Here is a 41,273-nt window from a genome sequence, read left to right as displayed (position 1 = left end):
CCGTTTCGTCAACACCTTTCGGTGTTTCTGATTCGCCCCGTTCGTTGTTGCGGTGCTTGAAGAGCGCCGCCGTCCTGAGCGAGGTCGCGCAGTTTATCGAGCCTGTGCAGAAGTGCAAGCACTTTTTGACACAGGCATGACAATGCGCCGAATTTCTTACGCAGGCTCCAACACGGCAAAGACACCAGCGCGCTCTATGGCCACATCTATATATGGTCACCTCGATATAGAGAGGTGCGCTCCACGCTTCGGTACCGCTGACTGGTTGGCTCGGTAAGAATGCAGGGCCCGGAGGAGCCATACGATGCCGCCAGCCCGCAACCTGTTCCGCGATCTATCCCTGTCAGCGATTGCCGCAGGCTTTGTCACCGTACTGGTGGGATTTGCCAGTTCTGCGGTGATCGTCTTCGAGGCGGCGCGACATCTAGGCGCTGACCAGGCGCAGATTGCATCGTGGATGTGGGCGCTGGGCATCGGCATGGGCGTGACGTGCATCGGGGCGTCGCTGCACTACCGCGTGCCGGTGGTGACGGCCTGGTCGACGCCGGGTGCGGCGATGCTGATCGGCAGCGCCGCAGGGGTTCCCTTGCGTGAGGCGGTCGGTGCATTTGTGGTTGCGGCGGTGCTTGGACTGGTAGCCGGGTTCTCCGGGTTGTTCGAGCGGGCGATCAAGCGCATGCCGGTGTCCCTGGCGTCCGGCATGTTGGCGGGGGTGCTGCTGCGCTTTGGACTGGATCTGTTCGTGGCGATGCAGAGCCAGCGGGTCCTGGCAATCGCGATGCTGGCGACCTATCTGGTTGGCCGGCGCTGGTTTGCGCGCTATGCGGTGATTGCGACCTTACTGGTAGGCATTGCGATTGCGGCGGGCGGTGGGCTGATGCACTGGAATAGCGTGCAGCTGGAGCTGGCCTATCCGGTGCTGGTGGTGCCGTCGCTGTCGTGGGCGGCGGTGGTCGGGCTGGCGATTCCATTGTTCGTAGTGACGATGGCCTCGCAGAACGTGCCCGGCGTTGCGGTGATCCGGGCGTCCGGCTACCAGGTGCCGATCTCGCCGACGATCGGATGGATCGGTGTGGTCAATACGTTGCTGGCGCCGTTCGGCGGCTACGCCTTGAACCTGGCCGCGATCACTGCGGCGATCTGCATGGGCCGCGAGGCGCATGAAGACCCTGCCCGGCGCTATACCGCCGCGGTGAGCGCGGGCGTGTTGTATGTGGTGATCGGCTTGTTCGGGGCGACCGTGGCGGCGGTCTTTGCCGCGTTCCCGCGCGAGCTGGTGATGGCGATTGCCGGAATCGCGCTGCTGGGCACCATCGGCAACAGCCTGGCGGCAGCCTTGCGCGAAGATAGCGAACGCGAGGCGGCATTGGTCACCTTCCTGGTGACGGCCTCCGGGCTGACCTTGGGAGGGATCGGTGCGTCGTTCTGGGGGCTGGTGGCCGGGACCGTCACCCTGTTGCTGTTGCGGCCGCGCGCTTGACGCGGCGATTGCAGCTCAGCGCTGGCAGCGCTGCCGGCGCTCGATGTCCTTTGGTGTGTTCCCTCAGGCTTTGAGCGGCACCACCACTGATCGATACGCAGTGACTCAAGACGCTGAAGGGGCGCATCGTTGCCCGGGCCGCTAGTGATGTTGCCCGACGCGATGGATGCGGCAGCAGCGGCCGCCTGCAACCGCCACTCGACGTCGATGCGGCGGGCGGCACTTATTCCGGATCGCGCAGCTGCAACAGCCAGTGGGCGATGACGCCGCTGGGGCTGGGCAGCGGTTCGAGATGGAATTGGCGATAGATGGGCGAGCCATCGTGGGCGCGCAGCGGCAGGGTGACGTAGGCGGCACGGCCCAGGCGCAGGGCGTCCTCGAGCAGTTCGACCTTGGACCTGGCGGCATCGTCGGCCACCAGGGTTAGAATGTCGCAACCGATCAGCTCGGCAACCTCGGCCTGGCTGAGGTCGGCAAATGCAGGGTTGGCGAAGATCAGCCGGTGTGGGGCGCTGCTGGCGCCCCGCTCGATAATGGCAACGCCGTCGCGCAGACGCGACAGCGAGGCTTCCAGCAAAGTGAAATCCTGCTGGAAGCGCTTGCGCTCCATCAGTTCGATCAACACGCGCAGGCTGCGTGCCGACTCCAGGTGCAGCGGCGACCAGCGACGCGCGCGGCCGCTCACGGTTTCCTGCCAGAGATCGAAGCTCTTGCGGGGCGACAGCCGTGAGTTGGGGATATCCGGCAACTTGGCCAACTGCGGGTTGCCGGCCCATTTGACCTGCTGCACCTGTTCGCGGCGCGTCCATAGCAGCGCGCTGCGCGATTGCGGCATCAGCGGCACAAAGATGAAACCGGCCGCCAGTGGCGCGAGATCGGCCAGCTCCGGGAACACCTCGCCGATGGCATCCACATGCAAGGCGCCGACGGCGTCCTCGCGCAGCGCCTCGTGGTGCTCGGATTCGATGTGGTTGCGGATACGCCGGAGCGCGGCGGCATCGGGCGTGCTGCCGTGGCGGCTGATCTCGTTGCCGTGGAAGATCGCCACTCCGTCGGCATCCACCACGTCCATCAGATCCGGCGCCATGCCGGCGAGCAGCTCCACGGTCATGTGGTCGGCGGCGTTGAAGTCGGTGATCAACTTTTCGCGCACGGTGAGCAGTACCGATTCCAGATGCGCGCGCGACACCGCCTGCAAGGCGCCGATGCGTCCGGCTAGCGCGCGGGTGACCGCATCGGTGGCATCGCGCATGGCGTGACTGGTGAAGTGCGGGCTGTAGTGATGGCAAGCGATCAGCCCCCACAGCACGTCGTTGACCACGATCGAGGAGACCAGGGTGGCGGTCACGCCCATGTTGGCCAGATATTCCAGATGCACCGGCGAGACGCTACGCAGGCTGACGTCGCTCAGATCCACCGGGGTGCCCAGGCGCGGATGCAGGGTGGGCTCGATCGGCGATGGCCGGTAGCCGACATCGGCGATCTGGCGGACGCGGTTGCGCAGGTACAGCGCGCGCGCTTGGGCCGGGATATCGGTGGCCGGGTAATGCAGGCCGAGGTAGGCCTCCAGGTCGGGTTGGCGTGCCTCGGCGATCACGTCGCCGTTCCACTCTTCGTCGAAGCGGTAAATCATCACCCGGTCGAAGCCGATCATGCTGCGCAGGCCTTTGGCCGCCCGCACCGCGGCTTCGGCGATGCCGGGATCGCGCTCGATGCTGCGCAACAGCGGCAGCGCTTCGCGCAGGGTAACGTCGATCAGGCGCGCGTCGCGCGGCTCGATTTCGATCAGCCACTGCTCGGGATACAGATGCCAGGCGGCCACCCAGGGGTGGTCGGTGGGCGCAGCGCGCCTGGGGAAGCGCACCTCCGCATGCAACAGGTGTTGCGGTTGATCGTCCACTGCGAAGGGCTGCGCGTCGGGCAGCTCCAGCACCTGGGCGTAAGGCATGCCGAGCAAGGCGTCCATCGGCACGCCGAGCAGGTCGGCTGCGGTGGTGCTGGCCTGCACGATGCGGCCGTCGGCCGGTTCGATCACCAGCAACACGCCATAAGGCTGGATCAAGCCGGGGATGTGGATCGGCTCGCGCGCGCAAACATCCATATCCAGGGGTTCGGTGGGCTGATTCACGGGCACGGCTCCGCAGCGAGGCAAGTGTGGAAGTGGGCAAACATGGCTTGCGCACCAGCGATGGCGGCAGCCTGCGTGTGGGGGGAATCCAGGCGCTGATCGAGGACCGCCTGGAAGCGGCGCCAACCGGCGGGGTCTTCGTCGGCCAGTTCGAAATACTGCAGCGCATCGGCCAGGCCGGGCTGGTGCTTGCGTAGACCGCGCGCAATGACCCGGCCGCCAAGCTTCGAGCCTTCTACCACATACAACATGCCCCAGCGCGTGGCATCGGTGCGCGCAGCGGGCAGTGCGATCGGCAGATCCAGTGGTTGATCGAGCGCCCGCAGGTCGGCACGCAGGGCCGGCACGCGGCGGCGATAATGCCAGCCGTTGCCGACCAGCGTGCTGAGCCAATCGCCCAGATGCGTTTCGAAGCCGGCCAGCAAGGCGTGGTGGCGACGCAGGATCTGCGCATAGCTGGCGCGATCGACCTGTCCCTGCCCCAGGGCCTGCATCAGCGGCACCGCTTCGACCAGGCGATGGGTGTCCTGGGTGGCGTGCCGCAGCACGTGCGCGGCCGATGGCGGAACAGCCAGGGTGTCAGGACACATAAGCAATCGAGGCGGTGCCGCGGCACGGAGTGCACCAGCCTAGCAGCGCCTGTGCAAATCAGATAAAGCGGACGCAAGTGCTGGATGAATACGTTGGCATCAGCCCTGGGCTGCCGGAGCGATGCCACCGCCCCGCCCGGCGCGCTTCCATGCCATCACCCACCCGGCGGCGAGTAGCACACCGGCCAGCAACCACGGCGCGCCGGGCAGATGCAGTGGCGCGCCACTGCCGATGAACCAGGCAAACACGTTGGCGAACAACAACGGCCCAGCGATACCGGCCAGGCTGATCAATCCGGTCAGGGCGCCCTGCACGCGACCCTGCGCATCGGCGCCGACTTCGCGGGTGATCAAGGCTTGCGCGGCTGGTGCGGCGATCGCCCAGAAGGCGCTGATCGGCACGCCGATCAGGAAGGCCGCACCACTGTCGGCCAGCCCGTAGATGACGAAGCCCACCACCCCGCAGCCCAGGCCCAGCAACAAGGCGCGACGTTCGCCCAGCCAGCGCACGATCCGGCCGACCAGCAGCGCGTTGACGATGATGCTGCACACCCCGACCCCGGCCAGCACCCAGCTCACTTCGCGCGGGCCCCAGTGGTACTGGTAACCAGCGAACAGCACGAAGATGCTGGGATAGACGTAATGCGCCAGGTTGGCCAGAAACACCACCGAGGCCAGGCCGAACACCTGCGGGTAGCGGCGTAGCAACTTGAGTGCACCCAGCGGGTTGGCATGCGACCACTCCAGGCGTGCGGTGCGGCGCTCGGGCGGCAGCGATTCGGGCAGCACGAACCAGCCGTACAGCACGTTCAACAGCGCCAGGCCTGCGGCAAACCAGAACGGCCAGCGCAAGCCGATGCCACCCAGCCAACCGCCAATCAACGGGCCGGCGACAAAGCCAATGCCGAACGCGGCGCCGAGCATGCCGAACGCGCCGGCGCGTTTGTCGGCGGGTGTGACGTCGGCGATGTAGGCGTTGGCCGTGGAAAAACTGGCCGAGCAGATGCCCGAGATCACCCGTGCCAACAGCAGCATCGGCAAGCTGTGGGCGATGGCCATCAGGATGAAATCCAACCCCAGGCCCAGGCACGACAGCAGGATGACCGGGCGACGGCCGAAGCGGTCGGACAAGGCGCCTTGCAGCGGCGAGCAGACGAACTGGATGGAGGCGAACAGGAAGCCGAACCAGCCGATCCAGCCGGCGGCCACCACGTAATCGCCACCGGTGAAATGCCGCACCAGATCCGGCAGCACCGGGATGATCACGCCGAAGGACAGCACGTCGATCAGCACGGTGATGAAGATGAAGATCAACGCGGCGCGGCGGCGCCCCGGGGCTGGAGCGGAATCGGCGGAGAGAGACATCGCGCGGCCCAGGATGGCGAGGCGGGAAGTGTAGCTGCGGATTGGCTCGGATCGGCTCTGGGTGGGTGACCAGGCGTGGGGGACGAGGCTTAGGAGCGGTGCGAGCGGCTGGATTGGGCCCGGCCGCAGGAGATTGGTGCAATCGCTCTGTGGAGATCGCTTGGGTTTGGTGGGGCTTGTGCGAATCGGGCTGAGCGACTTGGTGCCTGAAGGGCGATGTCAGCTGATTTTTTAGCTAGGAGCAGCACTGGACGTGCGGGTGCGTTGGGCTGGGAGTTCTTGCTGACACCGCACCCTCATCCGCCCTGCGGGCACCTTCTCCCGGTGGGAGAAGGGATGGGTCGTGCGATGCGGCTTGGAGGTCTCCCGTCTGCCTGCGCTTGGAGAAATAGAGGTGCGGGGTGGGTCCCGGCTGGAGTTCTTGCTGACACCGTACCCTCATCCGCCCTGCGGGCACCTTCTCCCGGTGGGAGAAGGGAGCGGGTCGTGCGATGCGGCTTGGATGTCTCCCGTCTGCCTGCGCATGGAGAAGTTGAGGTGCGGGTGGGTCCCGGCTGGAGTTCTTGCTGAAACCGTACCCTCATCCGCCCTGCGGGCACCTTCTCCCGGTGGGAGAAGGGATGGGTCGCGCGATGCGGCTTGGATGTCTCTCGGACGCATGGCGCCATGCTCAAGCCCCTCTTCCGCCGGGAGAGGGGTTGGGGTGAGGGTGCGGCGGCTGCGTGTGGTGCGGCTGCAGTGCGTCTCCAACCCGTTCCACCTTGCTCTCTGGCTCTGCTGCCCTTCGGCCGCTGCGTCCTTCATGCAGGTTCCAATCAAAGGAACTGCGCGGCGATCAGACAGCGCGCGCGCCGTCGCAACGCTCAGCCGGATCGAATGGAGGCCACATCAACGCTCAACATCCGTTGACGAGCAGTCGCGCCAGCCCTCGCCCACCGCCCCCTATAGACAATCTGTGCAGCCGGCTGGGTGGACCCGCGCCACACCGGCTGCGGCGCAGGCCAACAGGTTATTCGACGCTGATGGTCTGGGTCAGGGTGTGGCTGGCGCCGGGGGCCAGTTCGATCACGTCCGGGCCGGCGTTGGCCGCTTCCAGGCAGACGTAGTCGCGCCAACCTTCGCCCACGTCGGCCATTTTCTTGCCGGCCTCCTCGCCCGGGTTCCAGGCCACCAGCGAGCGGCTGCCCTGTGTGGCGATGACGATGCGGCGGCCGAGCACCGGGTCGGTGAGGGTGTAGCGGCCGCCGGCGTTGGTGTAGATGCGGTCGCTGCGGCCGGGATCGCGCGGGTCGCGCAGGCTCCAGTCGCCTTGCTGGCGATGCGCAGTGGCGTAGTTCTCGTATTTATCGAGATAGTCCAGGCCATCCAGGCCCTGCACGCTGACCTTGAGCGCGTCGCCGACGCGGAAGTAGTTGTGCAGCGCCTGGGTGAAGCGCACCGGGGCGCCGCTGGTGTTTTCGGTGATCAGGCGTTGTTCGAGGGTGCGACCGATGCGCAGGGTCATGCGCAGGCGCAGCGCCAGGTCGTCGAAGGCCGGCGGAGTGAGCGTGAGCACCACGGTGCCGTCGTCTTCGCGATGGCTCTCGGTGAGTTGCCACGGCACGGTGCGCACAAACCCGTGCGCGGGCACCTCGCCGGTCTGGTCCTGGCGGCCGAAGTACGGCCAGCACACCGGCGCGCCGCCGCGGATCGGGGTGGGCGGCTGCTTGGCGAGCGGCGACAGCCACATCACGTCCTGGCCGCCCTTGGGCACGAACGACAGCAACTGGCCGCCGAACAGGCTGATGGCGGCAGTGGAGAACGGGGTGTCGATCAGCAGCGAGGGGAAGCCGTGGAAGTCGCCTGTGGTGAGGCCGGTGGTGTCGGACATGGGGGATGCCTTGTGGACGATGGGAGATTGGGCGAATGCGGGGTACGCGGCCGGCAGTTTGAAAGCGGTGCCGCGCACGGCGGCCATGCCGGTGAGCGGCGGCGCGGCACGCAAAGCGGTGAGGATGCGCTGGCCGGGGCGGCCGTCGGCGGGCTGCAGGCCCAGCCGGGTCTGCTCGACCTGGATGGCGCGGCGGGTGGCGCTGCCGACCATGCCGTCGGCTTCGCCGATCTGGTAGCCGCGGGCGAGCAGCAACTGTTGCAGGTCGCGGCGTTCCGGACGGCCCAGACCGGGGTCGTCGGTGGGCCAGGCGGCAACCAGGCCGGGGCCGCCGCGCAGGCGGTCGGCCAGCAGCGCGATCGACAGCGCGTAGCTTTCGGCAGCGTTGTAGGCGTAGATCGCGTCGTAGTTGCGGAACACCAAAAAGGCCGGGCCGGTGGCACCAGCCGGTAGCAGCAAGGCGGCCGGCGTCTCGCCTGGTAGGCCGGTCGGGGCCAGCGGCTTGCCGTCGGTGCCGAGCAGGCCGGCAGCCTGCCAGGTCTGCAAGGGTTGGCGGCGGGTGCGGCCGACCTTGCTGACATCGAAGCCGCGCGGCAGGGTGACTTCCATCCCCCAGGGGCGGGCGCGTTCCCAGCCGGCCTTGACCAGATAGTTGGCGGTGGAGGCCAGCGCATCGGGAATGCTGGCGACAAGATTGCGGCGGCCGTCACCGTCGCCGTCCACCGCAATCCGCGCATAGGTCGAGGGCATGAACTGGGTCTGCCCGAACGCGCCGGCCCACGAGCCGGTCAAGCCATCCGGCGACAGATCGCCCTGCTGCAACAGGCTGAGCAACGCGAGGAATTCGCCGCGAAAGAACGGCTGGCGGCGGCCTGCGCACGACAGCGTGGCCAGCGAAACCAGCAGCGGGCGCTTGCCGGTGACGCGGCCGTAGTCGCTCTCCACGCCCCAGACCGCCACGATGGTGGCCGGGTCGACGCCGGTCTGCTCGGACAGGCGGGTGAGCAAGTCGTGGTGGGTGACCAGCATGGCCTGGCCGTCGGTGACGCGCTGGCTGTCGACCAGGCTGGCGAGGTAGTCCCAGATGGGCGTGGTGAACTCCGGTTGCGCGTCCAACAGCGGCAACACGCTGGGATCGGGCGCCAACCCGGCGGTAAAACGCTGGAAAGTGGCGGCGTCCACGCCCTTGGCGGCGGCCTGGGTCTGCAACCCGGCCAGGCAACGGTCGAAGGCCGGGTCGGCGCAGGCGACCAGCGGCAGCAAGGCCATCAACAGCGGCAAGGCGCGCCGGGTAGGCGTCATGGCGCGGTGGCCGGCGGGTGGACGAACGTCATGCGGTAGAGCGCTCCAGTCGCGAATCGATCCGGAAGGATAGCCAACCTGGCTGGGTTGAGGCGTGCAAGCGGCGGCTCCGGCGTGACGCAATGGTTACCGCGCGCCGCGGTGCGGGCGCGATGGATGAGTGGGCGGTGCGTTGGCTCAGCGGCTGCGGGCTGGCGCCCGGTGTCTGCTGCCGTCCTTGAACGGCACACACTCGGTATCGCGTTGTTCGCCAGTCAACCGCTTGAATCCGGAGTGTGCTGGCGCTGGCCGGCTTGCGATTGCAGCTGGGGTAACGCGGGCATCAGCGTTGACGCGTCAGCTGCCGTCGCCGGTGATGCCGCTCAGCAGCGACAGCGCTGGCGTGGAGGCGCCGGTCTCGACAACGCGGCGCAGGCGTGCGCGTCGCGGCGCATCGTGGCGAGGCCCAAAACGGACCATGCACGTGGCCAGCAACGCCGGCAACACGATTGCAAAGACCACCAAGGCCGTCAGCGCCCATTGCCAGAAGTTGAAGGTTGCCATGATCGCTGTCCGCCCCCCGCGGCGAGCTTCGCCGCGCGGCAAGCTTCCCGGATCGGCTGCGAACGCTGTGTCGACAAAGTGGCGCGATGGGCGCCGTTGGTCGGGTGAGGCGGCGATGGTGGAGGTGCTGCATGGCATGGCGCATACCAATCACGGCTGCGCAGCTACCAGGCGGGCGCGGATGGTGCTCGGTACTCGCCTGGATCAGGCGTCCGCTTCGGTTCTGAGCGCGGTCCCCTTACGGAACGATGGCTCGCTGAAGGTTATCTACCGCGCTGCATTCCCGATGGTGCTGGTTGGGGGCGGCGGCTGGCTGGTTGGAAGACATCAAACACGAAGGGCGGCAGGCAGGGATGGTCCTCACCTATGAGGATTTGGGGGATTGGCCTGGGTCGAGGAGCGATTGCGCCAGAGGACGCACCCTCATCCGCCCGTTGGGCACCTTCTCCCGATGGGAGAAGGGTTTTAATTGTCTCTGTCTGAGACATGGTTGCGCGCGGCTGCGCTTGCGGTGGTCGATTGAAGCGGCTGCACGTCTTTTACGTCGCCCTTTGCTCCGTCATTGCGACAAGTGTCGAAGCACGGATGCGTGCGTGGTCGTTCGCACGGTGGGTTGATCAACCACAGTTGCCGACAGACCAGCCAGCACGTTGTGCGGACTGCAGCACCGCTGGCGGCGCTTAGCGAGGGCAGATGTCGGAACACGGATGTACGCGCGGTGTTCCGCACAGTTGGACGATCAGCCACTGCTGGCAACGGAAACGGCCAGCACGTTGTGCGGACTGCAGCACCGCTGGCGGCACTCAGCGGGCGTCGAGGTAATACCAGCGGCCGTCTTCGCGGACGAAGCGGCTGTGTTCGGTCATGCGCACCGCGCTGCCGCCGCCGATGCGGTAGCGGGCCAAGAACACCACCTCGGCGGTGTCCTCGCCGGTGACGCTGGTGCGCTGGATGGTCAGGCCGAGCCAGGTGGTGCGACCGCCTTCGTCCAGCGACAGTTCGGCCGGGCGCGTGGACGGGTGCCAGCTGGCCAACAGGTAGTCGACATCGCGGCGCACATAAGCGCTGTAGCGCGAGCGCATCAAGGTTTCGGCATCCGGCGCAGCGGCACCGGCGTGGTAGAGCCCGCAGCAGCGCGCGTAGTCGGCGGGGCGGCCGCAGGGACAGGGATCGGTAGATGCAGAGTTCGCCATGGAGGGATTGTGCTTGATTGGGGATTCGGGATTCGGGATTTTGGCGATCGGTGATCGGTGATCGGTGATCGGTAGGCGGTAGGCGGTAGGCGGTAGGCGGTAGGCGGCAGAGTCCATATGTAATGAGCGGTCTGCGGAGTTAAATACTGCTACTGCTATCGCTACTACGCCTGATCCTGCTACGACCGCCGCCGTTCCGTTAGCTGTCACTGCGGCGCATGCCGTCAGTGCACTCGCTATGCTGTCGCCCCCGTCGTGCGGAGCGCCGTTGTGCTGGAACTGATTCCCACCGAGTTGCCGTGGCTGCTGTGCATTGCATTTGTTGCCGGGTTGGTGGATGCCGCGGTGGGTGGCGGCGGGTTGATCCAGTTGCCGGGATTGTTTGCGACCTTGCCGCAGCAGGCGCCGTCGCTGATCCTGGGCACCAACAAGTTCAGCGCGATGTTCGGCACCGGGGCGTCGGCGTGGCGGTATGCGCGCACTGTGCGCTTTCCGTGGCGGCCGGTGCTGTATGCCACTGCGGCGGCGTTTACGTTTTCGTTTCTGGGCGCGACGGCGGTCAGCCTGTTGCCCAAGCAGGCGGTGCGGCCGCTGATTTTGCTGTTGCTGATCGCGATGTTGATCTACACGCTGATCAAGAAGGATTTCGGCGCGCTGCATCGGCCGCGCGAGATCGGTCGACGCGAGTTGATCACCGCCTTGGCGATGGGCGCGGCGATTGGGTTTTACGATGGGTTCTTCGGTCCGGGCACGGGGAGCTTTTTGATCTTCTTGTTCATTCGCTTCTTCGGGCTGGATTTTCTGCGCGCTTCGGCGGCGGCCAAGGTAGTGAACCTGGCCACCAACCTGGCAGCGCTGTCGTTCTTTTTGCCCAGCGGCCAAGTGATGCTGGCGCTGGGCATTCCGATGGCGGTGGCGAACGTGGCCGGCGCGGTGGCCGGCACGCGGATGGCATTGCGCGGTGGCACGCCGTTGATCCGCAAGTTATTCCTGGTGCTGGTGGTGGTGCTGATCGGCAAGATGGGCTGGGACCTGCTGCACTGATTACGCTGCAGATGTCCTCGCCTTTCTAAAACTCCATGCTCAACGTCGCCGACAGCGTGCGCGGTGCACCCGGATAGTTGGTTGTCTGCGTCACTGGTTGCTCGATGTAAAAACGATTGGCGACATTGCGCAGCATCAACGCCAGTTGATAACGGACGCCGAAACGGTACGCCGCCGAGGCATCGAAGCGCGTGTAGCCGGCAATGCGGTAGCTGTTGTTCAAGTCGCCCTCGCGCTCGCCGACATGCACCGCACCGGCGCCCAGGGTCAGGCCGTACAACGGACCGGTGGCCACATGGTAAGTACTCCACAAGCTGGCGCTGACGCGCGGCACACCGCGCAGGCGATTACCGACCGGAATCACGTTGTCGCGGGTGACCTGCGCATCCAGATAGCCGGCGCCGAGAATCATCCGCCAGTGTTGGGTGAGCTCGCCGGTGATGTCCAGCTCGACGCCGCGCACGCGCTGCTGGCCGGTGACCAGCACAAAGCCGCTGTTGTCCGGGTCGCTGGTGGCGACGTTGTCCTTGGTGATCTGGAATGCCGCAGCAGTGGCGAGCACGCGGTTGTCCAGCAGCGCGCTTTTCAGGCCGATCTCGTACTGGCGGCCGGTCTCCGGCGGTGCGCTGCCGCCGGCAAACAGCGTGGCGCTACGCGGGCGAAACGACGTCGATGTATTCGCATACAGCGACAGCTGCGGCGCGGCCTTCCACACCACACCCACACGCGGCGAGGCGCGGCGGCCGTCTTCGCGGGTACGCGCGCCGTTGTCGACGGTGGCCTGCTGCACGTCGTCCCAACGCACGCCGGCCAGCACGTCCCAGCGCTGCCCGATGCTGATCTGATCCTGCACGTACAAAGCGGCGTAGCGCGCATCGACCTCGATCTGCCGCGCCGGCACATAGCGGCCCGGCAGTGCGCCCTGCACCGGATTGCTCACACTGATGCGCGCCAACGGCGCGCGGGCCTCGTCGGTGTGGCGATGCGCATCGACGTATTCGGCGCCGGCCAGCACCTGATGGCGCAGCGGGCCGGTATCGAAACGGGCCAACGCTTCGGTCTGCGAGGTGGTGGCGCGCACCTGCTGCTCCTGACGCACGGCGCGACGTTGCACAAACGCACGGTCGGCGCTGAAACCGGTGAAGTCGGCCACGTCGCGGCCGCTGTCACCGTCCTGGTGATTGAGGATCTGACGCAGCGTCAGCCACTCATTCGCGTCATATTCGATACGGCCGCGCGCAGTGCGCGAGGTGCCGCGATTGCGCGACCACGGCTCACCGAAACTGCGCTCTGCCGGGCCACGCACCACCCCATCGATGACGACCAGACCGCGATCGCCCGGGCTGGTCTGGCGGGTGTAGTCCAGATCCAGATCGGCACGCAGCTGCGCAGTGGGCCGCCATGCCAGCGAGGGCGAGACGAAGACGCGGTCGCCATCGGCCTGCGCAGCGCGGAAGCTGCCGGTCTGCTGCGCGGCGGCGCTGACGCGGGCAGACAGCGTGGGACTCAGCGGGCCGGTGATGCTGGACTGCACGCGGCGCAAGCCATGTTCGGCCACCTGCAGCGACGCGTTGCCGCCGAACGTGTCGTCCGGCCGCAGCGTGACCAGATTGATCACCCCGCCGGGCTCGCCGCGCCCGTACAACACCGCCGCAGGCCCTTTGAGCACTTCCACCTGGGCGACATTGGCCAGGTCGCGCACGGTCTCGGTGAAGTTCTGCGCCGGGTTGAGCAGGATGCCGTCGACCGCATACGACGACGCTTCGAAGCCGCGAATGACGAAGGTTTCCGAGCGATTGCCCTGGGTACCGCCGGGCTGCACATTGGACACATTGGCCACCACATCGACCAACCGGGTGAGTTGCTGCTCGTCGATCACCGAACGCGGCACCACCTGGATCGCCTGCGGGATGCGCTCCACCGGCGTCTGCGTGCGGGTGGCGCCGGCGGCTTTTTCCGGGCGGTACAAGGCGCGTCGCTCGCTCACCACGATGGCATCGAGCAGGCTGGCCTCCTGCGCGGCGGCCGGCAATGCGGCAAACAGGGACACCAACAACAACGGGCGCGGCAGGGGGCGTGGGGTCATCGACATCTTCAGCGGGAGCGATGTGCGCGGTGGCGAACACATCAGGGTCCGCAATGATAACGATTCTTATCTGCGAGTGTGGAGTGTGCCTGCGCTAGGTGGTCGGTTGTCCGCCGCACGTTTGACCATGCAAACAGCTGCATGCTGGCGCGCAGGTAGCCCGCGCACTCCGGCGTTGCGACGCGGCGGGCGGCGCGTTGGCCTGGGCAGACACGGATTTTTCGGTCCAGCTGGCGGCAGGCACAGCGCGCTGTGCGGTTTGCCTTGCCGGTTACCGTCATTTGAGCGAGGTGCACCTTCGGTGTTTGCACGTCGGACAAAAGCGCCGACATCTACGTTCGCAACGGTGCCTCTTTTTCAATGACGTGTGTGCAGGCGGAGCCTTCCGCATGTGTCGCAGCGCTCGGGCGACGTCATCGCTTGAGAGAACGACGCAGTCGACACGTGGGCTGCCGTCTACCGACGAAGGCAACACCTGAGCAGCCCTACGCCGCGCAGCGTGTCGCTCGTCGCCGCCAGCGCCGTGTCTGCATGCCTGCATCGGCGGTAGCGAGCCGTGACGCCGCGTCGGACGGCGGCTCCCACGGCACAGCCGCGTTGGGCACTCAGCGTTTGCTGCGTGCCTTCGATGCCGCACCACGCGCCGGTGCGGGCCGCGGCTTGGTGGATGCCGCTGACGCAGGCGTTGCGGCCTGCTTGCCTGACATGCGTCCCGATGAGGCGACCTTGGCTGCGCCTGCTGGCGCCTTGGCGGCACGCGCGGGGCTGGACGTCGGTTTGACGGTGCGAGCTGTAGCTGCAGCAGCAGATGTCGACTTGGCGGCAGGCTTGGCAGCGGCAGCTGGGCGCTTGAGCGCCGGCTTGGCAGCGGGTTTTGCAGCGGCCTTGGGCAACTTGCCCGGCGTTGCAGCCTGGGTGCGGCGTGCGCCCGACACCGCCGATGTGCGCTTGGCTGATGCAGCGCCGTCTGCCGTGGCTGCCGTGCGCGTTGGGCCTGCCGCACGCGTGCTGCGGGGTGCAGACACCGGCGCGGAAGAAGTCGCTGCAGTGGCCGGCTTGCCCTTGCCACGACGCGTCGCTGCCGCGACTACGGCTTCAGTTGGTGCAGCGATCGCCGCGCCCGCTGTCGCCTGCTCGTCTGCCTCATGGTCTGACGGTGCATCGCTCACCGCCGCTACGTGGCGTTGCTGCGCCGCTGTGGTTGGCGGCTCGGCCTGCGAGGCCGCGGGTTCCTCGCCACGCGAGCGCTCGGGCAATTTCAGCCGCTGCGCCTGTTCGTCGTACTCGATCAGCAACACGCCGGAGTTGTGGCGGCCACTGATTTCCACAAAGCATGCGCCACCGATGAACGGCTCCAGCGTCATCACCGATTTCAGCGGCGTGGCCACCACCATCTGGAAGCCGAAGTTTTCGAAGATGTTCATCGCCAGCGCGGTGAATTCGTTGTCGGCCTTGTCGAAGGCTTCGTCCAGCACCACCGCGCAATAGCGCGGCAGTTCGCCATCTTCGCCGCCGAGTTGATAGCGCAGCGCTGCCGCCAGGCAGGTAGTCGCCAGTTTCTGCCGCTGGCCGCCGGACTTGCCGGCGCCGCTGCGGTAGATCTCCACCTGCGCACGGCTCTGCGCGTCCAGCTCCACGCCGATGAATTCCACATGCAGGCGCACATCCAGCACCTGTTCGCGCCAACGTCGCGCCTCCGGTTCCTGCGCGCCCAGACGCGCCACCAAGGTGCGCAAGGTGGCGAACTGCGCCTCGGCCAGCGCACGGTCTTCGGTCTGCTGATGCGACAGCACGGCGCGCAGCTGCTGCTGAAATTCCTGCACCTCGGCCAGGCGACGGTCGCTGACCTCGATGGTCAGAATGGTGTCGCGGTTGAACGGCACCTGCTCCAGGCTGGCGTTGACTTCGTCCATGCGCTGCTTGATGCCCTTGTGGGCTTCGGCGGTGTGGCGTTGCAGGGCGAGCAGGTTGTTCTTGCTCTGGGTTTGCAGCAAATCGAAGAAGCGGTGCTCGTGACGCGGCAGGCCGTCGCTTTCCAGCCGGTCCAGGCGCGCGAGGAAATCGTCGGCGCTGGACAGGCTCACGGTGAAGTCGCCGCTGTCTTCGGGCCACTGCTGGCAGTAGCGGCGGAAGCATTCGAGCAACTGCGCGCTGAGCCGGCTGTCGCGGCCCTGGCTTTCGGCCAGCTGCTCGGCCAGGCCGCGTTCAACCACGCGGAAGTGCGCTTCCAGGTTGTCCAGCGACAGCGGTGCCAGCGCGGCCAGGCGTTCGTGCAGGCCCTGCAACTGGGTGGGAGTGAGCGCGGCGGTGCCGGCACGGCCTGCGCCGCCGGCCTGCTGCTGCTCCAGGCGGACGCGCTCGCGCGCCAGCTGTGCGCGTTCCAGGCGCACGTCCTCGAAGGTGCGCTTGGCCTGATCGCGCAGGGTACGCGCAGTCTCGATGGCCTGGCCCAAGGCACGCAGGCCGCTGTCGCCTTCGCGCAGTTGCTGCAGTTGTTCGTCGATATCGGTCAGGCGTTGCAGCTTGGGGCCGACGTCGATCTCGTCCCAGTCGCGCTCCACCAGCGTGTGCGCGGCCAGCTGTTTTTCCTGGTCCTGCTCGCGTTGCTTGCGCAGTGCGGCCACGTCGGCTTCGCAGCTCGCGATGCGCTGCGCGAGCGCCTGCGCTTCGCGTTCGAACACCTTGAGCTTGTCGCGGTTGTCGTGCCCCAGCAGCCAGCGTTTGCGGTCGTTGACGGCGTGGCGGTCGTCCTTTTCATAGCGATCGCCGGGATGCTTGACCTGCCCTTCGCGGGTGATGGCGCGGTCGGCATTGCGCAGCGCGGCGGCGTTGTCCACGCAGGCGTAATCGAAGCGGCGAGTCAGCTCGTTGCGCAGCCAGTCGGTGAAGGCGTGCTCGCGCAGTTGCAGCTTGCCGGGCAGCGCATCGGGATCGACCCGCCGCGAATGCAGTTCGTCGTTGCGACGCACGCGGAAGTACACCAGGCGCGTGCCGATGTGGGTGCGGTTGACCCATTCGCTGACCTGCGCGTAATGCCGCTCGTCCACCAGCAACGACTGCGCAAAGCCGTGCAGCACGCGTTCGATCGCGCCGCGCCAGGCCACCTGGTCCGCGCGCACCTGCAACAGCTCGCCGACGAAGGGCAGCGCGGATTCGGCGATGCCGGTGTCTTCGCACAAGCGCGCGCGCAGTGCCTGCATCGGTGCGGGCAGGCTGGACGGCGCCTTCTTCAGCGCATCGAGTTCGTTACGGATGTCCGCAAAGCGGCGCTCGTCGTCGCGACGCTCTCCCATGCGCTCGGCAATGGCCTCGTCCAGCGCGCTGGCGTGCTGTTTGCCGCCATCGAGCACGCTCTGGGCGTGCGCCACCTGCGCGGCAAAGCCGCTGGCACCGGCTGCCAGCGCAGTGCCGAGCTGGCGGCAGGCCTGTTCGATCTGCGCGCGGCGGCGCAGGCGCTCGTCGCGCTCGCGCTCCACCCGCACACGCTCGCGTTCGAGTTCTTCGATCTGCTCGCCACCGGCGGCGCGTTGCTCGCGCTCCAGCCCGGCCAGTTTCTGCTCGTGGTTGTCCAGCGATTCGCGGCGCTGGCCTTCTTCGCCGGCCAGGCCGCGGTCCTGGCTGTCTAGCTCCAGCAGGCGCGCCTGCAGCAAGGCGACGCGTTGCTGCTCGCGGTAACTGTCCACGCCCAGCTGCAGCTCACGCAGCTCACCGACGCTGCGGCGCAGGTCCATCAGCGCGGCATGGTGCGCGCGTGCCGGGCTGAGCGTTTCCACCTGGCGCCGCGCGGTGACCACGGCGTGGTGCGCGCCATCGAGCTCGGCAAAATCCTCCACCAGCCGGTCGGCGGCCTCGAAGGTGCGCGGCTCATCCAGCATGAACCCGCGCAGGAAGGCATTGAGATCGCCCAGATTCTTGGCCGACTGGGTCTTGTGCAGCAGACGCAGCGCCATCTCGTTGCTGATGCCCAGCGCATGCCGGAAGCGTTCGGCATAGCCGGCAAAGCCGTCGAAATGCGCCACGTCCTCGCCCAGACGCGCCTTGAGCTTGCGCAGGTCCAGGTCGAAGCCATCCAGTTCGCTGGCCACATCGAAGCTGCGCGGGGCCACCATGTAGTGGCGGCGCACATCGGCCGCGGCATTGCCGCTACCGGCGATCCAGAACAGCCGAATCAGGCTCACCGCCTCGCCCTGCGCGTTGCGGTATTCCAGCAGCAGCGCCGTCCAGGTCGCGCCCTTGCGCAGGTACTGGGTGGCGATCTCGCCGGAGGCGCTGTCCTGCTGATCGGCCCACGCACCGCGCACGTACGACACCAGGCTGCGGTCGCGCCCACTGCGCTCGGCCTCGCGCGCGGCCGCGTTGAAATCCACGATGCTCGGTGGCGTCAGCAATGCCGACATCGCATCCAGCAAGGTGGACTTGCCCGAACCCGAGCGCCCGACGAACAGAAAGCCCTTCTCGGCGATCGGCACCTCGGTCAACCCGTTGAACGTGCCCCAGTTATGCACCTGCAAGCGCCGCATGCGGAACTGCTGCGCACGCTGCTCGGCCAGCGTCTCGGCAAACAAGGAAGCACCCGGCGACGCCGGCGACAGGTTGGACTGGGAATTCATTGCTCACTCACCAAAACAGAACGACAGGGACACCAAGGACAGACCATTACGAACGGTGACGCATTTTTGTGGGGCGGTGGTACGGAATGCGGGTGGGTAGGAGTTAGGCAGGAATACGGATGGGGCAAGGGGACGGCTTCGCGACCAAGGTCGCTCCTACAACAGCGTGGTGCTTGAACCAATTGCGGTGAAAGTCGGACGAGCGCGACAACCGCTGCGGATTGTCGAACACCTGCGCCACTCACCACTCACCTTTCAACATCGGCCGATCGCGCGCCCATTGCTCCTTCTTCGTTTCTTCATGACTGCTTTGCTGCTTTGCTGCTTTGCTGCTTCCAGTATTGTGTTGCAGATACAGGCCCCGCTTGTTGCTGCTGTTGTTGCTGTTGTTGTTGCTGTTGTTGTTGCTGTTGTTGTTGCTGTTGTTGCTGTTGTTGCTGTTGTTGTTGTTGTTGCTGTTGTTGCTGTTGTTGCTGTTGCCGTTGCCGTTGCCGTTGCCGTTGCTTGCGCAGTTTGCAGTCGGGGCCCCATACCGCAGCGGCAAGGCCGGCAGATACAACCCGCAGGGCGGCGCGCATGGATGCGCGACGTTTTTGTAAGGGACACGGATGTCCCTTACAAAAATTTCTGCCGGCCTTGCGCACCCGCAGCGCCTTGGCGCGGAGGGCGCGAGGACGGGGTGTGCTTTCTTTTGGTTACTTTTCTTTGCACAAGCAAAGAAAAGTGACTCGCGCCCGCAAGGGCGTGAAAGCTCTTGCCCTACCCGCTCATAGCCAAACATCAATCAACCCGCACAACACCACACACCACCTGACACCGCACCCTCATCCGCCCTTCGGGCACCTTCTCCCGATGGGAGAAGGGAGATGCCATCCCAGGTGCAGAAACAACCCGCACAACACCACACACCACCTGACACCGCACCCTCATCCGCCCTTCGGGCACCTTCTCCCGATGGGAGAAGGAAGATGCCATCCCAGGTGCAGAAACAATCCGCACAGCACCACACACCACCTGACACCGCACCCTCATCCGCCCTTCGGGCACCTTCTCCCGGAGGGAGAAGGAAGGTGGCGTCCCAGGCGCAAACGGCATCACTCCAACGCAACCTCCCCCTCTCGCAACTCCCGATACGCCACCACCAACGCCTGCACATCCTCCGCCGAGAACAACAGCTTCAACACCGGTGACACCTCATAACGCTCCTCGCTGCCGCGCAACCGCGACAGCAACTGGTTGTCGCGCATCTTGCCGATCGCCGTCATCACCCGCCGCGTGAACCCGGCCTTGTCGGTGGACACGTTCTTTTCATACACCGACAACGCCTCCACCAGCTGCGTCTCGTCCACCACCGCGCGTTCGCCGCGCGTATCGGCCTCGGCCAGTTGCTGGCGCAGGAACAGCAGCAGCACCGACTCGATGAAGGTCAGCGGCGCGCTGCGCAGCAAGCTGGGCGATTCCAGTTCGGCGGTGTCGGCCTGACGGGTGAACGCCACCCCGCCTTCGCGGTCCAGCACCAGCTGCAGAAAGAGCTCGCACAACACCTGGCGCACTGCCGCTTCGTTGCGCAGCAGCGCCGGCCACAAGCTGCCGTGCCGTTGCGCGTCGATGCTGGGACCAGCCAACAGCTGACACAGCGCACGGCGTGCATCGAACGGCAGCGTGCCGGTGTCGCCCAGAAACAGTGCGCCACCGGGCGCGGCGTTGACGGCATCGCTCGCCGGCAGCGTCAATGCGGCATCGCGGGCGTCGTCGTTGTCGTCGTCCGCATCCAGCGGGGCCTGCTCAGACCAGTTCATTGCGTTTCTCCCGGGTAAACCACACCAAGGGAATGCGCGCGCGCCGCAAGATGCCGTCGCCGCCTTCCCATTGCACCATTTCCATGTGGCCGTCGATCACCACGCCATGGCGCGTGCCCAGCGACAGATAGCCGATCACGCTGCCAAGCCCCTGCGCGGCCGGGCGTTGCTGCAAGGCATCGCCGATGGTGAGCCGCGGCTGTTGCCCAAGCAGCACGTACAGATCGTTGCGCAGGGTGCGCAGATCGATTTCCGATTGCGCGACCAGGTCGCCCACGCTGTCCAGCGAGATCTCTGCCGCGTCGGCGGCATACACGCGGCCATCGACCTGGGTGAGCCGTGGATCGTGCAGCCGCCACTGCGACAGCGAGCGCAGGCGGCTGGCGCTCAGCGCCTGCGTGTAGCCGGTGGCGGCGGTGGCGTGCAGGCTGTCGCGCAGCTGCAGGGCTTCGCCCTGCGCCTGCTTGAGCAATTGATTGAGGCGGCGCTGTTCCAGATAGCCGCGGCTCTGCACGAACCCGCGCAGGCTGCGCGCGAAGTGCTGCATCACCGTGTGCACCTCGCCGCCGCGCTCCAGCAGCGTGCCGGTGAGCCCACGCAGGAAGGTGCGTTCGCGGCGGTCCAGCTTGCGTGCGAAGCCGCGTGCGAGCAGCGCGTCCAGCGCGTTGTCCAGCTGGCTGCTCTGCTGGGTGTCGTTGAGCAGGCTCCAGAACGCCTCGAAGGTGCGCCCGGCCTCGCTGTCGGCAATCACGTCCACGCCGCTGAACAACTGCTCCAGCACATCGCCGCGCGCGCCTTCGTCATCGATGATGCGCTCGCGGAACTGGCGGTTGAGCTGCTCGAAGTCATCGCGCACGCGGTGGAAGTCTTCGGCCAGTTCGTCGGCCAGATGGATCAGGTCGCGGGTGCGCTCCAGCGCGCGCTTACCGTCCAGTGCCGCAACGCGGCCGGCCGCTACGCGCTCGATCTCGGCATCGATACGGTCGCGTTCTTCGCGCAGCGCAGCCAGGCGCGTGGCCGGGTCGGCCTCGGTCTGGCCGGCCAGTTGCACCAGTTGCTCGATCACCAGCGACAACCGGCTTTCGGTGGCGCTGCTGCCGCTCTCGCGCAGGCCGGCGATGAAGCGGATGGCCTGGGTGGCCGCACGCGAGAGTTCGTAGTCCTCTTCGGCCGCGCCTTCGGGCAGGCGCCGTTCCAGCCAACCTTGCGAGAGCCAATGCGCCAGATACGCCTGCGCGGTGCGCGGCAACTCGCGCGAGAGTTCATCGCCGCGCAATGCATCGAGCTGACGCTGCAGGCGCGCATGCAGCACCGCCGACGGCAGCCGGCGCTCGCCGTCCAGTAACAGGGTCTGCAGCAGGCCGATCAGCTCCGGGGCGTGATCGGCGGCGAGCAATTTCCACGCCGGCTGGTCGCGCAACTGGCGGTAGCCGGCAATCCGTGCCTGGTGCTTCATGGCGACTGCAGGGGCTGCCTCAACGCTTGCCGCCTACTTCGAGGAACTGCAGGAATTCGGCGCGGGTGCGCGCGTCTTCGCGGAAGCTGCCCAGCATCTTGGACGTCACCATGCTGACGCCGCGCTTGTGGATGCCGCGGGTGGTCATGCACTCGTGCGAGCCTTCGACCACCACGCCGACGCCGCGCGGTTGCAGCACGTCCTGGATGCACTGAGCGATCTGCGCGGTCATCTTTTCCTGCACCTGGAAGCGGCGCGCGTAGCTTTCCACCACGCGGGCCAGCTTGCTGATGCCAACCACCTTGCCGCTGGGCAGGTAGCCGACGTGCACCTTGCCGATGATCGGCGCCATGTGGTGCTCGCAATGGCTTTCGTAGGAAATATCGCGCAGCACGATCAGTTCGTCGTAGCCGGCGACTTCCTCGAAGGTGCGTTCCAGGTATTCGCGCGGTTCTTCGCGGTAGCCGCTGAACCAGTCGCCATAGGCTTCGGCGACACGGCGCGGGGTATCCAACAGGCCTTCGCGGGCCGGATCTTCGCCGGCCCAGCGCAGCAGGGTGCGCACGGCATCTTCGGCTTGGGCCTGGGTAACGGAGGAATCGGGCTGGTCGGACTGGCTCATGCGCAGGTGCACCCAAAGGGGGCGAGCATGGTACCCGAGGACGGGCCGGCGGCCCCAGTGGCGGTTGTGGCCGCTGGGCCGGGTTCAGTGATTATTGATTCATTGTTGAATTGATAGCATCCTAACTATTATGACGCTTAGCACTCTCTCTCCCCGCGCCCAGCTCAGCTCCGGCCTGTTGGTCGCCGCCCGCCAGTGGCAGCGGCTGGCCGACCAGGCCTTTGCCGAATTCGGCCTGTCCAGCGCCTGCACCGGCCCGCTGCTGATGATCGGACGCTCCGGCGGCGGTATCCGGCAGGTGGCGCTGGCACAGCAGCTGGGCATGGAAGGCCCCTCGCTGGTGCGCCTGCTCGACAAGCTCTGCGCGCAGGCGCTGGTGCGCCGCGAGGCAGACAGCAGCGACCGCCGCGCCAACCAGCTGTGGCTCACCGACGCAGGCCAGGCGCTGGTCGGGCGCATCGAGATCCGCCTGGATGCGCTGCGCGCCGAGGTCTTCGGCGCGCTCAGCGAAGCGCAGGTGCAGACGGTGCTGACGCTGTGGGAGCAGATCGCGCAGGCGCATGCGCGGCTGAGTCAGCCCGACTGAGTCAGCTGTCAGGCGTCGTCCTGCGACGCCGGTTGTGACGTTCCGCAGGCCCTGGCGCGCGTGCTGCGCTGCGCCGGGCGTGGTTGTTTCCCTTTCCCAGGATGTGCCCGATGTACGGCGAATTCAGTCTCTACGGTGTGTTCGTTCCCACCTTGCTGGCGTTGATGACGCTGGCCTACCTGCTCAACAGCGCCATCGGCGCGCTGCTGACCCGCGCCGGTGCGTATCGCCATGTCTGGCATCCGGCGCTGTTCAACCTGGCGCTGTACATCGCGCTGTTGGGCGGCCTGTTTTTCCTTACCCGTTGGATGCAATCGTGAAAAAGTTGATCAAGATCGCGGGGCCGGCGCTGCTGACCCTGGCAATGGTGGTGGTGGCCGCGCTGGTGCTGCAGCAGTTGTGGCGGTACTACATGGACGCGCCATGGACGCGCGATGCGCATGTGGGCGCCGATGTGGTGCAGGTGGCGCCGGACGTGTCCGGGCTGGTGGAATCGGTGGCGGTGGACGACAACCAGGCGGTCACGCGCGGCCAGCTGCTGTTTGTGGTGGACCGCGCTCGCTATGCGATTGCGCTGGAACAGGCGCAAGCCGCGCTGGCCGAGCGCCAGGCCACGCTGACCCAGTTGCGCCGCGAGATTGCGCGCGACCGCAGCCTGCAAGACCTGGTGGCGGCTGAAGATGCCGAGGTGCGCCGCTCGAATGTGCAAAAGGCGCAGGCCGCCGTGGCCACCGCGCAGTCGGCGGTGGATCTGGCCCAGCTCAATCTGGACCGCACGCAGGTGCGCAGCCCGGCCGATGGCCATGTCAGCGACCGCACCGTGCGCGTGGGCGATTACGTCAGCGCCGGGCGCCCGGTGGTGGCGGTGCTGGATACCGGCTCGTTCCGCGTCGATGGCTATTTCGAAGAAACCCGCCTGCATGGCGTGCATGCGGGCCAGCGCGTGGACGTGCGCCTGATGGGCGAGCCGGTGACCCTGCACGGGCATGTGCAGAGCATCGCTGCCGGCATCGAAGACCGCTATCGCAGCGGTAGCGCCGGCGCGCTGCCCAATGTCACCCCGGCGTTCGATTGGGTGCGGCTGGCGCAGCGCATCCCGGTGCGCATTGCGCTGGATCAGGTGCCTACGCACGTGCAGCTGATTGCCGGGCGCACTGCCACGGTGACGATCCTGCCCGATGCCGCACCAGCGCCGTCTGCTGGCTCGCCTGCGCATGTGCAGGCAAAGGCCGCGCCATGAAGCGCCTGCGTCTGCTCGCTCTGAGCGCCGCCGTCACCGTGCTGGCCGCGTGCAGCACGGTCGGCCCCAATTACGCGCTGCCCGACCAGTCCGCCTACCAGCGGCCGGCCGCCAACGCGGCGTTTCTGGACACCGACAACGACCAGGTGCAGCCCGGCGCGCCGCTGCCGGCACGCTGGTGGGCGCTATATCAGGACCCGATGCTCGATGGCCTGGTCGAACAGGCGCTGCGCGACAACGTCGCGTTGAAGGTCGCCAGCGCCAACCTGCGCCGTGCCGCAGCGGTGTACGAACAGGCCATGGACGCCGGCGGCTTCGATTACGAGGTGGAAGCCGGCGTCAGCCGCGCGCAGGTGTCGGCCGAAGCCTTCCTGCAGGAAGAAAAGCTGCCGGTGTTCAACCTGGCCGATGGCAAGTTTGGCGTGTCGTACCAGTTCGACCTGTTCGGCAAGCTGCAACGCGGCGCCGAGGCTGCGCACGCCGATACGCAGGTGGCGCAGGCCGCGATCGATCTGGCCCGTGTCAATGTAGCCGCGCAGGTCGCCGGCAGTTATGTGGAGATCTGCCATGCCAACCACGAGCTGCATGTGGCCGAGCATTCGCTGCAATTGCAGCAGCGCAGCCGCGAGATCACCCAACGTTTGATCGCCGCCGGACGTGGCACGCCACCGGATCTGGCCCGCGCCACGGCGCAGGTGGCGATGCTGCAAGCCGCCCTGCCGCCGCTGCGCGCGCGCCGCCAGGCAGCCGGTTATCAACTGGCCGCTTTACTCGGCAAAACGCCCGGCGAAGTGCCTGCCGGTGTCGACCGCTGCGCGCATGCGCCGGCCTTGCAGCAACCCATTCCGATTGGCGATGGCCGCAGCTTGCTGGCCCGTCGCCCGGACGTGCGCCAGGCCGAGCGGCGGTTGGCCGCGGCCACCGCGCGTATCGGCGTGGCCACCGCCGAGCTGTATCCGGATATCCGCCTGGGCGGTTCGATCGGCGCCACCGGCCTGCTGGCGGATTTCGGTGAGCCGGCCACGCATGCCTGGTCGTTCGGCCCGCTGATTTCGTGGACGCTACCGTCCAGCGGTGCGCGTGCCCGCGTGCGCGCCACCGAAGCCGGCGCCGATGCCGCGCTGGCGCAGTTCGACAACACAGTGCTGCAGGCGCTGCGCGAGGTGCAGACCACACTCTCGCACTACGCGCAGGATCTGGACCGCCTGCATCTGTTGGAACAGGCGCAGCAACAGGCCGAATTGGCGTCGGCGCAGAACCGCCGGCTATATCAAGGCGGGCGCACCCCGTATCTGTCCAGCCTGGATGCCGAGCGCACCCTGGCCACCGCCGACATGACCCTGGCCACTGCGCAGGCGCAGGTGTCGCAGGATCAACTCCAGCTGTTTCTGGCGCTGGGCGGCGGTTGGAATACCGACGCCCGTAGCGACGCCACCGCTGCCACTGCCGCGCCATGAACGCACTGCTGCGCGATCGCCAGGCCTGGCTGTTTTCGGTCAAGACCTTTGCCGCCTCGATCGCCGCGTTGTACGTAGCGCTAGCCGGCAATCTGTCGCGGCCGTATTGGGCGATGGCCACGGTCTATATCGTCTCGCAACCGCTGCTCGGCCCCACCCGCGCCAAGGGCGTGTACCGCGTGCTCGGCACCGTGCTGGCCGGCGCGGCCACCTTGGTGATGCTGCCGAATCTGGTCGAAACGCCGCTACTGCTGAGCGCGGCGATGGCCTTGTGGTTGTCGGCCTGCCTGTTTCTGGCGCTGCTCAATCGCGGCCCGCGCGGCTATGCGTTTTTGCTGGCCGGCTACACCACTGCGTTTATCGGCTTTCCTGCGGTGACTGCGCCGGAAGGCATCTTCGACACCGTGGTGGCGCGCAGCGAAGAGATCGTATTGGGCACGGTGATGGCGGTGCTGTTTGCCTCGCTGGTGTTCCCCGCTTCGGTGCGGCCGATGGTCACCGCACGCATCGGCGGCTGGATGCAGGACGCTGCGCAATGGTGCCGGCAAGTGCTGCAGCGTGGCGACTCGCACACGCCGCGTAACCGGCTGGCGGCAGACCTGGTGCAGTTCGAGGCCTTGATCGCCTTCGTCCGTCACGACGACCCGCGGCATGCCAGTGCGGCGCCGGCGATGGAGCAGCTGCGCGCGCGCATGCTGATGCTGCTGCCGGTGCTGTCGTCGATCGCCGATCGGCTGGATGCATTGCAGCGCGACGGGTCTGCACAGCCGCCCGCACTCAAGGCGCTGCTGGACGACGTCGCCGGTTGGGTGGATCAGCGCGAGGACGCAGGCAGCGATGCCGATGTCGACGCGTTGCGCGCACGCATCGCCGCGCTGCGCCCGGTGGTCGATCAGGACATCGAGCATCTGCTACTGGCGAGCTTGCTGCTGCGCCTGGAAGAATTGCTCGACCTCTGGCAAGACTGCCGCGCACTGGAACAGGCGCTGGTGCGGGGCACCGCGCTGCCGGCGGCAAGACAGCCTGCAACAGCCGAATCGATGGGCGCTGCGCAAGGCGATGCCGGTGCGCGTTCGCGCCTGCGACCCTCGCTGCTGCAGCGTCTGGGCATCTCGCGACCCCAGACCGCCGATGCAGGCATCCCTGCCAGCAGCGCGCGCCACATCGACTTCGGCATGGCGGCGTTTTCCGCGCTCAGCGCTGGCTTTGCGCTGCTGGCGTACTGCGTGTTGTGGATCGGCATCGGTTGGGAGGGCGGTGGCAACGGCGCGATGATGGCTGCGGTCACAGCCGCGTTCTTTGCCGCGCAGGACGACCCCGCACCCAGCATGGTGTCGTTCCTGACCTGGGCGGTGGTTGCCAGCGTGGTCGCAGGTATTTACCTGTTCGGTATCTTCCCTGCGATCCACGACTTCCCGATGTTGGTGCTGCTGTTGGCGGCGGTGTTTCTGCCGATCGGCGCCTTGCTGCATCGGCCCAGGAGCATGTTGATCGCGCTGCCGCTGGTGGTGAATCTCACCGCCCTGCTCAGCCTGCAGAACACCTACAACGCCAACATCCAGAGCTTCGTCAATGCCGCCGTGGCGATGGTGCTGGGGATTGGATTCGCGGTGGTGCTCACAAAGGTGTTCCGCTCGGTCGGCACCGAATGGAGCGCGCGTCGCCTGGTCCGCCAGGGTTGGCGCACGCTGGCCGATGCCGCCGATGGCCATGGCGCGCAGGACCGCCACCAGTTCGCCGCACGCATGCTGGATCTGCTCGGCTTGCTCGCGCCCAGGTTGGCCTTGGCGCCGGAAGGCAGCGACCTGGCATCGATGGATATGCTCAGCGAAGTACGCGTGGGTTTGAACATCCTGCAGCTGCGCAGCGCACGGCACGGCTTGCCGCCATCGAGCGTGGACGCGCTGGACACCATCCTGGCCGACGTCGCTGCGCACTACCGGCAACAGATCGCGCACAAGCGCCCATTGCCTGCACCGGATGCCTTGCGTGCGCGGCTGGATGCCTCGCTGGCGCGCGTGGGCAAGGTGCCGGCGGGGACGCATCGCGATGACGCGCTGCTGGGCTTGATCGGCCTGCGTTACAGCGTGTTTGCCGAGATGGCACCGCAAACCCATGGGCACGTCGGTACTCGTCCGCCCTTAGCCCCTCTCCCTGCGGGGCGATAAGGCACTGCCTGCGCGCCACTGGCGCGCATGCCTTGGAGCGCCCGCGCTGCTGGCGCGGGCCGGGGCGCGGGGGTTGGGGTGTCCCAATGCACGACCGCAATATCGATGCTTCACCTTGGCGACGCGTGGCGACGCGTTCACCATGGCTGGCATGCTAGTCGCCTGAGGCGCCCCTCATCCGCCCTTCGGGCACCTTCTCCCGAAGGGAGAAGGGAGCTAGCTATCAAGCTTGCGGTTGCATCAACACATCACCGCTTGCGCTGACGCATCGCCGCTTCGTCATCCAGCCAGTTGCTGCCCTTGTTGGTCAGGAAGAACATATAGACCACCAACGACACCGCAATCACCGCGGTTGCGTAGATCACAAACTCGCTCACGTGACCGGTCTTCAACGAGGCCTGATACAGCAACGGCGCGGTGCCACCAAACGCGGAGTTCGCCAGCGCATAGCCCAGGCCAACGCCCAGCGCGCGCACATGGGTGGGGAACAATTCCGCCTTCACCACCGCATTGATCGAGGTGTAGCCGGTCAGGATCACAAAGCCCACGGTGAGGATCGCGAATGCGGTCAACCAGTCGGTCTGCTTGGGTAGCTCGGTCACCAGGAACCAGGTGTACAGCACGCCGCCGATGCCGAAGAACACCAGCAAGGTCTTGCGCCCCACGATATCCGACAGCCAACCGCCCACCGGCTGCATCAGCATCAGCACCGTCAGCGCAACCAGGTTGATGATGGTGCCGGCCATCACGTCGCCACCGGCGAACGCGGTCTGGATCATCTTCGGGCCGGTCACCGAATAGGTGTAGAACGCGATGGTGCCACCGGCAGTGATCAAGAAGCACAGCAACAGCGGGCGCCATTGATTGACGAACAGCTCGCGCATCGAGCCGGACGCCTTGGCCTTGCCGGTGCGCGAATCGGCGATGGATTCAGAGCTCAGCGATTCGTCCATGGTCTGACGCAACCAGAACACCACCAGCGCACCGATACCGCCCAGGCCGAACGCCACACGCCAGCCCCATTCGGACACCTGCGAGGCATCGAAGAAGTGCAGCATCACCAGCAAGGTGGTCTGCGCCAGCACGTGCCCGCCCACCAGGGTGACGTAATGGAACGACGACAAGAACCCGCGTCGGCCCGGAATCGCCGCCTCGGACATGTAGGTCGCGCTGGTGCCGTATTCGCCACCGGTCGCAAAGCCCTGTACCAGGCGCGCCAACAACAGGATGATCGGCGCGGCAATACCAATGGTGGCCACCGTCGGCGTTACCGCGATCACGAACGAGCACAGCGCCATCATCGACACCGAGATCGTCAACGCCAACCGCCGGCCGTAGCGGTCGGCAAAGCGACCGAAGTACCAAGCACCGATCGGCCGCATCAAAAACGTCATCGCAAAGATCGCCCACACAAACATCGTGGCGTTCTTGTCTTCCTTGGAAAAAAACTGCGATTCGAAATAGGTGGCAAATACCGAGTAGACGTAGACGTCGTACCACTCGACCAGGTTGCCGGCCGATCCCTTGAGCGTATTGGACACCGAGCGGCGAAGGCTACCGGGTGCTGCGCCAGAACCGGCGGCGATCGGAGACGAGGGGGGTGCGCTCATGCGGTCAGAACCTCTTCGGTGGGGCAGCCTGGGAGTATAGGTGCGCACTTGTGTGACGCATGTAAGCATTTCGGCGCATATACACCCGCAGACCCGGCTGCCGCGCGCCCGCTTCAGCCCGCTTTGGGCGTTGGCGCCGCAAGCGATTTGCCGTACATCCCCGACCGGTCGAAACAGCACGCACGCCGCTTGCCGGAGGCGAGCATGTCGCAGGCAGTGGCAATGCGCTTGATCCGCGTGTCGGCCTTCTTGCCCGAGGTGACCCAGAAGATCCAGTCGCGCCGCGCCACTGCCGTGATGGCGTCCCAGGTGGCCCGCGCGTTTGGCTGCGCGGCCAACGCGGCATGCAGATCGTCCGGCAGCACCGGCTCGGGTTCTTCGGCAACCGGCGCGATGTCCAGCGCCACCGTCTCGCCAGCGGCAACCCCGGCAGCACGCTGCAGCGCGCGATCCACCTTGAGCCAATGCCCACCCTGCCCGTCCGGCTGCAACGTCGCCTGCACTGGATGCCCGGCAAACGTGCCCGCAGTGGTCACCATGCTGCGCGACGGCAGCTTGTTGCTTGCCGTCGCGGGCAGCTGCAGAAACAGCCATGTGGCATCGGCCGGCGCTGCCGGTTGCAGCAGCGCCGCCTTGAAGCGGATGGTGTCGGCTGGCTTGACCATGGCGCGGACGATAGCACTGCATGGGATCGCGTTCGCTGCCGCGCAGTGCGCGCGTTGCGGGCGCCTGTAGAGGCCGATCGCCCACACTGCGACGCAGATAGATGGCGGTGCAAGCTGTAGCTCGCGATCGATGCGTCTGCAGCTTCGTCGCAAAGCGGCGAGCTCCTCATGACATGCAGCGACTGGCCAGAAGACGCGCGGACGCCGCACGAGAAACGGACGCACTGCATAACCGCCGCACCAGACGCACCTGCCCGGCGCTCAGGCAGCCACCTCCATCCCCACCTGTAAACTCCAGCGTCCGGGGCACACGGATCGTCCAGCGCAATCACCATGAGCAAGCATCACACCGAGACCAGTAAATTCCTCAGCTACGTCTTGCGGCATGCACCGGAATCCATCGGGCTGACGCTGGATCGCGACGGCTGGGCAGACATCGACGCGTTGATTGCGGCAGCCAATGTCCACGGCAAGGCGCTGGATGCGGAGCTGATCGGCGCGGTGGTCTCCAGCAGCGACAAGCAGCGCTTTGCGCTGTCTACCGACGGCCTGCGCATCCGTGCAGTGCAGGGTCATTCGACGGCGAGCGTGGCGCTTGCGCACGTGGCAAAGACACCGCCGACGCTGCTGTACCACGGCACCGCAACGCGGTTTCTCGACGCGATCCTGCGCGAAGGCCTGCGCCCGGGCCAGCGCCACCATGTGCATCTGTCCGCCGATCCGCAGACCGCCATGCACGTGGGCGCCCGCTATGGCACGCCGGTCTTGCTGATCGTCCAGGCCGGACAGATGCATGACCAGGGCCTGCGGTTTTTTGAAGCCGACAATGGCGTGTGGCTCATCGACGCGGTACCGGTGGCGTTTCTGACCCAGGCGAGCTGACGCGCGCAGGCCGGCAACTGCCGCTGAGCGCAGCGGCATGTGGCACGGCACCGCCGCAGTGCCTCGCAGCGCAGCGCACGCGCCTGCCTTCACAACCCCCATGCCGCGCGCCTTGGCAGAATGCCGGCCGCTTGTGGCCGCAGTGGCAGGGGAATCGGAGTTGGATGCATGACATGGATCATCGTGGCCACCGTCGTCATCACCTTGCTGGTGGGGCTGCTGCTGCTCAACTTCGCCACACCTGAGAAGAAGCTCGAGCATATTCCGGGCCATTGCTACGACGTTTCGGACCCGCAGTTCAAGCGCGAGATGTCGGTGTTGCTGGGGCCGGCGATCCTGCCCGGCAACAAGATCGAGGTGCTGCAGAACGGCCACGAGATCTTTCCGGCGATGCTGGCCGCCATCCGCGGTGCGCAGCGCACCATCACCTTCGAAACCTACATCTACTGGTCGGGCGAGATCGGCCGCGAGTTCAGCGAGGCGCTGTCCGATCGCGCGCGGGCCGGCGTCAAGGTGCGCGTCACCATCGATTGGGGCGGCAGTTTGAAGATGGACCCGTCGCTGGTCGAAGAGATGACCGACGCCGGCGTGGAAGTGCACCGCTACCGTCCGCTGACCTGGTACAACCTGCACCGCGTCAACAACCGCACCCATCGCAAGTTGCTGGTGATCGATGGCCGCATCGGCTTTACCGGCGGTGTGGGCGTGGCCGATCAATGGATGGGCGATGCGCAGGACCCGGAGCATTGGCGCGACTCGCATTACCGCATCGAAGGCCCGGTGGTGGCGCAGGTGCAGGCCGCCTTCAACGACAACTGGATCAAGACCACAGGCCGCGTGCTCAACGGCGCCGAGTACTACCCGCAGCTGGCGACAGCCGGCGACAGCGATGCGCAGCTGTTCGTGGCCTCGCCGGCCGGCGGCAGCGAGAGCATGCACCTGATGTATCTGATCGCCATTGCCGCGGCACGCACGTCCATCGATCTGGCCGCGGCGTACTTCGTGCCGGATGCGCTGATCACCCGCTCGCTGCTGGAGGCGCGCAGCCGTGGCGTCAAGATCCGCGTGCTGCTGCCGGGCAAACATATCGATGCGGTGTCGGTGCGGCTGGCGTCCAAGGCCAGCTGGGAGCCGCTGCTGCAGGCCGGCATCGAGATCCACGAATACCGGCCCACCATGCTGCACACCAAACTGCTGATCATCGACACCTTGCTGGTGTCGGTGGGCTCGACCAACTTCGACATCCGCTCGTTCCGCCTCAACGACGAGGCCAGCCTGAATGTCTACGACGCCACGCTGGCCGCGCGCATGACCGAGGTATTCGATCGCGACCTGCAACGCGCCGAGCAGTACACGCTGGAACGCTGGCGGGCGCGGCCGCTGCGGCAGAAGCTGGGCGAAAAACTGGTGTTCCCGTTCCGTTCGCAGGTGTGATGCAGCGCCACCGATGCCGCGCACCGCACCGGCTCACACCACTGCGGAAGCCGCGGCCTGCAACCGCAGCTGGCGTAGGCGCCACCACACCCCGCCCGCGTGCACCAGCGAATACAGCACCAGTGCGGCGGCAATGCCCAAGGTCAGCGGGCTGGCCTGCGACCCGGCAGCGGCCGCACCCTCGCTGAAAGCACCGGAACCCCAGCGCCAGGCCAACCGGCCCAGCAGCACCAGCATCAACGCACCGCCGATCCATGGATTGGGCGTATACCAGCCGCGGCCGTCCACCCATTCGGCGTGCGTGTAACGCAGCGACAACGCGCCCAGCCCGATCCCGGCCGCCGTTCCCAGCGCAACGCCCAGCCGCACCTGCGGTAATCCGTAGACCGCAAACGCCAGTGCGGCGGCGGCGGCGACCAGCACGGCCGCACGCACCGCAGTGCCCACCGGCTTCCACTGCTGGCGACCGAAGCTGCGGCGGATGCGCCGGTAGTAAATGAAGGCGATGGCCGCCATCGACAGGTACGGGGTAAACGGTGCGATGGCAGCAGCGGGCATGACCAATCCTGTGTGGGTGCAGTGACGGCTGCAGGATGAAACCCGCCGGCACCGCGAACAAGGTGCCAAGTGTCACTTTCTGCGGCCGGCGGCGTATTTCACGGCGGCCGGCTCCTGGGTGCGTCGCTCTCCCGATCGCCGGTGCCACCGCCTCCGGTGAACGCCGCGCGCGCGCACGCCAGCCATTGCCACACGCGGATCAAGGCCGCGGCGGTAGACTTGCCAGCAGTACTCCCCCACCGCAGTGCCATGTCCGCCATCAAGCACCACGCCCAGACGCTGATCGATACGCTGCCCGACACGGCAGACTGGCAGGACGTGGTGCGCGTCGTGGGGGCGGCCAGCTTCCAGGCCGCGGTGCTGGACGGGATTGCCGCAGCCGACCAGGGCGCCATCACCGCACCGGCCCAGGTCACCGCACTGTTCGCCAGATGGGGCGTTGATGTTGCGGCGTGACTGGACCGTCCCGGCCGCCAAGCAGCTCGCCCACGCCCAGGATCACTACCACGCGCTCAACCCGACCATTGCCGCGGCGATGGCGCGGCATGTGCTGGACGCCACCCGCACCCTGGCCGAGCAGCCCGGGCGTGGCCACGCCGGCCGCGTGCCCGGTACGCGCGAGTGGGTGGTCAAGCACACGCCCTACGTGCTGGTTTACCGCGTGCGCGACGACGCGCTGCAACTGCTGCACGTCCATCTGGACCCCAGCGACTGGCTGCCTCGCAGCGAACCGCTGATCGAACGTATCGAGCCGTGGATCGCCGCGCTGATCAGCGCGCTGCTGCATGTGCTGATGCTGCTGATCCTGCTGTCCGCCTCCACCCCCAGCATGACCCCGCCGCAAGGCTCGGCCAGCGGTGGCCGCACCAAGGTGGATTTTGTCGGCGACACCGATCAGCCGCAGCAACCCACGCCCTCCCCGACGCCCACACCGCCCTCGCAGACCCCTGCGCCGGTGCAGCCGCCGCCGGCCGCCTCGCCGCTGCAATCCACGCTGGTCCAGAACGCCAAGAACCCGGTGCCGCCGCAAGGCAATACCCGCCGCGGCAGCCTGGCCGAGCAGCGCCGTGCACAACCGGTGCAGCGCCCCACCCCGCCGCAACCGCCGGCCGAACCGTCATCGCCGCCGCAGCGCCGCCCCGAAACCTGGACCGGCCGCCCACCGGGCATGCTCGACGAACCGGCCGATGCCGCCGAAGACGGCAGCGCCAACACGCCTACCATCAGCGAAGGCCGCCGCCGCGACCGCAGCAACGCCCAGCCCAGCATGGATATCGGCGGCTTCCAGGTCTATTACGACGTGCGCAGCGAAACCCAGCTGCGCGCGTGGAAGGAACAGGGCATGCAGGAGATCGCCATCATCCTGCCCGGCACCCAGCAACGCATGGTCTGCCCGCTGGATGTCGCGCTCAAACGCGGCTCCAGCAAATGCCGCCTGCTGCCGCCGGATTCGCTGGAATTGAAGAACATCGGCGACGCCCGCGAGGTCATCAACATGATGGAGGTCTACCGCCAGGGCGAACCAGTCTGGCGCGGGCCGGGGCCGTATCGGTAATGCGTGGATCTGTGTCTGCCACACATGTCGGCAGGCAATCCCGCTGTGCTCCAGAAACGCTCACCGAAAACCGCGGCAGCGTTGCCCATCGCCAGCACACCGCAACCGAACGCGCCAACCATTTAGAGCGGCTAACACAACGTAGCGAGCAGTCGTCAGGTGGGTGTGGACGGCGCGCTCAGAACCGGAATGTACGGGTGGTACATGCCGCTTCCGAGCACCGGCCGCGCCCGCCTGGCGGTGAGCACCGTAGGGTTTTTAGCTGCCCTTAGTCAGCGCGTTCGGCGGCAATTCGCACGTCGCGCAGATCAGCGCCCCTGGTCTTTGCCCAGCTGGGTGCCCAGTTTTCCAGTGAACGGCGCCGGATCGCTGGTGACTAGGCAGTTATAGGGCTTGTCGCTGTTGAGGACGAGCACCGATGACTTGGGGCCCTTGAAATTCAGCCCGGTCGAAAACAGCACATAGGTATTGGGCAACGCGCTCGGGCGAAACGCGCCGAAGGCATACTCGCCAGACAACCCCAACGGGGACAGCGGCACCGTCAGCATCAGCGGCTGTGTCGCGACGGGTGAGGGAAGCGACGACGAGGCGGTCATGATCAGGGACTGCGCATCGATGGAATACGTGGTGGTGACCACCATCCCCAGATACTTGGAACTCGGCGCCGCAACCTGCTTACGACATGCGGCAATGTCTTCCGGCTTCTTGTCTTCCTGCCCGCTCTGCAGCGTGGCGAAGACATGGGTCAAGGTGACCCGCTCGGTGTTGCTGACCGGCGCCGCCATAGCCGCTTCCATGCACATGGCTGTCGTCAGCAGTAACGCACTGCATGCGACGAGTTGGCGAGAAAGGCTGAGTGTTTGATGCATGTCGAAAACTCCTGAGTCTGAAGCGGGCTAATGGCACTGGACGCGCATTGGCGGCGTTGCCTGGCATGACGAACATGTTCATCCCGACGTTCCCTGCGCATCCCGCACAGGTGACATGTCTCACTCAGCCATCCAAACAAAAACCGTCGGTTTACGTTCTCGTTTGATTCCAATCTCGATCTCACGATTCTCGCCAACGCATGCTCTAGCGAATATGTCACTCGGCACGATGAGAAACGCTTGATATAGCGATCTTGGAGAGCGGTCGTTTCACAACCCGACAAATCGTCTCATTAACTTCGATGCGTGATGCATCGCCTATTTTCAACCCGACAGAAGGTCGGATCTGTTTCCAATCTCAGTGATCCACCGATACCGAAAATCCAGGGCCGTAGCGATGGAATCACTGCACGCCGCAACCTGCGTGCACTCCCGTCAGGCCACCCGGTTGCCGACGCTGGCCAGCGCGGCCGCACAGGGTTACAGGGCAGGCAGATCGGATCCGTTGACCTGACATCGCACTCAGAGCCCGCAGCCCGCTGCAAACTGGCTACAGTCCGCCCAGGGCCGCCACGCCCACTCCATCCATCTGCGTCTCAAAGGATCCGCATGTCTCTGCATCGTCTTGCACCTCGCCTTGGGCTGGCCGTTGGCCTGTTGTGCGCCTGCTGCGCGCACGCCGCCGCACCGGCAGCGGCCCATCGCCTGCTGCGCGTCACCCTGGGCGGCGCCACCGACCAGCCGGTTTCCGGGCGGCTACTGGTGTTCGCCACCCTGGCCAAGGACGCGCAGGCGCAGGCCAAGGATGGCAAGGTGGAGGCGGTGGATACCAACCCGTTCCGTCCCAGTGCCACCACGGTGGCCGCGCAGGAGGTTGCCGGGCTAGCGCCGGGGGCCAGCGTGCAGATCGATCTGGACAACATCGCCTACCCGAACGGGTTCTCTGCGCTGCCGGCCGGTGCCTATCTGTTCCAGGCCGTGCTGGACCCGGACCACAGCTATGGCTACAGCGGCCGCGATGGCGGCGACCTGCTGAGCGCGGTGACGCCGGTCACCCTGGGCAAAGGCGAAGCGCTGCCGGCACTGACGCTCAGCACAAAAGTGCCCGTCTCGGACGACCCGTGGCAGGTGTCGCCACGCGCACCGCAGGCTGTGCGCGATGCCGTGCCCGAAGCCAAGCTGCACACCACCGATGCCTCGATGGTGAGCCCGTCGCTGAGCGCGTTCTGGGGCCGGCCGGTCTCGCTGCGCGCACGCGTGCTCACCCCACCCGGCTATGACGCCAAGGCCCGCACGCGCTACCCCACCGTGTATGTCACCCACGGCTTCGGCGGCAACTACAACCGCTTTGCCGGTAGCATCGCCGCCACCTGGAGCGCGATGGCGGCCAAGCAGATGCCGCCGATGATCTGGGTGTTTCTGGATCAGGCCACGCCCACCGGCACCCACGAGTTCGCCGACTCGGTCAACAACGGCCCCTGGGGCACCGCACTGACCGAAGAGCTGATCCCGGCACTGGAGCGCCAGTACAAGATGGACGGCAAGGCCAGCGGCCGATTCTTGACCGGGCACTCCTCCGGCGGCTGGGCCACGCTGTGGCTGCAGACGCGCTACCCCAAACTGTTCGGCGGCACCTGGTCTACCTCGCCCGATTCCAGCGACTTCCGCGACTTCACCGGCCCGGATCTGTACGCGCCCAATGCCAACGTCTACCGGCGCCCCGACGGCAGCCAGTTCCCGCTGGTCCGCGATGGGGGCAAGGTGGTGGCCGAGCTGGAAACCTTCGCCAAGCTCGAACGCGTGCTCGGCCCGTACGGCGGCCAGCTCACCTCATTCGAATGGGTGTTCTCCCCGCGCGGCGCCGACGGCCGCCCGGTGCCGATGTTCGACCGCGACACCGGCAAGGTCGACCCGGTCGTGGCGGCCTACTGGCGCACGCATTACGACATCGCCGCCCGCGTGGCCGCGCAGTGGCCCACGCTCAAGCCGGACCTGGACGGCAAGATCCACCTGATTGTCGGCACCGCCGACACGTTCTACCTGGACGGCGCGGCGCATAAATTCCAGTCGGTGCTGGACGGCCTGGGCGCCAAGAGCGACTTCCGCTATCTGGAAGGCCGTAGCCACTTCGACCTGTACAAGGAAGGCGACGACGGCAACGCCCTGATGAAGAAGATCGCCGCGGAAATGTACGCAGTGGCGCGACCGAAGCAGTAAGTGCGCCACTGCACGCACCCGCACGCCGATTGGCGCGCCGGCCGTAGCCGCCACGTGCGGCCGGAGTAACCGGTTTGGCGATCGCTGCGGTTGTTGCATGCCGCAGATCGCCTGGCTGGTGGAACTGGCCTGGCGCATGCGCGCACCAAGTGTTCGATCCCCGCCTCTGCTGAATCAAGCTATTTCGACTTCAAGCGCTTCAAGCTTGCTTCGACCTGCTCCGGGCTGAGGTCGTTGGTCGGATCAAAACCGATAGTTACCTGCATTTGGCTTCTGACGGGCCGACCCTCGTTGTTCAATGCAGGGGCATATTGCCAAACAAGCACGCCATCGGTCGCTACCTTGTCCAGCTCAGCACTCCCACTGCTGTTATGAAGGAACGGATTAGTCACGGTTCCGTCCTGTTCCACCCAGAATCGCACTTTTGCTTCGCCACCCACTCCCGTCAGAAGAAGACGTATAGGGTAGCGAGGAACAGGCGTACGCAGTGCGACAGGAGCACGCGCATGGGAATTGACCTGAGTTGATGGCTGCACATCCTGTGCTTCGACAAGGCCGCTTGAGGCGATCATCAACATCACCGCATAGACCGCTAACGATTTTCTAGACAACCGGGATAGTCCTGATTATTGGTATCGAAGCCGCAGCAATTGGCCGGCGACGCATTTCGAATGCTGGTGACATTACGCCGAGCGCTTTGGCAGCTCCCACTCCATCTGCTGGCGCAACACCAGCAGCAGCACCTTGAGGCTGCCGGAGCGGACCAATGCGGCGGGGGTCTGGCCATCCAGCGCGTTCATCGGTTCGCGAAACCAGCGGATCAGCGCCTCGTTATTGCCGCCGTGCAGTGCCCAGGCGTGGCACACGATCTCGCCCAGCGCCTCGATCCCGGCACCGCCCAGCAACTTGAGATGCTCCGGGCTGAATTTGAACAGCGACAGCACCAGCTCGGCGTCGGCGGCCTTGCCGTGATCGACCGCCATCTGCGCGCTGTGCGCGGTGCTGTAGCTGGACGGCTGCGCGCGCAGGGCTTCGGCCCGGCGCATGCCAATGAGCAGTGAGTCGATCAGGTTGGCGCGTTCCACGGTGCAGTCCGGCAGTGTCTAGCGCGCACGCTAACGGTGCGGCTAGCCGCGCTCAATCAGGAGTCTCCCGACAGCCGCTGCGTCAGTCAGCCGGCATTGCCATCGGCAGTCTTTAACAACCGCCTTGCTAGCATCTGGGCGCGTTGCTGGTGGCGCCGGGTGAACCGGGCCGCCGTTTCTGGAGTGTCATCTCATGAGGAGTCGCCGATGAACTGGAAGTCCGCCGTTGCCCTGCTTGCCCTGTCCACCACCGCCGTACCGGCGCTGGCCCAATCCGACCGGCAAGTCGCCGAAGACATGATCACCCGCTCGGCCAATGTCTGCCCCGGCCACAGCACCGAGCGCACCAGCCCCACCGTCAAGGCCGTGCCCGTCGGCGCGCTGCGCGTGATGCTGGAGCGTGGCCTGGTGATGTGCCCCGACCGCCGCCTGGATGCCACCGCCCCGGCCGTGTTCTATGGCCGCCTGGGCGTGTTCGCCTGGAACCCGGAAGTACCCGCCGGCAAGACCGTGATCGTCAAGCAGATCGACACGATGACCCGCAAGGACGACTACCCGGTCGAAACGCTGGTGTGGGACGCCAAGGGCACCGCACTCAAGCAGCAGACCGTGCCGATGTTCGAGCCACGGCCCGGTGCGGCGGTGTTGTACAAGGTGCGTTGAGGCTGACGCGCGGTAGCGGTACCGATTCGCCCGGCTGCACGCAACGCAACGCCGTCGCTTGCAGTTTGGGCTCTGCCTGGACTCGACTCCAGCACGCTGCACAGGAGGATGCATGAGACACCCATTGGCCCTGGCCGGCCTTGCGCTCATGGCATTGGGCTTCTCCATCCCGGGCTGCAGCGCACCACAAAAAGGCGCCAGCACCATGACCAACGAACAAGGATGTGTGAGGCAACGTGGCGGCCCGCAAGACCCCGGCACCCAGCCACCGCCGGTGATGGAAGCATGCCTGGGCCCATACAAGCTGCATATTCCCGCCAATTACTTCGATGACCAGATGGGGCCGAACTTCGATGGCAGCTTTGGGCTGTATTTGGAGTATCCGGATCTCAACGCGTTTTCTCCCGGCGAGCGCGCACATCTGAAACTGGATGTCGCCACCCGCACCGTCAATATTGGCTACCGCTATCTCGACCGGGTCGACCCCGCTGCTTTCCTGCAGCGGCAGTACACCCCGGACGGCACAGAACAGGACACGCCCGAAGCGGATATCAACACGCGCATCAGGGGCGAGGAAAAAGATGGGCTCACGCCTTACTACGCCAACGTCGCTGCGTACCGCGAGCACTATCTAGCGCAAGGGCTGAAACCGTCCAATTCCATCATGGACGCAAGCTACTACAAGGATTGGTATGTGAGCCGCGATGCACAAGGGAACATCGACACCATCATCAAGTGCACTTCCCGCGAGGTCGAGCAGTCGGGCGTGGAGCACCGCGCAGGCAAGCTTGTCCGTAGCGCCGAGCGTGAACTTCCCGGCTGCGAGCACATCTTTGTCATTCCAGAACTAAAGGTCGCCGTAGAGATCGACTACGTGCGTGTTGCCTTGAAGGACTGGAAGAAGATCCAGGACCGCGCACGAAACGCACTGCAAGAATTTATGGCCGCCCCAGCCGGCACTTGAGCGCCGGCTGGCAACAAGGAGTTGATGCATGCCAGGACTGACGCAAGACGATCTTCGGATTCTTTCTGCCTATGCGCGCGAAGAGAATCGGGAGCTGTATTGGAACTACCTCGCCCACAAAGAGGGCAACGACGGCTACGGCTTGCTTGCGTTAGGTGTGGTGCGCAACGACAACGCCCCTGGAGCGACCGCTAACATTTTTGCCGACAACCGCGCACGCGACGGAGACGTGCGCATGAGCGAGCGGCAGTGGAACCAGTTTGGCGTCGAGCTCATGCGGCGCGATCTGGGCGAACGTCGGAGTCAGCTGGATGCCGGGCACCCGGATATTGCACTCAACCTTCCCGTTCGGGATGTACAAGATGTACATGACCGCACATTCCAGTCGCACCAGATCGACCCCAACGCCTGGACACCGCGCGAGTTTCTGCAAGCAGCGCGGCGCCACGGCGGCGAGGGCGAGGCGGAGAAAGCTTGGACAATGATGTTGGACAACAGTGCGCTTGGCCTGTCGCGTATGCGCGCAACCAGCTGGGACACTGCGCACACCTATAACGACGAAGCTCTGGATGCGGCGTCGTACATGTCGCGTATGGGCATGGCAAGAACGCTGGCAACGCAGGCACTGCCCAACACCGATCCAGACCGCATTGGGGCCGAGAATTTCCATGCGGTCTATGACAGGCGCTCCGGCGAATGGACCAACGTCACCTCCGTCGGTGATCAAACGTCTTACCAGCCGATTCACGATGCGAAACAACTTCGTGACCTCAACGAAACACGGCAACTTCGCCTGGAGCGTCAGGAACTACGCGGCAATTTTCATCCCGATGACCCGTACCGCCACCTACCGATCGTACGCAGCCCGTATCTGCTTTCCGAACATGTACCTGCCAACACGACCGGGCCGGTTGCACTCGCGGCGGCGACACCCGACCAACCGGGCCACCCTCGGTTCGCCTTGCACCAACAATGCAGTGCAGGGGTGGACGCACTGGACCAACAACTCGGGCGGCAGCCGGACCAAAGCAGCGCTTGTATGAAAGCTAGCCTGACCACGCTTGCGGCAGCCAATGGGCTACAACGCGTGGACCACGTGCTGCTGAGCACGACCACCGGCCACACCCAGGCCGGTCACAACGTGTTCGTCGTCCAAGGCGATCCAAAGGACCCCGCCCACCTGCGCGCGCACATGCCGACCGAACAGGCAGTTGGAACACCGGTGGAAACCT

At 66.2% G+C, this 41,273-nt stretch carries 33 protein-coding genes and 1 other RNA gene (1 of these 34 cut by a window edge); 16 read left to right on the top strand and 18 right to left on the bottom strand.

The features are described 5' to 3' along the window. Positions 1–304 precede the first annotated feature (304 nt). Positions 305–1,480: a benzoate/H(+) symporter BenE family transporter gene (locus tag RQH86_RS18530; protein WP_311239239.1), complete on the top strand. Its 1,176-nt coding sequence runs from the start codon at positions 305–307 to the stop codon at positions 1,478–1,480. 223 nt (positions 1,481–1,703) lie between these two features. Here the strand turns inward: RQH86_RS18530 and bphP are convergent, their stop codons facing one another. From bphP to RQH86_RS18500, 6 genes are all read right to left on the bottom strand, one after another. Then, positions 1,704–3,608 (bottom strand): bacteriophytochrome BphP, encoded by a 1,905-nt coding sequence (gene bphP, locus RQH86_RS18525; RefSeq protein WP_311239238.1) that lies wholly within the window; start codon positions 3,606–3,608, stop codon positions 1,704–1,706. Then, positions 3,605–4,198: a biliverdin-producing heme oxygenase gene (locus RQH86_RS18520; protein ID WP_311239237.1), complete on the bottom strand. Its 594-nt coding sequence runs from the start codon at positions 4,196–4,198 to the stop codon at positions 3,605–3,607. Before RQH86_RS18520 ends, bphP begins: the two co-directional genes overlap by 4 nt. A 99-nt stretch (positions 4,199–4,297) precedes the next feature. After that, positions 4,298–5,563: a TCR/Tet family MFS transporter gene (locus RQH86_RS18515; protein ID WP_055852348.1), complete on the bottom strand. Its 1,266-nt coding sequence runs from the start codon at positions 5,561–5,563 to the stop codon at positions 4,298–4,300. A 1,009-nt stretch (positions 5,564–6,572) separates the two neighbouring features. Continuing rightward, on the bottom strand, positions 6,573–8,735 hold the full coding sequence (locus RQH86_RS18510; RefSeq protein WP_311239236.1) for a lytic murein transglycosylase: 2,163 nt from the start codon (positions 8,733–8,735) through the stop codon (positions 6,573–6,575). Between the two features lie 336 nt (positions 8,736–9,071). Beyond that, on the bottom strand, positions 9,072–9,278 hold the full coding sequence (locus tag RQH86_RS18505) for a hypothetical protein (protein ID WP_115526474.1): 207 nt from the start codon (positions 9,276–9,278) through the stop codon (positions 9,072–9,074). An 803-nt stretch (positions 9,279–10,081) separates the two neighbouring features. Next, positions 10,082–10,471, bottom strand: coding sequence for a YchJ family protein (locus RQH86_RS18500; RefSeq protein WP_115560721.1), 390 nt, complete (start codon positions 10,469–10,471; stop codon positions 10,082–10,084). Between the two features lie 270 nt (positions 10,472–10,741). Here RQH86_RS18500 and RQH86_RS18495 point away from each other — a divergent pair, with 270 nt between their 5' ends. Beyond that, on the top strand, positions 10,742–11,515 hold the full coding sequence (locus RQH86_RS18495; RefSeq protein WP_193552549.1) for a TSUP family transporter: 774 nt from the start codon (positions 10,742–10,744) through the stop codon (positions 11,513–11,515). A 25-nt stretch (positions 11,516–11,540) separates the two neighbouring features. On the opposite strand, the gene RQH86_RS18490 is transcribed toward RQH86_RS18495, so the two are convergent. Continuing rightward, positions 11,541–13,601: a TonB-dependent siderophore receptor gene (locus RQH86_RS18490; protein ID WP_311239235.1), complete on the bottom strand. Its 2,061-nt coding sequence runs from the start codon at positions 13,599–13,601 to the stop codon at positions 11,541–11,543. Positions 13,602–14,206: 605 nt separating this feature from the next. Continuing rightward, positions 14,207–18,211 carry an SbcC/MukB-like Walker B domain-containing protein gene (locus RQH86_RS18485; protein ID WP_311239234.1) on the bottom strand — a complete coding sequence of 1,335 codons (4,005 nt, stop codon included), beginning with the start codon at positions 18,209–18,211 and terminating at the stop codon, positions 14,207–14,209. A 365-nt stretch (positions 18,212–18,576) separates the two neighbouring features. On the opposite strand from RQH86_RS18485, the gene RQH86_RS18480 reads away from it, so the two are divergent. Further along, entirely contained in the window at positions 18,577–18,810 is a 234-nt protein-coding gene (locus RQH86_RS18480) for a hypothetical protein (protein WP_311239245.1), read from the top strand. 495 nt (positions 18,811–19,305) lie between these two features. On the opposite strand, the gene RQH86_RS18475 is transcribed toward RQH86_RS18480, so the two are convergent. Genes RQH86_RS18475 through folE form a run of 3 tightly spaced genes read right to left on the bottom strand, consistent with a single transcriptional unit; the run spans position 19,306 to position 22,088 of the window. After that, positions 19,306–20,010, bottom strand: a complete 705-nt coding sequence (locus RQH86_RS18475; RefSeq protein ID WP_311239233.1) for a DUF4194 domain-containing protein — start codon at positions 20,008–20,010, stop codon at positions 19,306–19,308. Then, positions 19,997–21,466, bottom strand: a complete 1,470-nt coding sequence (locus tag RQH86_RS18470; RefSeq protein WP_311239232.1) for a DUF3375 domain-containing protein — start codon at positions 21,464–21,466, stop codon at positions 19,997–19,999. Before RQH86_RS18470 ends, RQH86_RS18475 begins: the two co-directional genes overlap by 14 nt. A gap of 19 nt (positions 21,467–21,485) precedes the next feature. Next, complete coding sequence (folE, locus tag RQH86_RS18465) at positions 21,486–22,088, bottom strand: GTP cyclohydrolase I FolE (protein ID WP_055852376.1); 603 nt, start codon at positions 22,086–22,088, stop codon at positions 21,486–21,488. Between the two features lie 130 nt (positions 22,089–22,218). Here folE and RQH86_RS18460 point away from each other — a divergent pair, with 130 nt between their 5' ends. The 5 genes from RQH86_RS18460 to RQH86_RS18440 all read left to right on the top strand — a co-directional run bounded on the left by RQH86_RS18460 (position 22,219) and on the right by RQH86_RS18440 (position 27,539). Continuing rightward, the gene (locus RQH86_RS18460) at positions 22,219–22,674 is read left to right on the top strand and encodes a MarR family winged helix-turn-helix transcriptional regulator (RefSeq protein ID WP_115514728.1); all 456 of its coding nucleotides are present in this window, start codon (positions 22,219–22,221) and stop codon (positions 22,672–22,674) included. A 101-nt stretch (positions 22,675–22,775) separates the two neighbouring features. Continuing rightward, positions 22,776–22,994: a DUF1656 domain-containing protein gene (locus RQH86_RS18455; RefSeq protein ID WP_074052590.1), complete on the top strand. Its 219-nt coding sequence runs from the start codon at positions 22,776–22,778 to the stop codon at positions 22,992–22,994. Then, positions 22,991–23,914 (top strand): efflux RND transporter periplasmic adaptor subunit, encoded by a 924-nt coding sequence (locus RQH86_RS18450; RefSeq protein WP_311239231.1) that lies wholly within the window; start codon positions 22,991–22,993, stop codon positions 23,912–23,914. The genes RQH86_RS18455 and RQH86_RS18450 overlap by 4 nt, the downstream gene beginning before the upstream one ends. Continuing rightward, positions 23,911–25,371 (top strand): efflux transporter outer membrane subunit, encoded by a 1,461-nt coding sequence (locus RQH86_RS18445; RefSeq protein WP_311239230.1) that lies wholly within the window; start codon positions 23,911–23,913, stop codon positions 25,369–25,371. The genes RQH86_RS18450 and RQH86_RS18445 overlap by 4 nt, the downstream gene beginning before the upstream one ends. Further along, positions 25,368–27,539, top strand: a complete 2,172-nt coding sequence (locus RQH86_RS18440) for an FUSC family protein (protein ID WP_311239229.1) — start codon at positions 25,368–25,370, stop codon at positions 27,537–27,539. The genes RQH86_RS18445 and RQH86_RS18440 overlap by 4 nt, the downstream gene beginning before the upstream one ends. A 248-nt stretch (positions 27,540–27,787) precedes the next feature. On the opposite strand, the gene RQH86_RS18435 is transcribed toward RQH86_RS18440, so the two are convergent. Then, entirely contained in the window at positions 27,788–29,149 is a 1,362-nt protein-coding gene (locus tag RQH86_RS18435; protein ID WP_055852391.1) for an MFS transporter, read from the bottom strand. Positions 29,150–29,262: 113 nt separating this feature from the next. Next, positions 29,263–29,814 (bottom strand): YdeI/OmpD-associated family protein, encoded by a 552-nt coding sequence (locus RQH86_RS18430; protein ID WP_311239228.1) that lies wholly within the window; start codon positions 29,812–29,814, stop codon positions 29,263–29,265. Between the two features lie 333 nt (positions 29,815–30,147). Between RQH86_RS18430 and RQH86_RS18425 the strand changes: the two genes are divergently transcribed. After that, a complete protein-coding gene (locus RQH86_RS18425) occupies positions 30,148–30,696 on the top strand; it encodes an RNA 2'-phosphotransferase (RefSeq protein ID WP_311239227.1) in 549 nt (182 codons plus the stop codon). Positions 30,697–30,864: 168 nt separating this feature from the next. After that, complete coding sequence (locus RQH86_RS18420) at positions 30,865–32,130, top strand: phospholipase D-like domain-containing protein (protein ID WP_311239226.1); 1,266 nt, start codon at positions 30,865–30,867, stop codon at positions 32,128–32,130. A 33-nt stretch (positions 32,131–32,163) separates the two neighbouring features. On the opposite strand, the gene RQH86_RS18415 is transcribed toward RQH86_RS18420, so the two are convergent. After that, complete coding sequence (locus RQH86_RS18415; RefSeq protein WP_311239225.1) at positions 32,164–32,688, bottom strand: hypothetical protein; 525 nt, start codon at positions 32,686–32,688, stop codon at positions 32,164–32,166. A gap of 249 nt (positions 32,689–32,937) precedes the next feature. On the opposite strand from RQH86_RS18415, the gene RQH86_RS18410 reads away from it, so the two are divergent. Further along, a complete protein-coding gene (locus RQH86_RS18410) occupies positions 32,938–33,144 on the top strand; it encodes a hypothetical protein (protein WP_055852407.1) in 207 nt (68 codons plus the stop codon). Next, positions 33,131–34,243, top strand: a complete 1,113-nt coding sequence (locus RQH86_RS18405; RefSeq protein ID WP_311239224.1) for a type II toxin-antitoxin system RelE/ParE family toxin — start codon at positions 33,131–33,133, stop codon at positions 34,241–34,243. The genes RQH86_RS18410 and RQH86_RS18405 overlap by 14 nt, the downstream gene beginning before the upstream one ends. A gap of 129 nt (positions 34,244–34,372) precedes the next feature. On the opposite strand, the gene RQH86_RS18400 is transcribed toward RQH86_RS18405, so the two are convergent. Further along, positions 34,373–34,449, bottom strand: a non-coding RNA gene (locus tag RQH86_RS18400) — sX9 sRNA. Positions 34,450–34,551: 102 nt separating this feature from the next. After that, positions 34,552–35,058, bottom strand: a complete 507-nt coding sequence (locus RQH86_RS18395) for a hypothetical protein (protein ID WP_311239244.1) — start codon at positions 35,056–35,058, stop codon at positions 34,552–34,554. Between the two features lie 663 nt (positions 35,059–35,721). Here RQH86_RS18395 and RQH86_RS18390 point away from each other — a divergent pair. Beyond that, the gene (locus RQH86_RS18390) at positions 35,722–37,329 is read left to right on the top strand and encodes an alpha/beta hydrolase-fold protein (protein ID WP_311239223.1); all 1,608 of its coding nucleotides are present in this window, start codon (positions 35,722–35,724) and stop codon (positions 37,327–37,329) included. A gap of 179 nt (positions 37,330–37,508) precedes the next feature. On the opposite strand, the gene RQH86_RS18385 is transcribed toward RQH86_RS18390, so the two are convergent. Both RQH86_RS18385 and RQH86_RS18380 read right to left on the bottom strand, forming a co-directional pair. Continuing rightward, a complete protein-coding gene (locus RQH86_RS18385) occupies positions 37,509–37,940 on the bottom strand; it encodes an energy transducer TonB (protein WP_311239222.1) in 432 nt (143 codons plus the stop codon). A 72-nt stretch (positions 37,941–38,012) separates the two neighbouring features. Further along, on the bottom strand, positions 38,013–38,414 hold the full coding sequence (locus RQH86_RS18380) for an antitoxin Xre/MbcA/ParS toxin-binding domain-containing protein (protein WP_311239221.1): 402 nt from the start codon (positions 38,412–38,414) through the stop codon (positions 38,013–38,015). A gap of 231 nt (positions 38,415–38,645) precedes the next feature. Between RQH86_RS18380 and RQH86_RS18375 the strand changes: the two genes are divergently transcribed. The 3 genes from RQH86_RS18375 to RQH86_RS18365 form a co-directional block, all read left to right on the top strand. Then, positions 38,646–39,077 (top strand): hypothetical protein, encoded by a 432-nt coding sequence (locus RQH86_RS18375; protein WP_211287747.1) that lies wholly within the window; start codon positions 38,646–38,648, stop codon positions 39,075–39,077. A 205-nt stretch (positions 39,078–39,282) separates the two neighbouring features. Continuing rightward, positions 39,283–40,041, top strand: coding sequence for a hypothetical protein (locus RQH86_RS18370; protein WP_311239243.1), 759 nt, complete (start codon positions 39,283–39,285; stop codon positions 40,039–40,041). 28 nt (positions 40,042–40,069) lie between these two features. Then, a protein-coding gene (locus RQH86_RS18365; protein WP_311239220.1) for an XVIPCD domain-containing protein crosses the window boundary here: on the top strand, positions 40,070–41,273 show its 5' portion. 113 nt of this gene lie beyond the right edge of the window; only the first 1,204 of its 1,317 coding nucleotides appear in the window; its start codon is at positions 40,070–40,072; its stop codon lies beyond the right edge, outside the window.

The sequence above is a fragment of the Xanthomonas sp. WCS2018Noco2-27 genome (assembly GCF_031843525.1).
GTDB lineage: Bacteria > Pseudomonadota > Gammaproteobacteria > Xanthomonadales > Xanthomonadaceae > Xanthomonas.
This window is presented reverse-complemented; position numbering and strand designations above follow the sequence as displayed.

Excerpts from the sequence above, each read along its gene's own strand:
- RQH86_RS18390 (WP_311239223.1), top strand. The coding sequence starts at position 35,722 with ATGTCTCTGCATCGTCTTGCACCTCGCCTTGGGCTGGCCGTTGGCCTG.
- RQH86_RS18420 (WP_311239226.1), top strand. The coding sequence starts at position 30,865 with ATGACATGGATCATCGTGGCCACCGTCGTCATCACCTTGCTGGTGGGG.
- RQH86_RS18405 (WP_311239224.1), top strand. The coding sequence starts at position 33,131 with ATGTTGCGGCGTGACTGGACCGTCCCGGCCGCCAAGCAGCTCGCCCAC.
- RQH86_RS18485 (WP_311239234.1), bottom strand. The coding sequence starts at position 18,211 with ATGAATTCCCAGTCCAACCTGTCGCCGGCGTCGCCGGGTGCTTCCTTG.
- RQH86_RS18475 (WP_311239233.1), bottom strand. The coding sequence starts at position 20,010 with ATGAACTGGTCTGAGCAGGCCCCGCTGGATGCGGACGACGACAACGAC.
- RQH86_RS18470 (WP_311239232.1), bottom strand. The coding sequence starts at position 21,466 with ATGAAGCACCAGGCACGGATTGCCGGCTACCGCCAGTTGCGCGACCAG.
- RQH86_RS18490 (WP_311239235.1), bottom strand. The coding sequence starts at position 13,601 with ATGACCCCACGCCCCCTGCCGCGCCCGTTGTTGTTGGTGTCCCTGTTT.
- RQH86_RS18530 (WP_311239239.1), top strand. The coding sequence starts at position 305 with ATGCCGCCAGCCCGCAACCTGTTCCGCGATCTATCCCTGTCAGCGATT.
- folE (WP_055852376.1), bottom strand. The coding sequence starts at position 22,088 with ATGAGCCAGTCCGACCAGCCCGATTCCTCCGTTACCCAGGCCCAAGCC.
- RQH86_RS18520 (WP_311239237.1), bottom strand. The coding sequence starts at position 4,198 with ATGTGTCCTGACACCCTGGCTGTTCCGCCATCGGCCGCGCACGTGCTG.
- RQH86_RS18440 (WP_311239229.1), top strand. The coding sequence starts at position 25,368 with ATGAACGCACTGCTGCGCGATCGCCAGGCCTGGCTGTTTTCGGTCAAG.
- RQH86_RS18445 (WP_311239230.1), top strand. The coding sequence starts at position 23,911 with ATGAAGCGCCTGCGTCTGCTCGCTCTGAGCGCCGCCGTCACCGTGCTG.
- RQH86_RS18435 (WP_055852391.1), bottom strand. The coding sequence starts at position 29,149 with ATGAGCGCACCCCCCTCGTCTCCGATCGCCGCCGGTTCTGGCGCAGCA.
- RQH86_RS18370 (WP_311239243.1), top strand. The coding sequence starts at position 39,283 with ATGACCAACGAACAAGGATGTGTGAGGCAACGTGGCGGCCCGCAAGAC.
- RQH86_RS18460 (WP_115514728.1), top strand. The coding sequence starts at position 22,219 with ATGACGCTTAGCACTCTCTCTCCCCGCGCCCAGCTCAGCTCCGGCCTG.
- RQH86_RS18415 (WP_311239225.1), bottom strand. The coding sequence starts at position 32,688 with ATGCCCGCTGCTGCCATCGCACCGTTTACCCCGTACCTGTCGATGGCG.
- RQH86_RS18515 (WP_055852348.1), bottom strand. The coding sequence starts at position 5,563 with ATGTCTCTCTCCGCCGATTCCGCTCCAGCCCCGGGGCGCCGCCGCGCC.
- RQH86_RS18510 (WP_311239236.1), bottom strand. The coding sequence starts at position 8,735 with ATGACGCCTACCCGGCGCGCCTTGCCGCTGTTGATGGCCTTGCTGCCG.
- RQH86_RS18425 (WP_311239227.1), top strand. The coding sequence starts at position 30,148 with ATGAGCAAGCATCACACCGAGACCAGTAAATTCCTCAGCTACGTCTTG.
- RQH86_RS18505 (WP_115526474.1), bottom strand. The coding sequence starts at position 9,278 with ATGGCAACCTTCAACTTCTGGCAATGGGCGCTGACGGCCTTGGTGGTC.
- RQH86_RS18455 (WP_074052590.1), top strand. The coding sequence starts at position 22,776 with ATGTGCCCGATGTACGGCGAATTCAGTCTCTACGGTGTGTTCGTTCCC.
- RQH86_RS18430 (WP_311239228.1), bottom strand. The coding sequence starts at position 29,814 with ATGGTCAAGCCAGCCGACACCATCCGCTTCAAGGCGGCGCTGCTGCAA.
- RQH86_RS18410 (WP_055852407.1), top strand. The coding sequence starts at position 32,938 with ATGTCCGCCATCAAGCACCACGCCCAGACGCTGATCGATACGCTGCCC.
- RQH86_RS18500 (WP_115560721.1), bottom strand. The coding sequence starts at position 10,471 with ATGGCGAACTCTGCATCTACCGATCCCTGTCCCTGCGGCCGCCCCGCC.